Genomic DNA, 54,423 nt, shown 5'->3' with positions numbered 1-54,423 from the left:
GAAAGTACTTTACAACCCGAAGGCCTTCTTCATACACGCGGCATGGCTGCATCAGGGTTCCCCCCATTGTGCAATATTCCCCACTGCTGCCTCCCGTAGGAGTCTGGACCGTGTCTCAGTTCCAGTGTGGCTGGTCATCCTCTCAGACCAGCTAGAGATCGTCGCCTTGGTGAGCCCTTACCCCACCAACTAGCTAATCCCATATGGGTTCATCAAATGGCGCATGGCCCTAAGGTCCCATGCTTTGGTCTCTCAACTTTATGCGGTATTAGCAGTCGTTTCCAACTGTTGTCCCCCTCCATTCGGCAGATCCCCATACCTTACTCACCCGTCCGCCACTCGTCATCAAGTGCAAGCACTCATGTTACCGTTCGACTTGCATGTGTTAAGCCTGCCGCCAGCGTTCAATCTGAGCCATGATCAAACTCTTCAATTTAAAGTTTGATGCTCAATAACTGTCTCTGACATATTCAAATGAATCTTCAGTGTCACTTATCAAGACTTTTATCTTTTAAGTCCGTAGACTTTTAATCTTTTGTCTCGCAAGTGCCCACACAGATTGTCTGTTTCTTCTTTTTAAAGAGCTAACAGCTTTTACTTCTTCATCAACCTTTCGTTGATTCAGTTCACTGTCTCAGGGGTTGCGTATACTACACCACACCTTTTTATTCGTCAAGATCTTTTTTTAAATTTTCGATCTCACTTAATCACTAACTTTCCGTCTGCTTGTCGCTGACTGCGTGTCAGTGGATGCGCATTATAGGGACTTAAAAATTTCGTGCAACTGTTAATTGCAATTTTTTTTTTCGTTTGCGTTTTATTTGTTCAAATCTATATGTTCAATACATGTGACATAAACAAAATAAACGCAATTTGCTATAGAAAAACAATTTATTAAATTAATTTATATTCTAAATATTAAATTTAATAAAAATATTTCAAAACACTAAGTCAATTAATAAATGATATTATCTAACGAATTGCACCAATAAGGTATTTTGCTTTATTTTTGAAAACTAGTGTTATTATTTTAGCAATGATGACACTTACGACTAAAGTAGACACTAAAAAGATTACAGCTCCCAATGATGCTAACCAACCATTGTCGGTTTTGATTACATAACCTAAAGGAGAAATATACAGTAGCTGTTCAAGTTCTAAAACAATAATTTCATGAATAAAATAGATAGGAAAACTAATATTTGCCATATAAGAAAAGAATTTATATAACTTCCCCTCATTCGTTTTATGATTCATTCCATCTAAAAAATAAAGCGCTAATATAAATAGAATGATTTTTTGTAATGTATCATAATAAAGTTTTTCTACACCTAAATGACTCATATAGCGATAAGCAAATGGAACAAAAAAACATAAACCCAAAAGGAACACAACTAAGAATAAATTATCTTTAACTGTTTTGATAATGATTTGATAATTTTGTTTTATCATCATGCCAATTAAATAAACTGGTCCATAATGCAACAAATTTAAAATAGGTTGAGTAAAATCAGGTTTAGTAAACACCACAACCCAAAACATAGCAATCAGACCAGCTACAATTAAATTCTTTTTCGACCAAAAATATAATAAAGGAGCCATTAAATAAATAATGATAATCATCGGGATAAACCACAATGGTAGCAGTTGTGTTCCCGTCAGCATCATCCTAACTATTGAACTAACAACACTAGTTTCAGTCGATGAAAACCAAGGTAAATTAGATAAATACTGATAATGAAAAAAAACAAAGCAAAAAATAGATACTGAAATATAAGGACAAACAACAGTTTTAAACTTTGATAAATAATAAGTTTTGGTATCAAATTTATAAGTTAGATGTTGAAATAAAAAACCAGCAATTAATACAAAAAAAGTAGTGAAATTAAAGGCAAATAAATTTAAAAAAGAAAATAAATAACTATTAGCAATTAAATGAGTATTTTTAAACACACCCAAACAGTGACTAAAAACAATCATTATAATTGCAACACCACGTAATACATGTATAGAATGAATTTTTTGCGGTTTATCTGTTACCATTTTAGATACTGTAAATAATGAAATAAACTAGCGTACATTATCACATTTCTATGTAACTGAAACTACAATTTACAAAAATAAATGTTTAAACAAATAAAAAATAAAATATCATTTAAAATTAATTAATTATAAACATCCTTCTGAATTGCCCCTGCAAATGAATTTGTGAATTCATCTATTTTGAACTACTCTAATGAGCAAAAACAAGTTAAATATGAAATGAATAAAAAGTAAGACAAATGGCAGCCGAGCTAGCTAAAAGCATAAAAACGTAGAAAGATTTAGGCAAATTAACGTGTTTTATGAACAAACTAGTGATTGATACCACATTAAATGAAGAAATAACCACGCTTCTAGGTCATGAAAAACACCAGAAAAACTAAGAAGTAACACATGTAACGGTTATAGCACAAAAAATGTTATAAGTGATGATGGCGAGTTAGAGCTCGCCATTTCACGATTATGCTCTTATCTTCTTTTTTTGTTCCACTTTCATTTAAAATCGATTAATTTGTTTATTTTTACATAATCACCAATTACAACTCCAACTTGTTTAATTGCTTCTTCCAACCCTTTATCCCACATATTTTTTGCTCCCTCCGTGATTATAACAACTACATAACTAGAATTAGATGTATAACTATCGCTGTTAATTTTAGGATAGCAATTCAATCATAATTTGAAGATTTAAAAATTTGTTAAAAACTTTCTGGTAACTATGTGTTTCAGTATAAAAATACAGCTTATAACAGATAAATTGGGAAATTTGCAGTATTATCATTTAGTAATTTGATTAAACTAAATGGATAAGATTGATGATTTTTATAAAAATTTAAAAATAATTTATATTAAAAATCATTGTGTTACTTTTTTTATCATTAAATATTAAAAAATATATGAAATTAAATTGAACTTTTCTCTAATTAGTTTGTCTATATTAACAGATTACGTTTTTCATTTTTTGCCTTCCATTCGAGTTTTCGGGTGGATTTTTTTTTGCCTGATATTTTTTCCATTTGCATATTTTGAAAAATCCTTTCTTCTTCCATTATCTATTAATAACTACTTGCTTTAGTTTTTTTGCTTATTTTGTTTGATATAATTTGCACTAATACGTATAGAAAGCTAGTATTGCTAGAATTTTAATTATTTAAATAGCGTCTTTTCTTTCGTTATCAAGTCTTCTTATAAATTATTTTAAATTGTTTTAAATTGTTTTAAATTTTTTTGAATACTACTATTTTTAATAAAAGATTGAGTAATGAGCTGTACTTTGATTGCGAAATAATTATGTGAGCAGAGAGATTATTATGTTATTTTCAAAAAGGACACAAGGGCACTTAATCGCATTAATGACAGTGTTTCTTTGGGGAGCAACATTTATTGCAACTAAAGTTTTATTGACGGATTTTAAACCAATAGAGATCTTGTCTTTTCGATTTGGACTTGGCTATCTAACCCTTTGGATCTTATCACCACGCTTTTTGGCTTGGCAGGGTGCTAAGCGAGAGTTTATGTTTTTATGTGCAGGGCTGTGTGGTGTAACTTGTTACTTTTTATGTGAAAATATTGCATTAACTTATACCACAGCTTCAAATGTTGGAGTAATTACCACCTTGGCTCCAATATTTACTGCAATACTATCTATTTTCTTTTTAAAAAACGAAACACCTCCTAAACGTTTTTATATCGGCTGTTCACTTGCAATTATTGGTGTTGGACTAATTAGCTTTAATGGTAAGTTTGTGCTTTCGTTAAATCCACTTGGTGATCTGCTTACTATGTTGGCTTGTTTATTTTGGGCTTGTTATTCGATTTTAACTAAAAAAAGTAGCAATTATGGTTACAATACTATTTTGTTAACAAGACGATTCTTTTTTTATGGTTTGATGTTAATGTTTCCAGTGTTATCTTTCTTCGACTTTGATTGGAATTTATCACGTTTTACCGATCCAGTTAACATTTTTAATTTTTTATTCTTGGGTGTTGGCGCCTCGGCTATTTGTTTTGCATCTTGGAACTATGCTGTTAAATTAATTGGTGCAGTTAAAATTAGTATTTATTTATATTTAGTTCCAATTCTTACTATTATTGCGGCCGTTATTATTTTAAACGAACCTTTTACTTGGATTGCTGCTATTGGAACATTATTTACGCTTTGTGGTGTGTTATTATCAGAAAGTGTAGTTAAGGTAACAAAAAAATAATTTTTTATTAAGTCGAACATATGAAAAGGAGCATTAGCTCCTTTCAGATTGATGACAAAGAACGCGCTTTTTGGCGCGTTCTTTGATCTAATAGAGAGGATTCCATTATAAGAGGAATTCTTCTATGCTAAAAAAACCAACTCCAGCGACACCAGAAAAAATAGAGCAAATCTCGTTAGATGCGCTTGTCCCTGAAAATCATCTTGTTACAGGATGATTCGGTGTTGAATGCTATCACAGACCGGCATTTACGCTGGGGCTTTCCTAAATACTTTAATCGTATCAGAAAGCTCGGCTATCAATGGAATCATAAACGGGTGTATCGGGTGTATTGTGAATTAAAGCTTAATCTCAGAGTAAAGCGTAAAAAACGCATTCCTCCACGATGCCCAAAAAAGCTATTGGTGCCTAATAAACAAGGTGAATGTTGGTCAATGGATTTTATGAGTGACAGTAGCCGTAATCAACGTCGAGGACATTCAATGTCATCGATGACTTTAATCGTGAGGCGTTAGGTATTGATATTGCAGTAAGCTTACCGGCAGGAAGGATTACCCGTTATTTAGATAAACTGGCCGAATATCATGGGTATCCATTAAAAATACGGGTCGATAATGGACCCGAATTTACAGGAAAAACCTTTATAAACTGGGCTAAATCACATCATATAACCATTGATTATATAAAGCCGGGTAGCCCTTATAAAAATGGCTATATTGAACGATTTAATCGTACCTATCGTACTGAAGTACTCGATTTATATCTTTTTAACAACTTAGCACAAGCAAGGAGAATAACCGAAGAATGGTTAACGATTTATAACACCGAAAGACCACATGAGGCATTAAATAACATGACACCGCTCGAATATAAAACATTAAAACAGGCAGCTTAATTTTCTACGTGAGTTGTGTACTAAGTTTGGGGGTATTTACATGCAGGATCTATTTGTTAGAAAGAGTGATACACACTTTTAATAAAAATGTAGCATTATCGGCAAATATTGAATGATCCAAATAATAGAAAACAAAAAATCACCAATAGAAAAACATTGAATGTAAATATTTTTTTATCTTTTTTTTATTTTCTTACGATTGTTTTCAGTAAAATGGAAAGGTAGAATGCGCGAATCAAAATATTATCAAAGCAAATATTGGAGTTGATTAAGTGAAAATATCAACGCGTAAAGTTTTGCCTTGGCAGTTAATAGAATACTTCACTCGTTATCGCCAGTTTATAGCTCTACTATTTGGTCTATCTATCTTTTTTATAGCGCTGATTGTGTGTTGGCACTTACTTAAGGCAATTAATGTCAATGAGTTAAAAAGAGCTATTCGTCACCTTTCGATGTCTACAATTTTATTTTCGTGTTTATCTGCCATTGGTAGTTATTTAATGTTGATCTGCTACGAATGGTCAGCTGCACGTTATGCAGGCGTCAAATTGAAACCTGCAATTATTGTTCTGGGCGGAATTTGTGCCTCAGCTATTGGTAATGCAATCGGATTGTCGGCATTATCTGGCGGTGCGGTGCGTTGTCGTCTCTATTTTAAACAAGGATTAACAACTATTGATGTTGCCAGAATGTCAATTTTTGTTACCTTATCATTAGGATTCACTTTACCACTATTAGCAGCGATTACCGCTTTAATTCATCCCAAAAATACGATGTTAGCTTTGCATTTATCAGCAAATAGTGTGTGGATAATTGCATGTAGCGTAATTTGCTTTTATGGTGTGCTATTTATCTTTTTGCAAAATAACCGATTAGCAGAAAAACCAAATAACAACACCCAATTATATCAATTATTTCGATGGTCTATCCGTCTTCCTAATCTTCGTTTAGCATCTTACCAATTTATTATTACTCTATTTGATGCCATTTTAGCTGGCGCAGTACTTTATTTTCTTTTACCAAAACACCCTGATTTTGCTACCTTTATTATGATCTATATTCTGGCGTTAGTAGCTGGAGTATTGAGTCATGTTCCTGGTGGTGTTGGTGTATTTGAAGCCATTATGTTAGCGGCATTTTCATCCGAAATTAATATAGCTTCATTAACCGTTGCATTAATCATTTATCGCATTATTTATATTTTAATCCCCCTTATTTTGGCAGCTATTTTGCTTTTAATAAACGAGGGAAAACATTTTTTAACTGCACCTCAAGTTAAAGAGACAGAAACAGGAATTGCAGCGCCCATCATGGCGGCAGCTGTATTTTTTGCCGGTGTGGTGATGATGTTTTCAAGTGTACTCCCTGGGTTTAATCACCATTTAGTCAGCACCTTTATCCCCAGTAAAATAGTCAATATTGCTCATCTAATTGCTAGTTTAATTGGCGTTTTATGCTTATTACTTGCGGTAGGAATAAGACGAAGACTCTATTTTGCATGGGGCATTTCAATTATTTTATTATTCTTAGGTAGTATCTGCTCGCTTTTACGCGGATTACATTGGATTGAAGCCTGTGTATTATTAATTATAGCGATATTATTAATCCATTTTAAGCATGCTTTCTATCGTAAAAGTCGATTAAGCATATTACCTTTTTCAATTAAATCCTTTGTCATCTGCTTTTGCATAATTGCGCTTTTCGTATGGCTAATTTTATTTATATATCAAGATATTCCTTATAGTCACGATTTATGGTGGCAATTTGAGTTAGACAGCCGAGTACCGCGTGCTCTTCGTGCCGCTTTAGGCAGCTTTATTTTGTTAAGCTTTATTATGTTGTTTTGGTTATTTCGCCCTGCGCCACCAATTCTAACTCAACCAGAACAAAAGGAGCTAAATAAAGCCTATCAAATCATTTTAGATTCAAAACAACCTGAAGGTGGGCTTGCCATGAGTGGCGATAAGTCATTACTTTTTAATGAATCACAAACAGCTTTTATAATGTATGCCAAACGAGGCAGAAGCATGGTTGCCCTTTATGATCCAATTGGAAACAGTACTGATCGTGCTAGTTTAATTTGGACTTTTCGAGATTTGTGTGATCAACATAATCTTCGTCCGGTTTTTTATCAAGTTAAAGCGGCAAATTTACCTTTTTATATGGATATTGGTCTTAGAACTATTAAGCTTGGTGAAGAAGCCTTAGTTAATTTAAAACAATTTGATTTAAGCTCAAAAGATTATAAAGATCTTCGCTACACTTGGAATCGTGGTCAACGAGATGGTCTATCTTTAGTATTTTATTCTCCAGGCACAGCACCACTTGATGAATTAAAAGCAGTTTCAGATGCGTGGTTAAAAAGCAAACACGCTAAAGAAAAGCAATTTTCGTTAGGATCTTTTTCCGAGCAATACTTGAACAATTTCACTATTGCGGCAATAAAATATGAAGGTCGTATTATTGCTTTTGTAAATCTGCTAGAAACAAATCAAAATTATAGTGCAAGCATTGATTTAATGCGTGTTGTCCAAGATATTCCTAAATTAACTATGGAGTTTTTAATGGTTGGGTTGATTTTACATTATCAACAAAAAGATTTTAAATTCTTCAGTTTAGGGATGGTTCCACTTGCAGGTATGCAAAGACGTCGAGGCGCTCCCATGATTCAAAGACTAGGTGCATTAGTTTTTAAACGGGGGGGACGTTTTTATAACTTCCAAGGATTACGTCGCTTTAAAGAGAAGTTTGCAACACACTGGGAGCCACGTTATATGGCGGCTCCCGCAGGACTTGATCCTTTAGTTGCAATCATTGATACCACCATGCTAATTTCAGGTGGAATAACGGGATTAAAAAAGAATAAGAGATCATAATATGAAAAAAATAATACACGGCATTTTGTTGTTAATTGTTATGATACTCATAGTACTATTAGGATTTGTTGGTTGGTATTTGATAAAAAACCAAGATAGTGCGTCAGTAAAAACGATAACAATCGAAAATGACTTTTCTATTATATCGGCAAAACCTAAACAAACAGCCGAAGCTGCGGCTATTATTGTCGCAACTAACAACAATCATTTTACAGAACAACAACTATTAAACTTATCTGAAAAAATGGGCGCCAAACTAGTTCAGTTTGAATTAAAACCGCAAGCAACTTGTGCTGAGCAAAAAAATCGCTTTAACCAAGCTGTAAACATATTAGGGGAGTCTAGTTTTGCTGTCGCAGGTATGAGAGAAGGTGCCACTTTTGCTTATCGATGGCTAGCAGAACAACAAAGTGATGATGCTAAAGCATTATCAATAGAATTCATATTAGATCATAAAGATTGTGATGATCCATTGCCAAGTCAAGCTAACCACGGAACGTGGCAAGTAATTTGGAATAATCCACCCGAAGAAAATGTTGCCGTATTCCCACGAGAACAGAAAAAGATTGCTGTCACCACAGGAATTGGCGAATACCAAACCTCACCTGTTGAGCTTTTAAGTTTGCATTTATCTTCAATTTTATTTGGTGATCATCAACATCTACCTGTTATTGAATTACCCGCAACGAGTAAAGAAGTTCATCCTAAAACCGTTACTCTTTATTATTCTGGCGATGGGGGCTGGCGTGACTTAGACAAAGTATCTGCTGAATATATGACTGCGCATGGTTATTCTGTCGTCGGTGTCGATGCTTTGAAACTGTTTTGGCAACACCGTTCTGTTGAGCGTAGTGCAAAAGATCTCGCCTATTTGATGCAACAATATCGCGAAAAATGGGGTACAACTCGTTTTGTGCTTACAGGCTATTCATTCGGTGGAGATATTTTACCTGCACTTTATAACCGGTTATCAACTACAGATCAAAATAGTGTTCAAGCGATTGTGATGATCGCATTTTCAAAAAATGCCAATTTTGAAATTGAAATCAGTGGTTGGCTTGGCCAAGCTGGTAATGAAATGAAAACAGGTCCAGAAGTCAATAACATACCAGCGAGTAAACTATTTTGTATTTATGGTGAAGAAGAGAAAGACGATACTGGATGTTTACAGCCAGAAATGAAAGGTGAAGCATTCAAATTACCCGGAGGCCATCATTTTGACGAAGATTATCAGCATTTAGGGCAAATTATCATGGATGCAATCGATAAAAGAATACAATAATTTCGATTAGTAATATCAAAATATTGCAAATTTATTAAATAAAAAGAAGCTAATGCTCCTTTCAGATTGATGACAAACCTTGATATAATTCGGGGTTTATTTTTTATTTAAATCATAAATAGGATTTTTAATTTGGATTTTATTAAATAAATTAAAAAATAGCCTAAAAAAAAACGTAACGAAAATTGTAAATACTCCATAGTTAGTACACAACTCACGTAGAAAATTACGCTGCCTATTTTAGTGTTTATGTGCAGTGAGCGTTATGTTATTTAATACCTTATGTAGATATTTCATATAAAAATATAGTAAGGCTATCTATTTAGCCTAAATTGATATGGATTTACTATATTAAATAACGCATTTGCTAATTATTTAGCAATGCAGACATAAAATTTTTATGTCTTTATCATTCTATCTTTATTTAATTGGTTGAGTAAAACGGGATGAACGAATTATCAAATACCTTCTTAACAAAGGAACAACAAAAACTTGTTTTGGATGTTCAATCTTTTGTTAAACAGAAACTATCCAATGATTTTTCTGGTCATGATATGGCGCACATTGAACGTGTTGTAAAGTTAGCAAAAAAGATTTTACAGCATGAACCAAAAGCGAACGGTTTTATTGTGATTGTTAGCGCTTATTTACATGATGTGATTGATGAAAAAGTGGTTGCTGATGTGAGTCAAGCAATAATGGAATTGCGTGATTATTTAACGTCTCTAACACTTACCGACACCGAAATTAAGATGATTTTTGCTATCATCGAGAATATGTCATATCGAAAAAATCTTAATCAGAAAAAAGAATTATCACTAGAAGGACAGATCGTACAAGATGCCGATCGTTTAGATGCATTGGGTGCAATTGGTATTGCTCGCACCTTTTATTATGGCGGTAATAAGCATAATATTATGTACGATCCTAATATTTCACCACGAACTTCACTGGATGAAAATAATTATAAACATCCTAATACCGTTATTAATCATTTTTATGAAAAACTTTTTTTACTTAAAGATATGATGAATACCTCCATAGCAAAAAAGCTAGCCGAGCCAAGACATCATTTTTTAGTTCAGTTTGTTAAACAATTTGAAAAAGAATGGCAAGGAGAGGATTATTCTTACTGAAAATTAGTTTATCGATAATAGTTAGAGTATGAATAATTAACTTTTGAAAAATTTGTATAACACCTGCCTCCTTTAGGAGACAAGCTTTACTAAAATGGAATTGGTGTTCCAACTAATCCAAGTACAATAGGAAGAGTGATCAAGCTTAATAAAGTACTGAGCAAGGTCGCACTTGATACCAGTTCTGGATGAGTATCAAATTGTACTGACATTAATGTGGTATTGGCGGCACTTGGCATTGCAGCAAGGACAATTAAAACTTGTTTATAAACAGGCTCAATTGGCATAAAGTAAACCATACAAAATGCCACAATTGGTGAAATCACCATACGTGCAAGTAAGGCAAATGAGATTTTAGGATAATCAAGCTGAGTAAGTTTTATTTTTGCCAATTGCATGCCCAAAATAATCATGATCACTACAATTGATGCGTCACCGATCATTCCGATTGAAGTCATAATCGATTTAGATAAAGGGATGTGGCACAATTGGAAAATAATACCTAAAAAAGCGCCATACGCTACAGGCATGCGAATAACTTTATTAATAACATCTTTTTGATTAACAATATCACTATGAGCGCTACCTTTAGCCGCATAGTAAATGCCGACAGTGCTCATTACAAACTGTTGTAATACCATCATTATTACGCCAAGATCAAAGCCAACTGCTCCAAAAAAGATTAATAGTACAGGAGTACCATAGTTACCATTGTTCATAAAACAGGAACTCAAAATCATTGCACAGCGCTCTTTAACTGAATACTTCATGAGTATCGACCAAATTGAGACAATAATGACTAATGAAAAGCATAAACCAAAGACATAACCAATATAAAATAGATAATCTGTGGTTAAAGTATGAGTATAAAACGTTTTAAATGCCAAAAAAGGCGATAGCACATAAAGAGACATTTTCGATAGGTTGGCGACATCAAATTTTAAGGCTTTTTGTGCGATAAAACCTACAATAAAGATACAAAAAATAGGAAATAAAATAATAAAAAATTGCATAAGTTATATCTTTTGGTTAATTAAATTAATTCATTGAATTAAAAGCTATAATGATTGATTCTCGAAGTTTTTGACATGTTTCGTCATCAAGTGCTTGGTTGTTTTTATCTGTTAGAATAAACAGATCTTCAATATGTTCGCCGATAGTTGCTATTTTAGCGCTACGTAATGATAAATCTAAATTAGCAAATATTTCACCCACACAAGCCAGCAATCCCGGTCTATCAAGTGCTATGAGCTTCATATAGGTTTGGCTGTCATTAAAGGCTGAAAGAAAGTTAACCTGAGTCGGCACTGAAAACGATCTCAATCGTTGTTTCGGTGGTTTTATGGTGACAGGTTTGTAAACAGGTTGTTGTAGTGCTTTATCAAGTGCATTTACTAGACCTTGGTTTCGATCTTCTTGTACTGTTTGTCCATTAGGCTCTAATACGATAAATGTATCGAGTGCAAATCCTTTTTTATTCGTAATGATAAGTGCATCATGAATAGTTAAATTATGCATATTTAGCGTATTACACACAGTTGCAAATAGATAAGGTCTATCTGGCGAATAAATAAAAAGCTCACTACCACCATGAGATGGATTTGGATTTATGGCTACTAATGTTTTGCTCAAGTCATGTTGCAATAAAATTTTTGCATGCCATACAATTTGTTCGGTTGTATAACGGACAAAGTAGTCAATGCGATAATTTTGCCAAAGCTCTTTAATAATTTGTTCATCATAATTTTGTTTAACTAAAATGGTTAATGCCTCTTGCTTATTTTTACGTGCAACACTTCGCTGTTCGGGTATTTGATGTGTACCAGAGTCAAAGGAACTTGCTGCACTAAGATAGAGTTCGCGCATTAAACTTTGTTTCCAATTATTCCAAAGCGTTTCGTTTGTAGCACAAACATCAGCTACTGTTAGGCATAACAAATACTGTAAGCGACGCTTACTTTTGACCAATTGAACAAATTCTCCAATTACCGCTGGGTCTTGTAAGTCTCTGCTTTGAGCGGTAACAGACATCAGTAAGTGATAACGTACTAGCCAGCAAATTAAATCAGTATCTTTGGTTTCGAGTTCGTGTAGTTGACAAAATTTTTCAACTAAATGAGCGCCAATTTCCGAGTGATCGCCATGTTGGCCTTTGCCAATATCATGAAATAGACCAGCAATTACCAATAATTCGAGTTTAGGTAATTTAGCAAAGACTTTTGCACTATTAGGATGTTTTTGTTTGCCACTTTCGGTTTTAAGACTATCAATTTCAAGCAGCAAGCGGATGGTATGTTCATCAACAGTGTAAGCATGGAACAGATCAAATTGCATCATACCAGATATATACTTCCAACCCGGTATATAGACAGAAAGTATACCGTATTTATGCATTGGTAAAATGGCTTTATTAATTGCATCTGAGTGCTTGATAATCGACATAAAAAACGCTCTTGCTTTTGCATCTTCACAAAGTAAAGTGGTTAGTGTGCGCCGAGCGGAACGTAATTGTCTAATTGTATTAGAATACAGTCCTATAACTTGAGGATTGAACAAAATAGTGTGAAAAAGCTGCATAATCATGACGGGATCTTTTTTGAAAATGTCATTATCTTTTACATCAATTAGGTTGTCTCGAACTTGAAAATATTCGTCAATATCACAAGGTTTGTTATGTGGATTATGTTCAAGTATAGATTCATAAAACAGTTGTAATAACATTTGATTAAGTTCAGTAATATTGTGAGCAACACGATAATAATCATGCATCATCTTCTCAACAGGAACATTACCTTCGCCTTGATAACCTAACATGTTAGCAATGCTTAACTGACGATCAAATAACAAACGATTATCATAACGAGTTATGACACAATGAAGCGCAAAACGTATTCTCCATAAAAATTTACGACAAGTTTTAAAGTCTTCAATATCTTCAGGGGTTAAGTAGTTGAAATCAGATATTTTTTGTAGAAATTCGCCACCAAAGTGACGAATCGCTATCCATTGAATAATTTGCATATCTCGCAATCCACCCGGACTATTTTTCAAATCAGGCTCTAGGTTATAAGAGGTGCTGTGATATTGCTTATGACGTTCATGTTGTTCTTGTATTTTTGCTTTATAAAAAGCACGAGACGGCCAGATTTTATCGCTAAAAATTTGCTTGTGTAGTTCATCTAATAGTAATTGATTGCCAGAAATAAGCCTTGATTCAATCAAATTAGTCATTATGGTGATATCGTTTTTTGCTTCTTGTAGGCAGATTCTTAATGTTCTAACACTATGCCCTATATCTAAATGCAAATCCCATAACAAGCGAACTAAATCACTGATCTGTTTTTCTATCGCTTTAGTCAACGGATAATCACTTAAAATTAAAATATCAATATCTGACAGTGGGTGTAATTCCGCTCGACCATAACCACCAACAGCAACCAAAGCGATACGATTACGTTTAAAGAATGAAGAAACATGTTTAGGTATTTGATAAAAAAGCCATAATCGCTCAAGTAAACGGTCAATAAATTGACTGCGTAAATGCACTAATGTATCAATATCAGCTTGTTGTTCAAACTGAACCATGGACCATTGTTGAAACTCTTCAAGTTGTTGTTTTAGATATGTAATATTTATCTGTTCATCATTGAAATTAAGTGGAGAGACAGGATAACACAAATGCGTTTTAGTCATAGCTATATTATCAATATCAAGACAATTCAATAACTATATCGTTACCCGATTTTAAATGGCTGTCAAGCTACGGTTATAAGAAAACAAATTATTAGTGATTGATATTAACAATAAAAAAGGAACAATAATTTGTTCCTTTTGTAAAAAAGTTTCAGGTAAGTATGTGTTTGAGTATAAAATTATAAATTAAAATCGCTTAAAACTTGAATTTATAAGGGCTATACATACCTTTTTGTGATAATGAGCAGAATTTATCAGCCGCCGGTGTAAATTCGACTAATTTTTCCACATTGGTATATTACCAAGTCATGTTGGTTTTATTATTAATGTTTAAAAAATCAAATTCATCTCCATCATTATCATAATATTGGACTGTATTGGGCTGTTTAATTGGTGCTATTTTAATTTTACCTTTGAATGGGTAGGTGGTTTGAAGAGGTATATTTTTGAGTTCAGCACCATAATAATTTTGACCATCAACAATTAAACCAAATAATTCTAGATCGTCTATATGTTTTTCAACTTCTAATGATAAAGAAGGGGCGTGCTATGAATAACTTACGCTGTTGCAACGATTAGATAAGCGTAACTTATTGGTGAAATTTGCAATAATAGTATTAAGTTGAAAGCTGTTTTAGATTTTTTTAATTTTAATTTGATTCACTTTTATGTTTCTTTCATCACTAATTTATATTTACATAAAATCAATTCTTTATAATTTATAGTATTAAACTCAATTTTTAATTAATAGCATGATAATGTATTTTTAAAGTACTAAACAATTTAGTATGATTAATTATAATACAGACAATAGATTTTGTAGATCAATATCATTTGCAATGATCGCCCATTCCTTTTTTGGTAAATTATTATTCAATTAATAGTAAAATTTTTGTTATTAATGATGTGTGATGAGTGAAATTGTGTATAAAAGCTCAAGCCACAGCACAATTAGTTGTGTTGTAGCTTGTGTTTTAAATACAAGCTAATGTAGGAAATAAAAAGGTAAATATTGAATCAAAAGACGAATATTTGAATGCTATTAAATCTTTTAGAGGGTTGAATTAAGGTATTTATTTAATAGCAGTGCAAATACCATTTTTAGATTCACCTTCTCCTCGGCAGTGATATATAGCATTGTAAGTGTGTAAATCACAATATTCTCTTTCATCCACATCATATAACCATAGGCGCTTATAAGAATTACTTTGGTTTGGTGCAGCTGCCCAAGAGTTAGGATAAGCATTTTGGTTTGGATCACCCCATTCACCTAATAATGTGCCTATTTCTCGAGTGAATCTTGCATTTCTACCTTTTGGGGCATTGCTTACTTCATTTGCATGGCTTATACGATAATTGCCATCTAAATTTTTGCACCCTGAAACTATATCTTCTGCACTTCCTCTATTGGCTCTTGGTTGACCAATTAGGTTTTTATCCCAGCCACTGAACCATTTGGTAATAGTAAATGGATACTCAATAGTCTTGCCAGTAATTTTATTTTTTCCTTGAATGATAACTGTATACCCGTTATCAGAATTCATAATAAGGTTCCAAGCCATTTCAGTGTTCATCGCATCTACGGTGTTAAACATGACTGTCACTGTATCAGTATTACTAGAAATAGTCACAAGTTTATCCCCTTTTATGATCTTCCAAATGTAATTTTGGGCAAGTCCATTTTTTGCTAATAGAAGATCAAATTTTGCACCATAAAAAGCTGTTGTCGGGAAATTTCTGCTTGCATCAATATTAGATTGAGTTAAGAAACCATAATTTTTATCCCATTCATTTCTTGCACTAACTGCTGCTTGTGAGGGAGCAAGCTCAGGTTTCGCATAACATATACCAGAGTCTTCCAATATGGTATAAATTTTTGACGGGTGAGTGCGGATATTGCCATTTGGATATTCATTAACTTTAGGTTCACCATACTTTGAAAATAATGTTAAATCAGCGAATATTTTTACTTTATAAGGTCCTAATTGCCCTTTCTGCGTTAATGAACAAAACGTATCTTTGTCTGTTGGTGTAAATTCGACTAATTGGTTTGATGAACTTGTGTAATACCAGATCATTTCTGCTTTTTCTTTTATGGCAAGATAATCTAGTTCATCACCATCAACATCTGTATATTGCTCATTATTTGGTTGTTTTAGTGGGGCTAGCTTTATGTGGTTTTTAAATGGGTAGCTAATGGGTAATATAGCATTGCCCATTTCATTACCATAATAATTCTTATTATCAATTGTTAAACCAAACAGGCCAAAATCATCAATATGCTCCTCAATTTTGTCGGATAATCGAGGTTTACTTCCTTCAATTGTATGGACTGTTTGGGTAGACAAAATGGCATAACTAGTTGTAAATTGCAGTAGGTATATTGTACACACAATTGTTTTAATATTTTTTTTAGCTATATTCATTATTATTTTTTCCATTATTTCTATTTAAAACAATCATTGTGGCTTTAATTTTAATTAAGATTTTTGGTTTAAAGTTTGGATAAAGGATTGTTTAGCATAGGCGCTTTATTTTATATAAACAAATCGTTTGATACGATCAATTCAGGTTCTGTTAATAGTCTACGCCTATTTATAGGAATTTTATTTATCGCTGATATCTTTTATTTTTCGATAGCTAATATGTAGGAAAACGCCGAATTATTTACACTTCATGATTAAAATAATCTCTAAAAACTCATAAGGCGTTTTTCCTGAAATTACTTTATGCGGTTTAACAGTATTATAAAAATTAATAAAGCGTTTGAGCTTTTGTTTTCTCTCTTTTGAATCGTTAAATATTTGCTAATTATGCCACATCTCAATTCAAAGTTCGTATCACTCTTTCAGCTTTCCCATTCGTTTGTGGGCAGGCGGATTTGGTGAATTTTTGATTGATACATTAGTTATAATTTGAAGTTGCTTAAATTGTTCTCGTTGATTTTGCATCAATTTGTTCCACTAACTATAGGCGTAGTTCAGATTTTTGTGGCGCAACTTGCATATTATCAGAAACAATACTATTGTTTTATATTATTTTTGTGTATTTGCCTTTTGCAGTATTATTTCAAACCCATCAGGGTTGAATGGTAAGTCATCATAAAGCTGAGGGTCATTTTGGTCTTTAACCTCGTCAGTGGTCAATAATACATTGCCTTGATTATCCAGATATTGATTTTTGACATCACCATCTGCGGATATTTCAATATGGTTAATTTTAATACCTTGCTGATTAAATCTTTCTAATACGGCGAACACGGTCTTCTTTTTTAACTGTTTAAATGTTCTAATTGTGCTGCCTTCGGCATTTTACTATTATCATCCAGACCGCGTTCAAACAACGAATCCGTAAATAACATATGGGCTTTTTTTACATCTATCATTAATTTATTGTAAGGATAGGGCTCGGGTAAATCCTTTTCAAAATCAAAGATGTCTTCAGGCTCCCTATTTTTCGTTTTTATAACTTGACCTGATTTATTAAGCATTTGATTTTCTGCGTGTATTAGGGACTGGTTATGATGAATAACATGAAAGGTATTTTTGAAGGATCTCAGCTATAACTTTTATGAAGAATATTGATTTTATTTTGATTTTTGTAGTGATTGGTGAATGATTTTGTGGATGCTTTATTTTTGTCTTCCTTGGCATAATAATGGCTGAACATCAACACAATAATATTGATATCTCCGATTATTGCGAAATCAGGCTTCTTTGGGAAAAGGTCGTTGGAATATAAAGGTTTTATCAAAATCTTTACCCGATATAGTGTTATTATCAAGCAAAAGTTTATTATTTGGAATAGCACTGATATTTTAAGGAGCAGTAATATGCTCCTTTTGTCAAGATATTTCTGGTTAATTATATGTTTTAATGTAAAAATTATAATTTGAAATCACTTAAATCATCTTCATTAATTTCAGAATCAATTTGTCCAACTAAATATGAGCTCATTTCGGCTTCTTGCGGTGCTACTTGCACATTATCAGAAACAAGCCAGTTATTGATCCATGGGATTGGATTGGATTTAGCTTCAAAGGGTAATTTTAGCCCGACCGCTTGCATACGAATGTTCGTTATATACTCGACATATTGGCATAATATATCTTTATTTAAACCAATCATTGAGCCGCCCTCAAACAGGTATTCGGCCCATTGTTTTTCTTGATTAGCGGCTTGTAAAAATAGGTTATAACAATCTTGTTCACACTCTTTGGCAATTTCAGACATTTCGGGATCATCTTCACCACTGCGTAGTGTGTTGATCATAAACTGAGTGCCTGTTAAATGCAGCGCTTCGTCACGGGCAATAAGTTTTATGATTTTGGCATTCCCTTCCATTAGTTCTCGTTCAGCAAAAGCAAATGAGCAAGCAAAACTAACATAGAAGCGAATAGCCTCAAGTGCATTGACACTCATTAAACATAAGTAAAGTTTCTTTTTAAGTTCACGTAAATTAATGCAAACAGTGCGATTATTGATGTTATGTTCACCTTCACCAAATAAATTATAGTAACTTGCATAGCTAATAAGATCATCATAATAACCTGCAATGTCACCAGCACGTTTTTGAATTTCTTTATTAATGACAATATCATCAAAAACCACAGATGGATCGTTAACGATATTACGAATGATATGAGTATATGAACGAGAATGAATGGTTTCAGAAAACGACCAAGTTTCTACCCATGTTTCCAATTCAGGTATTGAAATAAGTGGCAGTAAAGCAACATTAGGGCTACGGCCTTGGATGGAATCAAGCAGAGTTTGATATTTTAAATTGCTGATAAAAATATGTTTTTCATGCTCTGGTAACGCAGCATAATCAATACGGTCTTGTGAAATATCGACTTCTTCTGGGCGCCAAAAAAAAGAAAGTTGTTTTTCAATTAGCTTTTCAAACATCTCATATTTTTGTTGATCATAACGCGCAACATTCACTGATTGTCCAAGGAACATTGGTTCTTTAAGCTGGTCGTTATGCACTTGCGAAAAGGTACTGTAATTCATACTCATAAAAGAACTCCTACTCATTTACTGTTGCTTTTACCGCTTCCTTTTGACAGTGTAAAAGGCAAGTTGAATGGGGAAATTACTAGTTTTCCCCCGATAAAAAATTGAATTTTAGCGTGTAGCTATTTAGTTTTAATCAAGGTTAAATTTTGCAAGCGCCACCTTCACAGCCATCATCCGAATGGGTTGTTGAAACAATATCACCTTGAATATCTTCAGCGCCATCGCGTGTATTATGATAATAGAGTGTTTTTACGCCAAATTTATAAGCAGTCAATAAGTCTGATAATAGCTGTTTCATGGGTACTTTATTATTTGGGAACTTAGCTGGGTCATAATTAGTATTAGCAGAAATTGATTGATCAATAAATTTCTGCATGATGCCAACTAATTGTAAATAACCAGTGTTATTTGGAATTTGCCAAAGTAATTCGTAAAAATTTTTCAGATGGTTATACTCAGGAACCACTTGTTTTAAAATACCATCTTTTGATGCTTTTACACTAATAAAACCACGTGGTGGTTCAATACCATTTGTTGCATTGGAAATTTGTGACGAAGTTTCTGATGGCATTAATGCCGATAATGTCGAATTACGAAGTCCATAGGTTTTAATTGATGCTCGTAGTGATTCCCAGTCATAGTGTAACGGCTCTTTAGTAATGGTATCTAAATCTTTTTTATAAGTATCAATAGGTAAAATACCTTGCGAATATGTGGTTTGACTAAATAATGGGCAAGCACCCTTTTCTTTAGCTAGATTATTCGATGCTTTTAGCAAATAGTATTGCATGGCTTCAAAGGTACGGTGAGTTAAATTGTTGGCACTGCCATCGGAATATTTAACCCCATGTTTTGCTAAATAATAGGCATAGTTAATAACACCAATACCTAATGTGCGACGATTTAATGAAGAATGACGAGCTGCAGGTACAGGATAATTTTGGTAATCAAGTAGTGAATCAAGAGCGCGTACCGCTAAATCGGCTAACTCTTCAAAGTCATCTAGAGATTCTATTTTACCTAAATTAAAGGCTGATAATGTGCAAAGGGCAATTTCGCCATGTTCATCATTAACGTTATTAAGCGGTTTTGTTGGCAGTGCAATTTCCATACATAAATTAGATTGATGAACAGGTGCTAATTGAGCATTAAATGGGCTGTGAGTATTACAGTGATCGACATTTTGGATATAAATACGCCCAGTTGATGCGCGCTCTTGCATTAATAATGCAAAGAGTTCAACGGCTTTAACTTCGCGTTTGCGAATATTTGGATCTTGTTCATATTGTTTATAAAGTGTTTCAAATTTATCTTGATCGGCAAAGAAGGCATCATAAAGTCCAGGAACGTCCGATGGGCTAAATAGAGTAATATTTTCGTTTTTGATTAAACGTTGATACATTAATTTATTGATTTGTACGCCATAGTCTAAATGACGAACACGATTTTCTTCAACACCACGGTTGTTACGTAATACTAATAAACTTTCAACTTCTAAATGCCAGAGAGGATAGAAAACAGTTGCTGCACCTCCTCGCACACCACCTTGCGAACAAGATTTAACCGCTGTTTGGAAATATTTATAAAATGGAATACATCCTGTATGAAAAGCTTCACCGCCACGAATTGAGCTTCCTAACGCACGAATTCGCCCAGCATTAACCCCAATTCCTGCTCGTTGTGATACATATTTAACAATAGCGCTTGCTGTGGCGTTAATAGAATCTAAACTATCATCACACTCAATTAACACACAAGAACTAAACTGTCGGGTAGGAGTACGAACCCCCGCCATAATTGGTGTTGGTAGCGAAATTTTGAAAGTTGAAATGGCATCATAAAAGCGTTTGATATAAATAAGGCGTGTATCTTTAGGATAATTAGCAAAAAGGCAAGCTGCAACTAGAATATATAAAAACTGCGCACTTTCATAAATCTCGCCAGTGACGCGATTTTGTACTAGATATTTTCCTTCAAGCTGTTTAACTGCGGCATACGAAAAAGACATATCTCGCCAGTGATCGATAATCTTATCCATTTGTTCAAACTCTTCTTGCGTATAATCTTCAAGCAAGTGTTTATCATAAAGTTCGTTATCAACCAATTTTTTAACGTGTTCGTAAAGTGAAGGTGGTGTAAATTGATTAAAGGCTTTTTTACGTAAATGAAAGATTGCTAATCGTGCGGCTAAATATTGATAGTCTGGCGCTTCTTGTGAGATCAGATCGGCAGCAGCACGAATAATTGTCTCATGAATATCCGATGTACGAATGCCATCATAAAATTGAATATGTGAACGTAATTCAACCTGAGAAACAGAAACATTTTCTAATCCTTCAGCTGCCCATGTAATAACACGGTGGATTTTATCAAGGTTTATTGGTTCTTCCTTTCCATCTCGTTTGGTAACGAGTATTGATTTATTCATTCTTTCATTCCAATGTTAAAGTATATTTTTAATTATGATAATTGATATTTATTAAAATATACAATATGTAGTACCTATTAATTGAATTTGTCACTATATGTAGTATTATTAATCAATAATGCAAATTTATTAATTAAAATCAAACGTTATTGATTTAAATAGCTAAAGTTTATTTTTCCATAAAAAATGAAAGGAAGAACTTATGCAAGTTACTATCGTGCTGTCGATATCATTTAATTGATTATCGACAAAATAAAAATTTGTGTAAAGCGATAATAAAAGATTTGGAAGCGATTTATCAGGTCATAATAGAACAGCAAGCACAAGTATTAATGCATTTTGAGTCTACTTGGGATCAAAAATAGGGCTATATTAGCCAGTCGTGGCGTATAAGAACTAGGAAAACCTAAGCATCTTGTGCTTACCCACTGGATATTCACAAAGCGAAGTTACCCCACCAATGCAATAGAGTCTGTAAACAGTGTTATTCGCCATACCATCAAGAAATGTAAAGTTTTCCCGATCGATAACTCAGTTAAAAAAGTCATTTATTTGGCAATACAACACGCTTGTGAAAAATGGACTATACCAATCCGAAACTGGAAAAGTGCTATAAGTCGGTTCATTATAAAATTTGGGGACAGAATACCGTCACCTTTAATGGGTAAATACACAAAATTTAGGATAGTGCCTTTTAATCTAATTTTCTAGCCAATTTCTTAATAGCAAACGAGCAAATAGGAATAATCTCACGCTTTTCTTGCTGTAATTTTTCTACTACAAGGTCTAATAAATTATCAGCAATACCCTGACCTCGATACGCAGAATCAACGTAAGTATGATTAATAGTAGCTTTATCCTTTCCGACTCTTGTGAAAGTCATTTCAGCTATTTCTTTATTATTAGCATCACAAGCATAAAAACGATCATTGCCTTCTAAAAAATGTAGTGACATAAAATCACCAATATAACAGTGTAATTAGTTTACTGCGGTTTACATCCATACTCGATAGATAAAAACTCTTTTGTTATTAAAAGAAGCCTATTCCATATCGACTAATTTTAAAGGAGTTAGCAGATAAACAAATAGGTGACGGTTATAAAATATCACTTTCAACAGCTCACCTATTAATTAAACAATCAGATATTTATCTAATACTAATTATGCTTAAATGGTACAATTAACGTTTAAAATAATCGCTTAGCTGTATTGTATAGATCCATATCAAATGGACGTTTCATATTATTGATAGCTTCAATAATATTATGATGAACTAATTTACCATTTTGTACACCAACGCTTCTACCAGAATAACCTTGTAGCAACAATTCAACAGCATAAGCTCCCATACGAGACCCCAAAATACGATCATAAGGGACAGGAGAACCACCACGTTGAACATGACCTAATACCGTTGCACGTGTTTCATGATGAACTTCGGCTTCAATATCTGCTGCAAGCTGGTTCACATCACACATATGTTCTGTTACAGCCACAATTGCATGTTTTTTACCTTTTGCAAAACCAAATTTAATTTCTTCGATTAGATCTTCCTTAGTATAAGAGACCTCAGGAATAATCATAAATTCACACCCACCAGCAACAGAAGCATTTAAAGTTAAATCACCACAACCTCGTCCCATAATTTCAATAATAGAAATTCGATTATGTGAAGAACAAGTATCACGTAGTCTATCAATTGCTTCAACAGCTGTACTAAGTGCAGTAAAATAGCCAATAGTATAATCGGTACCACATATATCATTATCGATAGTGCCGGGTAAACCGATACATGGAAAACCTTCTTCAGTTAATCGCATTGCCCCCATATATGAACCATCACCACCAATAACAACTAAAGCATCAATTTGATGTTTTTTTAGGTTAGTAATGGCTTTTTGTCTTACAGCTTTATCTTTGAACTCTGGAAATCTAGCCGATCCAAGAAATGTACCGCCACGAGTGATAATATCAGATACACTTGAACGCTTTAGTTGAACAATGCGGTCTTCGCAAAGTCCCATATAACCATCATAAACACCAAAAACATCCAACCCTTCTGATAATGCTGTTCTCACTACACCTCGAATAGCAGCATTCATTCCTGGAGCATCGCCACCACTGGTTAAAATACCTATTTTTTTTATCATATAAAATAACTCCAAATTATTAACTTTTAGTTATTATAGAGTCTTAACAGATATCTAACAATAGATAATAAAAGCTATTTTTGATTAATTTTTCTACTTCATCATTTCGATGGGTACAACAGAAATTGGATCTTGATGAATAATCACTGTTGCAGGAGAAAATTCTTTAGAAATATGTTTTTCAATAGCATCAGCAATGGCATGAGCAGTGATTAAAGGCATATCATCGTCTAATTCAAGATGCAATTGAATAAATTTTAGAGGTCCTGCTTGGCGGGTCTTTAGATCATGAAAACCTCTTACATCTGGATATGAAGCCACAATTTCAGCTATTCGCAAATTATCACTATCTGGTAAAGCGTGATCTAATAGGTCTTTAATTGCATTATGTGCAATGTGATAAGCATTATAACAAATATACAAAGCAATAAAAAATGCAAAGGCCGCATCAGCATAAGTAATGCCATACCAACTTAAACAAAGTGCAATTATAACAGCAATATTCAACAACATGTCGGAAGAATAATGCAACATATCAGCTTGAATAGCATTACTTTTAGTGATTTTTACAACATATCTTTGATATAAAACAAGAATGCATGTCACTACAGCAGAAACAGTTGAAACAATAATTCCCAATAAAGGTTCCTGCAGTTCATTCGGATAAATAAAAGAGCGAATACTAGAAAGTAATAAAATTATTGCAGAACCAATAATAAACGCACTTTGTAATAATGCTGCCAAAGATTCTGCCTTGCCATGACCAAAAGTATGATCAGCATCTGCAGGCTTTAGTGCATAACAAACTAAAAAAAAGTTAACACCAGAAGCAAGTAAATCGATACTTGAATCTAATAATGAAGCAAATAAACTTATTGAACCGGTAAACCAACAAGTAATAAATTTAATTAAAATTAAGGAAATAGAGATTGAAACAGCGCCTAGCGTCGCTCTTTTAACTAATTTTTCATACAAATGTGAATTTGACATTTAGTGCCTATTTATTGATAGGATTCAATTCCCAAAGGAAGAACTAATTGCTGAGCAATCTGGGCTGCTTTTATTCGGCCTAACAACGCATCTATAATTTTTAAAGCAAAATCAATAGACGTTGCGGGACCTTGGCTAGTAATGACTTTATACGACTCATCAAAATAGACTCTATCGGATTTCCAATTTTTAAACGCCTCCTTAGTGGTTGGATAACCAGTCATATATGCATGTGGAAATAAGTTATGATGTTGTAAAACCATAGCTGGAGAGGCACAGATTGCAGCAACAATACCGCCACTTTTGTGTGTTTGTTTCAATTTTTCGATTAACAATGGACAATCTCGAAAATTTTCAGCGCCTTTAACACCTCCAGGTAAAACAACAACATCAAAATCAATGTATTGAACATCCGAAAGGATTTTTTTAGCCAAAATGATTACTCCTCGAGAACATTCAATTTCACGAGAACTTGAAATACTAGCAGTAGTAACTTTAATATTAGCTCGGGTTAATAAATCAATAGTGGTTACAGCTTCTGTTTCTTCACAACCATTTGATAAAAACACCAATGCTTGCTTTGTCATAATTACGTTCCTTTTGAACAAACAACTTATTAATTTTTGGCAAAAATAAATTATTTCACCCTTTCAATATTTGCGCCTAATTTTCTTAATTTTGCCTCAATATTATCATAGCCTCGATCAATATGGTAAATACGATCAATAATAGTTAAACCTTCAGCAATACAACCAGCTAAAACTAAACTCGCTGACGCCCGTAAATCCGTCGCCATCACTTGTGCACCACTCAATGTTTCAACACCATGGGTAATTAGGGTATTACCTTCAATTTCTGCCTTTGCACCCATGCGAATTAGCTCAGGTACATGCATAAATCGATTTTCAAAAATGGTTTCTTTAATGATTCCTGTGCCTTCAGCAACCATATTTAATAATGAGAATTGTGCTTGCATATCTGTAGGAAAACCTGGATGCGGAGCAGTATGAATGTTAACAGATTTCGCCCTTTTTCCTTGCATATCTAAACAAATCCAATCTTCGCCTACCTCAATTTTAGCACCAGCTTCCTTCAATTTAGAAAGCACCGCATCAAGTAGGGTTGGATCGGTTTTACGGCAAGTAATTTTACTTCTAGATATAGCTGCCGCAACCAAAAAAGTCCCTGTTTCAATACGATCAGGAACTATTTCATGTACACCACCACCTAAACGTTCAACTCCTTCTATCTCAATACGCATTGTACCAGCACCAGTGATTTTAGCGCCTAACATATTTAAGAATTTAGCTGTATCAACAATTTCAGGTTCACATGCTGCATTTTCGATGATAGTTTTTCCTTCAGCTAAAGTTGCGGCTGACATAATCGTAACAGTAGCACCAACACTCACTTTATCCATGACAATATGAGTACCTTTTAGTTTTCCATTGACCGACGCTTTAACATAGCCTTCATCAAGTGTGATTGCCGCACCAAGTTGCTCAAGACCACTAATATGAAGATCAACAGGCCTTGCCCCAATAGCACAACCTCCAGGTAATGAAACTTGTCCTTGTCCAAAACGAGCGACAAGAGGACCTAAAGCCCAAATTGAAGCACGCATAGTTTTTACCAGCTCATAAGGTGCACAGTAGTTATTAAGATGACCTGCATCAAGGTGAATATAATCATTTCGTTCATATTTTACACCTAGCTGGCCTAACAATTCCAAAGTTGTATCGATATCTTTTAACTTAGGAACATTTCGAAGTTCTACTGGTTTTTCTGCCAAAATTGCAGAAAATAAAATGGGTAGCGCAGCATTTTTTGCGCCAGAAATAATCACTTCGCCATTTAGCGATGTTGGGCCTGTTACGTGAAACTTTTCCATTGTTAACTCTTATGCGTGATAAATTGGTAAATATTATAAAAGCTATTTACTAATAGTTAAATGAATTTCATTAAAAATTGAAAATATCACTTTTTTGAGATCTCTAAAAACAACTAAAAATTAATAAGTTCAAAATTTTATCTTATTTTGAATCGAATAAATAATTACAATTAATCAAAGATTGACTAAAACAAATTAGCGCCTTATAGTCAATATACTATATTGACATATAATTTGGGTTATATGACATATACCACAAGGTGCCCTTATTTCAATACGATAATATTCAATCGACAGAAAAATATATTTGATTCACTTGTGAAAACAGTAAAGTATCTTGGCCAAGCCGCTAAATTAATGGTTGGCATCGCTGATTATGATAATTATGTTCAGCATATAAAGCTCACTCATCCAGATCAAACACCCATGACTTAGTTTATTCATATCTTTTTGAAGTGGATGAACTCGATCTAAAAAAATCGGCGCATTTATAGAAAGTATAATCGAACAATATGGCAATGACATGTTACGCCATAAAGGTGTTTTGGTTATTAAAGATAATGATCAACGCTTAATTATTTAAGGTGTACATAAAGTTGTAGGATTTGACTATGGTTTTTCTTGGCAAAACTCATCAGAAAGAATATCCAGATTAATAATAATCTGTCGCATAATTTTATACTGAAACACATAGTTATCTGAAACTTTTTTACAAGTTAACTGGCATAGAGAAGTGCTCATTTTTAATAGTCACATATAATTTAATTTGCTAACATAAATGGTTTTTAAACATGGTAAAACAAACTACACAATAACATGGATTACGATATCGCAATTATAGGACTAGGACCAGCTGGTAGTACGCTAGCCCGTTTACTGAGTCCTTCATTCAAAGTCATTGCATTAGATACAAAACATAAAACGGGAAATGGCGGATTTCATAAACCTTGTGGGGGACTATTAGCAGATGATGCACAAAAAGCCTTTGCTAGGCAAAATATAAACTTACCAGCTGATATTTTAACTGATCCTCAAATTTTTAGTGTCAAAACTTATGACTTACAAACCAAACTTGTTCGCAATTATCAGCGAAGTTATGTAAGTTTTGAACGGCACAAATTTGATCTGTGGCTAAAGTCACTAATACCATCAAATGTAACCGTTCTTCATAATACACTCTGTAAAGAAGTAAGGCGCATTATTGATGGTTATCAGATCACTTATCTTGATGGAAATAAAAATGAACACAACGCCACTGCTCAATATGTAGTCGGTGCTGACGGAGCCAATTCTCTGGTTAGACGAATGCGATATCCTCAACATACGATAAGACAATATGTAGCGATACAACAATGGTTTATAGAGCAACATCCAACTCCATTTAATTCTTGTATATTCGACAATGAATTAACAAATTGCTACTCGTGGAGTATTTCAAAAAATGGTTATTTTATCTTTGGCGGTGCTTTTCCTAAAAAAGTAGCGAATCAAAATTTTGAACAATTAAAAGAAAAATTGACTACACAAGGTTTTATTTTTGGCAAACCTCTCAAAACAGAAAAATGTTTAGTGGTTTATCCAAATCGGCTACGTGATTTTTATACTGGTAATGAAAATATTTTTTTAATTGGTGAAGCAGCTGGTTTTATTAGTGCTAGTTCGTTAGAAGGTATTAGCTATGCTTTAGATAGCGCTGAAATTTTAAGTAAAATATTAAATAGTGGCCATCCAAAACCTAATAAATGTTATTATCAACGTACAATACCATTACGCTTCAAACTTTATAGTAAAATTGTTAAAGCCAAACTATTAACAACTCCTTTGTGGCGTAAATTAATAATGAAAAGTAAGATTCAGCATATTGAATAACTTAAAATAAAAAATAATAATGAAATATATTGGGAAATATTAATTATGTTTGATGTAAACGATTTGATCCGTTTTAACCATGAATGGTCAGAAAAAATAGAGCAAGAAGATCCTGAATTTTTTAAACAACTTGCCGTTGAACAAAACCCGAAATTTTTATGGATCGGCTGTTCGGACAGTCGTGTGTCAGCAGAAAAACTCATTAAGTTAAAGCCTGGTGAATTATTTGTGCATCGTAATGTCGGTAATCTTGTAATACACACTGATTTAAACTGTTTATCTGTCGTTCAATATGCAGTGGATGTACTTAAAATTGAAGATATCATTGTTTGTGGTCATTTAGGTTGTGGTGGAATTCGTGATGCGGTTGAAAATCCTGATTTAGGGCTAATTAATAACTGGTTACTGCATATTCGTGATCTTTGGTTTCGAAACAGCTCACTTCTAGGGGAATTTCCACCCGATATCCGTTTGGATGTTTTATGTGAACTTAATGTAATTGAACAAGTATACAATCTTGGACACTCCACAATTATTCAATCCGCATGGCAACGAAGCCAAAAAGTTAATTTACATGGTTGGGTTTATGGGATTCATAATGGCAAAATCACTGATTTGCATATCACTTCGTCAAGTAGCGAAAATCTTGAAATTAACTACCGAGAAGCTATTTCTTATCTTCTAAATTTACATAAATCCCATAATTAGCCCATGATTTTTATTTAAAACGATGGATAATTTGATTGCTGCTTCCTCGCCATAATAGACGAGGATCAGCAAGTTCTTGCACAAATTTTCCATCAATTAACACATCAATATAAGGAATAACCGCTTGTTGTTCAGCTGTTAACTCATCAAGCTTATACCCAGTCCAAAGCCAAATATCTTTATTATCACATTCAGATTTAACACGTTGGACCAGTTTTAATATAGTTGGAACGTTTTGAGGATGCAAAGGATCACCGCCAGAAAGCGATAATCCTTGACGTTTTATTTCAGTATCTTGTAAATCTTTAATGATTTGATCTTCAAGTGCTTGTGTAAATGGTAAACCAGAATTTACGCCCCATGTTCTTTTGTTATAGCAACCTGGGCACTGATGTACACAGCCAGCAACAAAAAGAACACAGCGAGTTCCTTCCCCATTAACAACATCAACAGGATAATAACGATGATAATTCATAAATATTTATTGATTATTAACCAATTTGACCATTATTTAAATGTTTAACTCGACGTTTTACTTCTTCTTGTTTACCTGAATTGAATGGGCGAGCATCAGGACTACCTAAATATCCACAAACACGACGAGTAACCGATACTTTTGAAGAATCATGATTACCACAACTTGGACAAACAAAGCCTTTACTGGTACAAGAAAATTCACCGGTATAACCACATTCATAACATTCATCTATTGGCGTATTAGTTCCATAATAAGGAACTCGAGAATAACTATAATCCCAAACATCTTCTAATGCTTTGATATTGTTAATCATATTTGGATATTCACCGTAGCAGATGAAACCACCATTGGCAATTTGAGGATAAGGTTTTTCAAATTCAATTTTTTCGTACGGATTAACCTTCTTCTCAACATCAAGATGGAAACTGTTAGTGTAATAACCTTTATCAGTAACACCTGGAATTACGCCAAATTCGGCCGTATCAAGTCGGCAAAATCGATCACATAAATTTTCGCTTGGTGTGCTATATAAACTAAACCCATAACCGGTTTCGCTCTTCCATTGATCTACCGCATTACGTAAACGCTCAACAATTGCCACACCTTTTTCGCGTAATTTATCACTATCAAATGGATGTGTTTGATTTCCGTAAAGTGCATTTAATGTTTCATGAAGACCAATATAACCTAAAGAAATTGAAGCTCGCCCGTTTTTGAAAATTTCAGAAACATTGTCATCTTCGTTAAGCCTTACACCACAAGCACCTTCCATATATAAAATTGGTGCCACTCGTGCTTTTACGCCATCAAGTCTAGCAATACGCGTCATTAACGCTTTTTTACATAGTTCTAAACGTTTATCTAAAATTTCCCAAAATCGAGCTTCATCACCTTTAGCTTCAATAGCTATACGAGGCAAATTTAGACTAATTACACCTAAATTATTGCGCCCATCATGAATTAACTGACCGTTTTCTTCATAAACACCCAAGAAACTTCGACAACCCATTGGTGTTTTAAATGAACCCGTCACCTCAACAACTTTATCGTAATTTAAAATATCTGGGTACATCCGTTTACTTGCACACTCAAGTGCAAGTTTTTTAATATCATAATTAACATCGCCCTGTTTATGGTTAATACCATCTTTAATGGCAAATACCAGTTTGGGGAAAACAGCTGTTTTATGTTTTTTACCTAAGCCTTTGATACGAACTTTTAAAATCGATTCTTGAATTAAACGTGACTCCCAACTAGTCCCTAAACCAAAGCCAAAAGTAACGAACGGAGTTTGTCCATTAGCAGTGTGTAAGGTGTTTACTTCATATTCAAGGGATTGAAACGCATCATAGCACTCTTTTTGAGTACGACTTTTAGCATAAGCTTCTGAATTAGGAATATTCCACTCTTCAGCCACTTGTTTGTGTTTGTTATAACTAATAGTAACAAACTTTGCTAAAACCTCATCGATACGATTAATGGTCGTGCCACCATAAATATGGCTAGCCACTTGTGCTATAATTTGCGCAGTTACCGCAGTTGCTGTTGCAATTGATTTTGGTGGTTCGATCTCAGCATTACCCATTTTAAAACCATTCGTTAACATACCATCTAAGTCAATTAACATACAATTAAACATAGGGAAGAATGGCGCATAATCTAAATCATGATAATGTATTTCACCACAATCATGAGCACGAGAAATATCCTTAGGTAACAAATACTGCTTTGCATAATGCCTTGCTACAATACCCGCAAGTAAATCACGCTGAGTCGGAATCACCTTGCTATCTTTGTTAGCATTTTCATTTAAAATGGCGACATTACTTTGCTCAATTAACCCTCGAATATCTTGATTTAGACGGCTACGTTCTTCACGAGCACGATCACGATCATGACGATACTCAATATAAGTTCTCGCTAATTTTTTATAAGGACCTGACATTAACTGATTTTCAACTGCATTTTGAATTTCGTTGATATCAACACTTTCACGTTCGCTCATTTGATTAGTAACAACACGAGCAACCATTGCGCAATAATCTGGATCATTAACATTAGCAGCAAGGGCTGCTTTAACAATAGCATCTCTAATCCGATCTTCATTAAATGCGGTTTGACAACCATCCCGTTTAATTACTACGGACATATATACTCCTCAATATTCATTAATAATTAGCGATTAGTGTAGCTTTTATATCAGTATTAACATGTGTTTATTTAATACTATATGTAGTGAATCTCTGCAAATTATACACCATATATTGTGCTTTCCTAGATTTTTTAATAAATGAAATTTCTTGACAAATTAAAAGTCAATAATGACAAGTATTTATGAGATATTAAAATATAAAAAAAGAAAAGCTCAATAAGAAAAACAAATAAACAAAAGTACAAAACTTACCTGCACTTTTGTATACCCATATAAGATTATTGATTGAATACACTATGATTGAATACACTATGATTTAATATTTAGCCAATCAGTATGGAACACACCCTCTTTATCAATACGTTGATAAGTATGTGCACCAAAATAATCTCGCTGTGCTTGAATTAAATTAGCAGGTAATACCTCCGAACGATAGCTATCATAATAAGCTATTGCCGCCGAAAGTGTTGGAACAGCAATACCTTGTTGTACCGCTAAAGAGACCACATCACGTAATGATTGTTGGTAAGCATCAACCGTTTGATTAAAATAAGGTGCTAACAACAAATTATCAATCTCATTATTATCGGCATAAGCGTCAGTAATTTTTTGAAGAAACTGTGCACGAATTATACACCCTGCTCTAAAAATCTTAGCTATTTCACCATAATTTAAATTCCATTGATATTTATGAGAAGCGGCTTTTAGCTGTGCAAAACCTTGTGCATAAGAGATAATTTTACCCATATACAGTGCTTTACGGACTTTTTCTATGAGCTCCTGCTTATCACCACTATAAGGCGCTTTTTGAGGACCTTTTAACACTTTTGCTGCCGCAACTCGCTGATCTTTAATTGCTGATAGATAACGAGCAAATACAGACTCAGTGATTAAAGATAAAGGCTCACCCAAATCTAAAGCACTTTGGCTAGTCCATTTACCTGTACCTTTATTGCCTGCCGCATCTAAAATCACATCAATTAAATAATTACCGTTTTCGTCTTTATGCTTAAAGATATCAGCGGTAATTTCGATTAAATAACTGTCTAACTCGCCTTTATTCCAATCGGTAAACACCTCAGCAAGTTCATCATTAGTTAAACCAACAGCATGTTTTAATACCGAATAGCTTTCAGCTATCAGCTGCATATCGCCATACTCAATGCCGTTATGTGCCATTTTTACATAATGACCAGCACCATTTGGACCTATATAAGCAACACAAGGCTCACCATTAGCCTTAGCTGCAATCTTCTCTAATATTGGTGCAACTAATTCATAAGCCTCTTTTTGCCCACCAGGCATAATTGATGGGCCTTTTAACGCTCCCTCTTCACCACCTGAAACACCAGTACCAATAAAGTTAAATCCTTCTGCTAACAATGTTTTGTTACGACGAATTGTATCTTCAAAATAGGCATTCCCACCATCGATAATAATATCACCTTTATCTAAAAGTGGACGCAACTCATCAATTACTGCATCAGTACCTTTACCTGCTTGCACCATAATTAGGATACGGCGTGGTTTTTCTAAAGAATTGACAAAATCTTCAATTGTATAATAAGGAACCAATTTCTTATCAGAATGTTCAGCCATGACTTGTTCTGTTTTATCTTTAGAGCGATTATAAATAGCAACAGAAAATCCACGACTTTCAATATTGAGCGCAAGATTTCGCCCCATAACTGCCATTCCAATAACACCGATTTGTTGTTTTGACATGATTTGGCTCCTTTATTAAACCTCTATAACCTTAACTATAAGGTTTTAACAACACCTAAAACTTAATTAAGTTTTATAAATTACGCTATATTTTGCCATAAAAAGCCGTATCAGAATACAATACGACTCTTTTTCATGACTTTAATGATATTTACTATCAACTGAATAAATCATGAACGTTTCATCATTTCGAAAAACTCATCATTAGTTTTAGTCATGGCAAGTTTGTCGATCAAAAACTCCATTGCATCAGTATCACCCATTGGGTTAAGAATTTTGCGTAAAATCCACATTTTTTGTAGTTCATCAGGCGAAGTCATTAGATCTTCTTTACGTGTACCAGAACGATTAAAGTCAATAGCTGGGAACACACGACGTTCAGCAATTTTACGAGATAAATGGACTTCCATATTACCGGTACCTTTAAACTCTTCATAGATAACCTCATCCATTTTAGAGCCAGTATCAATCAATGCCGTTGCAATAATTGTTAAACTACCGCCTTCCTCTACATTACGAGCCGCACCAAAAAAGCGTTTTGGGCGATGTAATGCATTCGCATCGACACCACCTGTTAATACTTTACCCGATGACGGAACAACCGTATTATATGCACGAGCCAAACGTGTGATTGAATCTAATAAAATAATCACATCTTTTTTATGTTCAACCAAACGTTTTGCGCGTTCAATAACCATTTCAGCAACTTGAACGTGTCTTGCTGCTGGTTCATCGAATGTCGAAGCAACAACCTCGCCTTTAACTAGACGCTGCATTTCGGTCACTTCTTCTGGTCGCTCATCAATCATTAATACAACTAACTCGCATTCAGGATGATTAACCGCTAAGCTTTGTGCAATATTTTGTAAAAGCATTGTTTTACCCGCTTTTGGCGGTGCAACAATCAAACCACGTTGACCTTTACCAATTGGTGATGCTAAATCAAGAACTCTTGCAGTGATATCTTCGGTAGAACCGTTACCTCGTTCCATTCGTAAACGAGAATTTGGATGAAGTGGAGTTAAGTTTTCGAAAAGAATTTTATTGCGGGCATCTTCTGGTTTATCGTGATTTACTTCGTTTACTTTTAACAAAGCAAAATATCGTTCACCTTCTTTTGGTGGACGGATTTTACCTGCAATGGTATCACCAGTCCTTAAATTAAATCGTCGAATCTGACTTGGTGATACATAAATATCATCAGGACCAGCTAAATAAGAGCTATCGGCTGAACGCAAAAAGCCAAATCCATCTTGCAAAATTTCCAGTACGCCATCACCAAAAATATCTTCACCACTTTTGGCATGTTGTTTTAAGATTGCAAAAATAATGTCTTGTTTTCTAAGTCGGGCAAGATTTTCAAGCCCCATCTTTTTTTCTCCAAGCGCTACAAGCTCGGAAACAGAAGTGTTTTTTAATTCAGTTAAATTCATAATGTTAAAAATTCTTGAGGATAAAATTGATATGTTTGCAATTTAATATTATTTTTGTATATTTGTTTAATTTGCTTATAAAAAAGCTCTCTTACAACACTTAAATTCAATCGATTGCTAAGCTTCTGATGATAATTAAACATTTAAATATAGAATTTCACCACTTTACCAATAAAAACAATGAGTTGCAGAAAGGGATGTATGTAAGAGAGGCACAGATTACACTAAAATCATTAATTTGTCTATATTTAATTGAATATAACTATTATAAATTACTAAATCTAGTAAAATTAAAAAGATAAACAAGAGAGTAATGTAAAATTCATTACTCTATTAACCATTTTATAAAAATATAAAGTACCTATTATAATTGAGGATCAATAAAATCTCTAAGTTGAGATTTAGATAAAGCTCCTACTTGAGTGGCAGCTACTTGTCCATTTTTGAAAATCAATAAAGTAGGAATACCTCGAATACCAAATTTAGGTGCTATATTGGGATTTTCTTCAATATTCAATTTGGCAATAACTATCTTATCGCTATATTCTTGAGCTATTTCTTCCAAAATCGGAGCAACCATTTTACAAGGTCCACACCATGAAGCCCAAAAATCAACGAGTACTGGTCTCGATGATTCATTAACTACTTTATCGAAAGTTGCTTCTGATAACTGAACGATATTATCATTCATTTCTGTCTCCTACATTTTTACCTTTTACCATAATAGATTACTTTAAATTTCTCTACTAGCAATTAGTATAATAGGATATAATTATTAGTGATGTCACTGTATTTAGTGTGTTATAATCTCATAATTCTGATAATTATATTCCAACAATAATGATTCAATCATATCTTACCAAAACAACTTTTAACCAATTTCCTCTTCATCCATCAGTGTTAAAAGCACTTGAAAAAAAAGGATTTGTTTATTGCACACCAATTCAAGAAAAGACATTACCTCTAACCACTAACGGAATGGATATTGCTGGGCAAGGACAAACAGGAACAGGCAAAACCATGGCCTTTTTAGCATCAACATTTAATCACTTGTTGAATCATGAGCCTTTGCCTGACCACAAAATAAATCAACCAAGAGCAATAATTATTGCCCCTACACGCGAATTAGTTGTACAAATATATCATGACGCTGAACGACTATCTGAAGAAACAGGTTTAAAATTAGGATTAGCTTTTGGTGGTGATGGCTATGATAAACAATTAAAAATGCTTTCCACAGGGGTCGATATTTTAATTGCAACAACAGGGCGATTGATTGATTATGCGAAGCAAAATTATATTAATTTAGACGCAATTCAAGTTGTCGTATTAGACGAAGCCGATCGCATGTTTGATTTAGGATTTATCCGTGACATACGTTGGGTTTTCAAACATATGACACCACCACAAAAAAGATTAACCATGTTGTTTTCTGCAACATTAACGCACAACGTGCGCGAATTAGCCTTTGAGCATATGAATAATCCTCAGTATATTGAAGTTGAACCAGAACAAAAAATTGGGCATCGCATTAAAGAAGAACTATTTTTCCCTTCTAACGAAGATAAATTAGCACTTTTACAAACACTAATTGAGGAAGAATGGCCTGATCGTTGCATTGTGTTTGCTAATACCAAAGTAACTTGCGAAAAGATTTGGCGGCACCTTATCGCTGATGGTCATCGTGTTGGATTATTAACTGGTGATATTGCTCAGAAAAAACGTTTATCAATTTTAGAACAATTTACCCAAGGTCATCTTGATATTTTAGTTGCTACCGATGTCGCAGCCAGAGGATTACATATACCTAATGTTACTCACGTTTTTAATTATGATCTGCCTGATGATTGTGATGATTATCGTCATCGAATTGGAAGAACAGGGCGTGCAGGAGCTGGAGGTTACTCAATTTCATTAGCCTGTGAACGTTATTCACAAAATTTACCTGCTATTGAAAAAGCAATTGATCATGCTATTCCTGTTAGTCAATATGATCCTTCTGCGCTACTGGTTGATTTGCCTCATCCCAAACCATTTAGACGTCCACCACGTAGAAAACCATCAAATTGACTAAACTAAATAGTAGATAGAAAATATAAATAATATCAACCATAAAAAATTATCTAAAAATGTAATTATACTTCATCGTAAAGCATTTTTAGATAACTGTTATTATTATGGTGATATTATTATAAGTACTTTGATCAACATAGCCAGTCAAAATTATTCTTTATATGAGTCATTATCCATCTGGTTTAAAAAACATTGATATTCGAGTTCAATTTCTTTTTTAGTCTCCTTGGACAAAGTTGCAACATGAAAACGATGTAAAGAACTATATAAAACAAACAATATATTAATGGAAATGGCTTCTTTTTTTTGTTTTATTTTATAATATGCGTTCAAATAACCTACCTTTTGAAAGGTATCAACATCTTTAATTCCAACACTACACAATAACCTTTCTAACGACAAAGTCATATTTGGCAACTCTTTTATCCGCTTTGCTTTGATTTCGTTTTTTTCATATTGCTCTTTTTTAGTATACTTTATCACCATCTGTACCATAGAAAACAGTTTTTCATGATCCTTAAAAAGTTCATTACCTACCTTATAATAATCAAGCAATTTAGTAGACATGCCTGTCGTTATACTTAATGGCTGCATACCCAAATCAATAAAAAGTGAACGATAATCTGGATGCCCTCTTAAATAAAAGCTTTTTTGGGTAACCCAACCAAACATTATATCTTTACTATTAACACTAAATCCTCCAAAAAACGTTTTAATTGAAATATCTTCAACGTCAGAAAGCTCTGTTAAAATTCGATTTGCAAATGTTGAGCACATAATTAATTTCCATCTAAACTTTATTGAGTAACTGAAGTAACTTACTAGTTAATCTAAATTATAGTTATTTTATATTCAAACTATTTCTAAATTAATACATAAATATGCGATCTGCATTCCATATATAAACATAAAATACATTATTACTTGATAAATTATATTTTTGTGAAATTAAATTAATTTTTGTAAAGAGTTTTAGCAAAGAAAGACAAAGCTAAATAGTTAGAAAAAAAGAAAATAGCTTTAACATTGTTATTCTGCCGTAATAATTATACAATCACGGGGTAATTAATTTTGGTACCTAAATTTTGCCTAATCGAATCAATATGATAAAAAACATCATTACTCTATTTTTTATATTTTATTCTTTTATCGCATCAGCCGATAAAGTGCCATTGATTGATTCGTTAATGCTTTGCAACTCTGATTTTTTTAAAGAAGTTTATAGCAATAAAAATGAACTAGAAAAATATACTAATATAAAAGTTTTTAATAAAAATCAAGCCAATATTGTTATTGAAAATCGCTCTGATATAACTAAAAACTACGTTTATTTCAAAACTCCTATGACTTATAAAAATCTAACAATCATTGGCTATTATGATAGTGCCATGGATCTTGGCAAAATGGGAAAATATTATTTCTGGGGATTTATAATCGATAATGATATAAATCAAATTAAAGACGCTTTGAATTTTGTTGATTGGAAAAATATGGAAGATAACCTACTGTATATCGCAAATCCAAAGATTCGTAATATTAATGACGATCTCCAAACTTGGCATAAAAATACCGGAACTGTTGTCGGTGTTAAAACCATTCCTGCTCCAGATACCACCGAAAAACTACTATTACTTGAAAAAAGCCCAAATATGAACCTTCTTATTTGTTCTATTCAAGGTATTGTGACTTCTGAGCTTCTCAAACAAGAACGACCTGACATTCAGTAATTTAAACTAAATCGCAGATTCATCCATTTCGCCTGTTCGAATACGAATGACTTGTTCAACGTTATAAACAAAAATTTTGCCATCACCAATTTTTCCTGTTTGTGCTGTTTTCATAATAGTCTCGATACACATTTCTAAAATATCATCAGACACAATAAGTTCAATTTTCACCTTCGGCAAAAAATCAACCATATATTCCGCACCGCGATAAAGTTCTGTATGCCCTTTTTGACGACCAAAACCTTTAACTTCAGTAACTGTCATACCAGTAATACCTTGATCAGCAAGTGCCTCTCGAATATCATCTAATTTAAATGGTTTAATAATAGCTTCAATTTTTTTCATATTTAATTTACCTTTAATTCAATATCACCAATTTTTAAATCCAAAAGCAGAAGTGATAGGATAACGGCGACCTTTGCCAAAGTTACGAGCTGTTATTTTCGGACCAACCGCAGATTGGCGACGTTTATATTCATTTATATCAACCAATTTAATAACACGCCTTACAGTTGCTTCATCATAACCTTGTGCAATAAGTTGTTCAACGGAAAGATCAAGTTCGACATAACCTTTCAAAATCCCATCTAAAATATCATAAGGCGGTAAACTGTCTTCATCTTTTTGATCTGGGGCCAACTCTGCTGATGGAGGGCGAGTGATCACTCTTTCAGGAATAACATAAGAACGAGTATTCCGATATTTTGACAATGCAAAAACCATGGTTTTAGGCACATCTTTCAGAACATCAAACCCACCAGCCATATCGCCATAAAGAGTTGCATAACCTACTGACATTTCACTTTTATTACCCGTTGTTAGCACTAGTCTGCGCCGTTTATTTGATAGTGCCATTAAAACAACACCACGACAACGTGCTTGAAGATTTTCTTCAGTAGTATCTTTTGGCGTACCAACAAACATTGGACTTAAGGATGTCATAAACGCATCAAACATGGGCTCAATTGAAACAATATCAAATTCAACCCCTAATATTTCAGCTTCTTCTTTGGCATCAGCAATACTAATATCGGCAGTATAACGAAATGGCATCATCACTGCCTGAACTTTATCTTTCCCTAGCGCATCAACTGCAATAGCAAGGGTTAAAGCTGAATCAATCCCTCCAGACAGCCCTAATACTGCACCTTGAAAACCATTTTTAGTAACATAATCGCGAGTCGCAAGTACCAATGCATCATAAACTGAAGCTAATTGATCATTTTCATTATTATCAATTATCGCCTGATGATTTACACCATATTCAAAAGAAGAAACTTGCTCCTCAAATGATTTTAGCTGACAAACAATTTCACCAAGCTCATTACAAACAAATGATCCGCCATCAAACACCAGCTCGTCTTGACCACCCACTTGATTAACATAAATGAAAGGTAAACCTGTTCGTTTAACATGCTGTTTAACTAACTCTCGACGATTTTTCTGCTTGTCGCAGTCATAAGGCGAAGCGTTAATAGCCACAACAAAATCAGCCTGAGCCTTATGGATATTATCAACTGGTTCAAATTGCCAAAGATCTTCACAAATTAGTAAACCAATCCTTTTACCTTTAAAATCAACTACGCAAGTTTGATTGTCAGCCGTAAAGTAACGCTTTTCATCAAATACATCATAATTAGGTAATCGCTGTTTATGATAGCGAGCTAACAATTCGCCATCATGAAAAAATGAAAGAGCATTATAAATATTTTGATCTTGCCAATGTGGATGTCCAACAATAACTGCACAGTGCCGACTCACTTGTTGAATCAACGATAATGCTTTTTGGCAACGAGCTTTAAAATCAGAACGAAAAATTAAATCTTCAGGTGGATAACCGCATAAAGCAAGTTCTGAAAAAATAATGAGATCATCGGAGGAGTGGCTATTTATCAATTCAATAATCTGCTGAACGTTCCCTTCAATGTCGCCCACACACCAATTTTTTTGTGCTAAAACAATAGATAAAGACATATAAAATTTAATATCACAAATCAAGATTATCAATAAGTTTAAATGATTCTAAGTTGCACTGCCACTTTTTTATCGCTAACATGCAACAATAAATCCACTTTGACTTGTCTGGAAATTAATATGCAAAAAACATTAAATGTAGCGCTAGCTAAACGCAGTTATCCAATCACAATTGGTGAAAATCTACTAAGTGAATTTCAACATTTTAAACTCCAAGCAGGACAACGCATACTCATTGCGACCAATGAAACCATAGCCCCACTTTATTTACAAACACTAATTGATATGCTTGAAAAGCATGGTGTAAAAACCGATTCAGTTGTTGTTCCTGATGGTGAAAAATATAAGACCATGGAAACATGGAATAGCATTTTGACAACGTTACTGGCAAACAATCATACTCGCAGTAGTATACTTATAGCACTAGGTGGAGGTGTGATTGGTGACATTGCAGGATTTGCCGCTTCAGCTTATCAACGTGGAATTAAGTTTATTCAAGTGCCGACAACGCTATTATCACAGGTTGATTCCTCGGTAGGAGGTAAAACAGCGATTAATCACCCACTGGGTAAAAATATGATTGGTGCATTTTATCAACCACAATCGGTAGTGATTGATCTCAGTTGTTTAAAAACATTACCACAAAGAGAGCTTTCGGCAGGACTTGCCGAAGTTATAAAATACGGCATTATTTTAGATACTAAATTTTTTGATTGGTTAGAAAAACACATCAACGATTTACTAAACCTAGATGTTAATGCATTAAGCTACTGTATTTACCATTGCTGTGAACTCAAAGCACAAGTGGTTGCCGCTGACGAAACAGAACAAAACATGCGCGCAATATTAAATCTTGGTCATACTTATGGTCATGCCATAGAAGCGGAATTAGGATATGGAAACTGGCTACATGGTGAAGCTGTCAGTGTTGGTATGCTAATGGCTGCACAAACATCCAAATTACTTGGCAAATTAGCACAAGCAGATATTGATCGAATTAAAAACTTGTTAATACGCGCTAAACTACCTGTTAACAGACCGGAAAAAATGCCAATTGAATCTTATCTGCCACATATGTTACGAGACAAAAAAGTATTATCTGGACAATTAAGGCTTGTTATACCAACCAAAATTGGTCATGCTGAAGTAATAGATGGCATTAATAAAGACATGGTAATTCAATCTATACAACTAACTTAATCTCTAATTGATAACCAATAGTTGCATCATTTACATATAGGAATTAAATGTCTGGTTAAAGTCGAAAAGTCCATTGAAGATAAATTAAGGCGACAAGCTAAACGCTGTAATAAAACCTATCTAGGTGAAATGCTACACGTTGATACTAAACGTTTATCTTTACTTAAAAACAAAACCAAATAAAAAATACGAGAGTATTTATTTGTTGGTATTGATGATTTTTCACGAGAGCTTTATGCAGGCATTTACCCTCCAATAAATCCCGATTTAGCTCAGCATTATTTATACAAACAATGTGTTAACCCAATGTTCTTATATCATTGAATGTATTTATTCCAAAACGGACGTGAATATCAAGGAACAGGTGAACATCTGTTTGTTAAAACGTGTAATAACCATCGTATCCATCAAGAATTCACGAAACCAGACTGTCCACAAACAATGGGAAAGCTCAAAAGAGTGATACGAACTTTAATGGAAATGTAGAATAGTCAGTAAATATTTAGCCATTAAAATTATAAAAAACAGAAGATTAAAAGATTTATTAACTATTATAATACAGTTAAACCCCATAAAGCGATTTCGGGAAAAACGCCTTATAAGTTTTTAGAGGATTATTTTAATCATAAAGTGTAAATAACCCAGTATTTCCCTACAAAAGCGTTGTTATTTTTAGTTTCCAGCGTAATTATAATAATATTTTTATTGGAAAACCAATCCGCTTCTAGTTTAAGAATAGTTTTTTTGCGATTAAACTATTGTCAAGAACTTTCAGGAAAACCTGTGTTTAAATAAAAAATCATGATGAAAAATGACAAGAAAATAGATAAATCCACAAAATAATAGTCAATAATAACGACAAAAATACAGCCGCCGAGCCGTAATCCTTTGCTCGGCCAGATAAATCATGCCTTTCAGAGCCAATACGATCAACTACACACTCAATTGCACTATTTATTAACTCAGTAATCATCACCACTCCAATTGAACCAAGTAGCAAAATACGTTCATAAATAGAGAAATCAATTAGCATTACAACAATATAAGCCACAACTAATAGAATTAACTCTTGGCGAAATGCTGCTTCATGTTTGATCGCCGATTTTAAGCCTTTTAAAGAATATTTTGCTGCTTTAAGGATACGTAGTAAACCTGTCGATTTTTTCATTACAATATTCCAAATTTAAAATTACCTTACGTAACCATAATTCATCAAACGTTGAAATCTTCTTTCTAGTAATACTGATAATTGCATATTTTCAAGTTCATCAAGATCACTAAGTAATTGTGTTTTGAGTGAAGCAGATACGACAGCATAATCACGATGGGCACCACCCAGTGGCTCAGGTATAATTGAATCAATAAGATTCAATTTTAGTAATTTATCTGCAGTCATGTTCATAGCTTCAGCTGCAACTGGTGCTTTATCGGCACTTTTCCATAAAATCGAAGCACAACCTTCTGGCGATATGACAGAGTAAGTACTATATTGAAGCATATTAACTTTATCTGCAACCCCAATAGCAAGAGCACCCCCAGAGCCTCCCTCTCCAATTACTGTACAAATAGTTGGTACTTTAAGACGTGACATCTCTCTTAAATTACGCGCAATAGCTTCTGCTTGGCCTCGCTCTTCGGCACCAATACCAGGATAAGCGCCTGGGGTATCAATAAAAGTAATAATTGGTAATTTAAAACGCTCCGCTAATTGCATTAATCGTAAAGCTTTACGATACCCCTCTGGAGCGGGCATACCAAAGTTTCGGTAAATTTTCTGTTTTGTTTCTCGACCTTTTTGATGCCCAATAACCACCACAGATCTTCCATCAATACGAGCTATTCCACCAACAATTGCTTTGTCATCGGCATAGGCTCTATCGCCAGCTAATTCATCAAAGTCAGTAAAAATTTCTTTCAGATAATCCAATGTATAAGGACGATTTGGGTGTCTAGCTAATTGCGCAATTTCCCAAGGAGTTAAATTAGCAAATATTTTTTTTGTTAATTCACGGCTTTTTTTATGTAATTGCTTAATCTCTTTATCTAAATTAATATCTAATTCAACTTGTTGCGAATCAATATTCTTTAAGGAATTAATTTTTGCTTCTAATTCCGCTATCGGCTTTTCAAATTCCAAAAAATTGTTCATAACGCTAGTAATTGCCTCTTAATTTATTTGGTATTTTAAAAAATACACATCTAATACTGTATACTGGCTAATTCTTAAAATATAATTAACCCAATTCTACTATGTAATACTCATTGAAGTCACCTAAATTTATATTATTAGACTTCAACTATTCAAAATGTTATACCACTTGCATTTAATTAAAGTAGCATTATTTAATAAATTTATTTTCTTATTCAAACTCAAATTCAATACGATCAATGCCAATAAGTGTCTTTAATTCAACAATCAGAGCGTCCTCTGGAATAACTCTCCATGTCGTACCAAATTGAATCCTAACAACCGAATCATCCCGGTGATAATATAAGCTGACAGGCACACTACCATGGCGATAAGGTTCTAAAAGTTGTTGTAAACGCTGCAATATTGTTTGATTTGTTTCGCTTTCAGTTAATGTAATGGACAGTCCTTTTACATATTTAGCTCGAGCATCTTTTAGATCAACGATATCACGTACGGACATTTTAAAACCACCATTAAAATCATCATTACTAACTTGACCTGTAACAATTAAAATCTTATCTTTTATGAGTAAATGTCCAAAATTTTCCAAAGACTCCGCAAAAAGCATACCATCAATACGGCCTGAACGGTCATCTAAAGTAAACAAACCAATTTTTTTACCTTTTTTAGTAATTCGAGTCCTAGCATCAGTAACAATACCAGCAAAAGTGACCGTTTTTCCCCAACCTGTCGGAGATGCTTCACTAATTCGCAATCCACCTGTATAACGATTTAATTCTTTTAAATATTGCGTTACAGGATGCCCTGTTAAATAAAGCCCTAAAGCTTCACGTTCGCCTTCAAGCAAAACTTGATCAGGTAATTTAGGTACCGCAGCATAAGCATGCTCAACTTGTTCAGGTTCTTCAGCTAAGACTCCAAACATATCTTCTTGACCAATATCTTGAGCTTTTGAATATTGATCCGCGGCCTGCATTGCATCATTAATACTATGCAAAATAGCCGCTCTATGAGGGCCTAATTTATCAAATGCCCCTGCCATAGTAAGTTTTTCAAGTACACGACGGTTGATCTTTTTCATATCTGTTCGAGCACAAAGTTCGAATATATTTTTAAAATATCCACCACTATTACGTGCTTCAACAATTGCCTCAATAGGCCCTTCGCCGACACCCTTTATAGCCCCAATCCCGTAAACAATCTCACCTTTATCATTCACATGAAAGTGATAAAGGCCACTATTGATATCTGGTGGGTTAACCTTTAATCCCATCCGTAAGCATTCATCAACCAAACCGACAATTTTATCAGTATTATCCATATCGGCAGTCATAACTGCAGCCATAAATTCTGCTGGATAATGAGTTTTTAACCATAATGTTTGATAAGAAACAAGCGCATAAGCTGCTGAATGAGATTTATTAAAACCATAACCGGCAAATTTTTCCACTAAATCAAAAATTCGCATGGAAAGCTCACCATCGATACCTTGTTTTTCTGCACCTTCTTTAAAAACAGATCGTTGCTTTGCCATTTCCTCAGGTTTTTTCTTCCCCATAGCTCTGCGTAATAAATCCGCACCACCTAATGTATAACCCGACAAAGTCTGAGCAATTTGCATAACTTGTTCTTGGTATAAAATAATACCGTATGTTGGTTCTAAGATAGGTTTTAATGATTCATGTTGATATTTAATATCAGGATAGGACACTTCTTCTCTGCCATGTTTACGGTCAATAAAGTTGTCTACCATACCTGATTGTAACGGACCTGGTCTAAATAAGGCAACTAAAGCGATCATATCCTCAAAACAGTCAGGTTTTAATCGCCTTATTAAGTCTTTCATACCTCGAGATTCAAGCTGGAACACAGCTGTTGTTTCAGCTTTCAATAACAAATCAAATGACGGCTGATCATTGAGAGGAATTCGAGTAATATCGATGGGGTTATTGCCTTCTCTTAACTGACGTTCATTAATCATTTTGATTGCCCAATCAATAATAGTTAATGTTCTTAATCCTAAAAAGTCAAATTTTACAAGGCCTGCATATTCAACATCATTTTTATCAAACTGGGTTACTGGGTGATTTCCTTCTGGATCACAATAAATTGGCGAAAAATCTGTAATCTTAGTTGGTGAAATTACAACGCCACCAGCATGCTTACCTGCATTTCTAGTTACGCCTTCTAATTGACGTGCGATATCAATTAATGATTTAATTTCTTCATTATTATCGTATAACTCCTGAAGTTGAGGCTCAACTTCAAAAGCTTTAGCCAATGTCATTCCCGGATCTAAGGGAATTAATTTGGAAATTCGATCAACAAAACCATAAGGATGTCCAAGTACTCGGCCAACATCCCTGATTACTGCTTTAGCCGCCATAGTTCCAAAAGTAATAATTTGAGAGACCGCATCACGACCATACATATCAGCAACATGATCAATTACTAGATCTCGCTTTTCCATACAAAAGTCGACATCAAAATCAGGCATTGAAACACGTTCTGGATTCAAAAATCGTTCAAAAAGTAAGTCAAACGCCAATGGGTCTAAATCGGTAATTTTTAAAGCATACGCAACTAGCGAACCCGCACCTGAACCACGCCCAGGTCCCACGGGAATATCATTATCTTTCGACCATTGAATAAATTCCATAACAATTAGAAAGTATCCAGGAAAACCCATCTGATTAATAACCGTTAATTCTGTTTCTAAACGCTTATCATATTCAAGTCTTCTTTGCTTTCTAACTTCAGGATTAGGAAATAAAAACTCAAGTCTTTCTTCTAAACCTTCACGCGATTTATGCACCAAGAAATCTTCGGTCGACATATCACCAGTAGGAAATTTAGGTAAAAAATATTCACCTAACCGGATGGTTACATTACAGCGTTTTGCTATTTCAACACTATTTTCAAGCGCTTCTGGTATATCGGAGAATAGTTCACACATTTCCTGTTCAGATCGTAAATATTGCTCCGCTGAGTAATTTTTAGGTCGGGAAGGATCTTCAAGTGTATTCCCATCATGAATAGCGACACGAATTTCGTGAGCCTCAAAATCTGAAGATTTTAAAAAGCGAACATCATTAGAAGCAACCACGGGTAACAGATACTGTTCAGCCAATTTTACTGCACTATGAATAAATAGCTCTTCATTGGTTCGTTTAGTCCGTACTAGCTCAAAATAAAAATGCTCATTAAAATTTTCAAGGTAAAAATTAATAGCATGCTCAATAATAGTTTGATTATTGCGAACGATACCGATACCAATATCACTTTCTCGTCCAGCTAATACAATTAACCCTTCTCTATGCTCAATTAACCACTCATTATCAACAACAGGCAAATCTCCAAGGTAACCTCGCTGATAGGCTTTAGAAATCAATAAAGTAAGATTTTGATATCCCTGATTATTAGCTGCTAACAGAGTTAGACGATAAATATCATCAGGCAATTGAGAACTTCTAATAGCGAGATCTGCACCAATGATGGGTTTAATACCTTTTGACATTGCTGAGCCGTAAAACTTAACCAGCCCACAAAGATTAGTAAAATCAGTGATTGCAAATGCAGGCATCTGCAACTTGCTCATTTCATTTACTAATGCACTTACCTTAGCAATTCCATCTATCATAGAGAAATCACTATGCAAATGAAGATGAATAAATTTCGGATCTGCCATAATTACCAGAAATGAAGCTATAAAATTAGCTTTGAATTATAACACAAGCAAGAAGAATATTCTTATTCTCTTTAACTACACAAACTTACAACAAAATGTAAAAAAATAAAAACTCTCGATGTAAAAAACCAACCAGAGTACATTTAAAGTTAGCACAATTAATACTAAAAAAGTGCAAAGCTATTTACGACGTAATCCCCTGTATTTTCGCTTTTATAGCGACTTTCATCACTGACATTAGCTAAGCCAATTTCGGTCAGTGTGGTTGGTAAATTGACTGATTCACAGAAAGTATACACAGTTTCAATCATATCTGAATCACTATCGATTAACATTGCTAAAATACCTATCGCTACTTTTTCATCATGTCAATAATGATTGCAGCTTTTAATTCTGTAAAGCCACTATGAATGGTATGAGCAGCAAGCACCCGCCACATTTAAAGTTCCTAATATGTAAGAATAAAATTTGAACATACACTGAACATATCGTCTTCACTCAAACAGAAAGAATATTTGTTGGTATGAATATAAAATAAGCTTTAACATTCAATTTACCAAATCTAATGTTGAAAAATTAGGAATACACCACATTTTTATTTAATAAAAATGGAATATTATTGACAACACATTAACAAGAGATGAATAAGTTCCCACCACTTTTTGTGATGGGAGAATAATTTAAAATTATATTTTTTTAAATAGTACCGAACCATTGGTTCCGCCAAAACCAAAAGAGTTACAAAGTGTATATTCTAAATTTTTAACCTGACGCGCTGTATGAGGGACATAATCAAGATCACACCCCTCATCAGGATTATTAAGATTAATTGTCGGTGGAACAGCTTGATCACGTAATGCAAGGACAGTGAAAATTGACTCAACCGCACCAGCAGCACCCAATAAATGCCCTATCATAGATTTAGTTGAACTTACCATCACTTTACTAGCATTTTCTTTAAAAATACTTTTTACCGCTTGAGTTTCAGCCTTATCACCAGCAGGGGTCGATGTACCATGAGCATTAATATAACCAACCTGTTCTGGAGCAATACCTGCATCACGAAGTGCACATTTCATTGCTAAGGCCGCACCACTACCATCGGCTGGAGGCGAAGTCATATGATAAGCATCGCCACTCATACCGAATCCAACTAGTTCAGCGTAAATCTTAGCTCCACGTTTTTTGGCGTGTTCATATTCTTCTAAGAACATGATTCCTGCACCATCCCCCAACACAAAACCATCACGATCTTTATCCCAAGGTCGGCTTGCTGCTTTAGGATTGTCGTTGTTAGTTGATAAAGCACGAGCGGCACCAAAACCACCGATGCCCAATGGAGTACTCGCTTTTTCTCCACCACCAGCTAACATCGCATCAGCATCACCATAAGCAATCATGCGTGCAGCATGACCTATATTATGAACACCTGAAGAACAAGCTGTTGCAATAGTAATACTCGGTCCTTTTAACCCATAAATAATAGATAAGTGACCCGCAATCATATTAACAATTGTTGATGGTACAAAAAACGGGCTAATTTTGCGTGGTCCACCATTTACTAATGCACTGTGGTTTTCTTCAATCAACCCAAGCCCACCAATACCAGAACCTATAGCACAACCGATTCGTTCTGCGTTTTCATTCGTGATTTCAATGCCTGCATCTTGCATTGCCTGCATACCTGCAGCAATGCCATATTGGATAAAATAATCCATTTTACGTGCATCTTTGCGTGAAATATTATAATCTTCGCCATTAAAGTTTTTAACCATCGCTGCGAAGCGCGTTGCGAAAGGGGCTGTATCAAAGTGCTCTATGAGTTCAACACCACTTTGCCCAGCTAACAAAGCTTGCCAAGTGGATTCAACTGTATTACCTACAGGAGATATCATGCCCATTCCAGTAACAACAACTCTGCGTTTAGACACATTGCCCTCCAGGAAAGGATTGAAATGAAATTTGAATCATTGAAAAATTTTATTTTTGAGTTTTCTAAAGATTTATACCTACTTGTTTTTAATTTAATAATTAAAGATATAAATACAAACTAGGCGATCATTTGACCGCCTATCATAAAAACTCTACTAACCTTATTGATTTGCAGTAATATAATCAATTGCAGATTGAACAGTTGTAATTTTTTCAGCTTCTTCGTCAGGAATTTCAGTATCAAATTCTTCCTCTAAAGCCATAACTAATTCAACTGTATCAAGAGAGTCAGCGCCAAGATCTTCAATGAAAGAAGATTCGTTTTTAACTTCTTCCTCTTTTACACCAAGTTGCTCAACAATAATTTTCTTAACTCGCTCTTCAATAGTGCTCATACTCTTTTTTTTCCTATAAAAATCGCCGAAAGTGGCGGTGAATGTAAGTTTATAAAATGTTGAAAAAGATGCCAATCATTTTCCAACCCAATTGCTTATTTTTTGTTCAAACCGTTAAAATAATGGCTCATTTTACACTATTCTAACCAATTACACCATATACATGCCGCCATTGACATGTAAAGTTTCACCAGTAATATAAGATGCTTCATCTGATACTAAAAATGCTACTGCATTAGCTATTTCTACTGGTTCACCTAATCGTCCAGCAGGAACTTGTGCTAATGTTAAAGATTTTTGTTCATCAGTTAATGCATTAGTCATATCAGTTGCAATAAAACCAGGTGCAACCACGTTTACAGTAATACCTCGTGATGCAACTTCACGTGCTAATGATTTACTAAAACCAATTAATCCAGCTTTAGCTGCCGCATAGTTAGCTTGGCCGGCATTTCCCATTGTGCCTACTACTGAGCCAATGGTTACAATTCTTCCATAGCGTTTTTTCATCATTGTGCGCAATAATGCTTTAGATAAGCGAAAAACAGATGTTAAATTTGTATCCAAAATATCTTGCCATTCGTCTTCTTTCATTCGCATTAATAAATTGTCACGAGTAATACCTGCGTTATTAACCAAAATATCAATATCACCAAATTCAGTCTTAATTGCACCAATAACCGACTCAATTGATGTTTCATCAGTCACATTTAACGCAAGACCTTTACCATTTGATCCTAAGTAATGGCTAATAGCTTCAGCACCTTTTTCTGTTGTTGCCGTACCAATAACAGTTGCGCCACAAGCAACTAATTTTTCTGCAATTGCTTTACCAATTCCACGACTTGCGCCCGTAACTAAAGCAATTTTTCCTGATAGGTTCATAACTACCCCTTTTACCATTTTACTTTGTGTTTTCTAATGCCGTTTCTAATGATACTTTATCATTAACCACAAGACCAGAAAGTGTATCAACAATACGTTTAGTTAATCCCGTTAACACTTTCCCTGGCCCCATTTCGAGTAAAAGTTTTACATCTTGTTTTGCCATATATTCAACAGTTTCAGTCCAACGTACAGGATTATAAAGCTGAGCAATTAATGCAGTTTTAATTTTTTCTGCAGACGTTTCAACTTTAACATCAACATTATTGATAACAGCAAACTTTGGTGTGTTAAATTCAATATCGTTTAATGTAGTCGCTAATTTGTCAGCTGCTGGCTTCATTAACGCACAATGTGATGGCACGCTAACAGCAAGCGGTAATGCACGCTTAGCACCCGCATCTTTACATAGTGAGCCTGCACGTTCAACAGCTTCCTTATTACCAGCAATAACTACTTGACCAGGTGAATTAAAATTCACTGGCGCAACAATCTGCCCTTGAGCTGCTTGTTCACATGCTTTGCTAATTGATTCGTTATCTAATCCAATAATAGCATACATTGCACCTGTGCCACTTGGCACGGCTTCTTGCATTAATTTCCCGCGTAATTCGACTAATTTAATTGCATCTTTAAAATCAATCACGGCTGCACAAACTAAAGCAGAATATTCGCCTAAACTATGACCTGCCATAAAATCGGGTTGAGCACCATTAACACTTTGCCATACTCTAAATATTGCAACAGATGAAGCAAGTAGCGCTGGCTGTGTTTGCCATGTTTTATTTAGTTCTTCTACTGGACCTTTTTGTACTAAATCCCACAAATCATAACCTAATACATCAGAAGCTTCATCAAATGTTGATTTGACAATCGGAAAATTATCAGCAAGATCTTTTAACATACCGACAGCTTGAGAGCCTTGTCCTGGAAATACCATTGCAAATTTGGTCATTATTAAATCCTTGATCATTAAAAATACTTCATAAACTAAAATCTAACTAGTGCAGATCCCCAAACAAATCCGCCACCAAAGGCTTCTAATAAAATTAGGTGACCTCGTTGAATTCGTCCATCTCTTACACCAGTATCTAAAGCACAAGGCACAGAAGCAGCAGAAGTATTGCCCTGCTTATCTAATGTAACAATAACTTTATTCATATCCATATCTAGGCGTTTTGCGGTTGCAGAAATAATTCTTAAATTAGCTTGATGCGGAACTAACCAATCTAAATCTGTTTTATTGAGCGTGCTCTCAGTTAAAAGCTCGTCAACTAAATTAGACAGCTCTTTAACTGCCACTTTAAACACTTCATTGCCATGCATTGTCATATAAACAGGATCATGCATATCACGGCGATCAACATATGGATATTTTAATAAATCACCATAACGACCATCAGCATGAAGATGCGAAGCAATAATACCAGGTTCTTCTGATGCGCCGACAACAACCGCTCCTGCACCATCCCCAAAAATGATAATGGTGCCTCGATCATTTGGATCAACACCACGGGTTAACATGTCAGAACCAACAACTAAAGCATATTTAATTGCACCACTTTTAACATATTTGTCGGCAATATCAAGCGCGTAAATAAACCCAGAGCAAGCAGCTGACACATCAAAAGCAACGACATCACCAATACCTAATTTGGCTTGTAATTCTGTTGCGCTGCTTGGAAATGCATTGACCGAAGTTGCTGTTGCAACAATAATCATACCGATTTCTTCTTTATCGATATTGGCCATTTCAATTGCATTTATAGCAGCTTCATAAGCCATACTCGTTACAGTTTCATCTGGCCCTGCGATACGTCTTTCTTTAATACCAGTACGCGTTGTGATCCATTCATCACTGGTATCAACCATTTTTTCAAGATCTGCATTAGTTCTTATCTGTTTTGGAAGATAACTCCCAGTTCCTAATATCTTTGTATACATCTAATTATTCGCTCTTGGGTAGTGCGGAAGAAAGGCTCGTTGCAATCTTCTCAGGTATATTTGTTTGTATAGCCAAAATAGCTTGTTCTATTGCTGCATAAAATGATTTTTGATTGGCACTACCGTGACTTTTAATCACAATACTTCGAAGTCCAAGCAAGCAAGCTCCATTATATCGTCCGGGATCTAAATAACCAAAATTTTTTGCAATTTTTCTTTGTAGCCATTTACTCAATAATTTCAATAATAATGAATGATGACCTAACGATAATTTAAAAGAAGACATAAAAATTTTTATTAAGCCTTCTACTGTTTTTAACGTTACATTACCCACAAAACCATCACAAACAAGTACATCGGTTTTACCCGCTAAAAGCTCGTTACCTTCTAAATAACCGATATAATTAATTTGGTTATTTGATTTCAAAATAGCAGAAGCCGCACGAATTTTATCCAAACCTTTAATGTCTTCTTCACCAATATTAAGTAATGCAACACGAGGGTGTTCAATATTAAGTACAGTTTTAGCTAAAATTTCACCCATGATCGCAAACTGAACTAACATATCACTATCACACTCGGCATTAGCTCCTAAATCCAATACTACTGTATTTTGATTATTTAATGCAGGAACTATAGCAACAAGTGCAGGACGATCTATACCAGTCAATGAATGCAAAAGTAGTTTTGACAGCCCCATTAACGCACCAGTATTACCAGCACTTACACATGCTTGAGCTTTATTATCTTTAACTAGTTCAAGCGCAATTCTCATAGAAGATCCTTGGCTATGACGAATTGCATAAGAAGGTTTCATATCATTGGCTATTACTGATGTTGATTCCATCAACATTAATCGACCTTCTTGTTGGTATTGGGTAATTAACTTTGCATTTTCTTTAGGCAAAAAAAGATTAATTTCTGTTAGACACCCTACCAGAAAGATTGAAAGAGTTGGATAATTATTTAGTGCTTGTATTGCAGCAGGAACAACAACACGAGGACCGAAGTCCCCGCTCATAGTATCTAACGCAATGGTTAGATTATCCAAAATGTCACCTGAGGATTTCTAATTACTAAATAATTATTTAGAAATCACTTTACGACCACGATAATAACCATCAGCGGTTACGTGATGACGCAAATGTGTTTTACCTGATTCATCAACTGAGATATTAGCAACAGTTAATGCATCATGAGAACGACGCATACCACGTTTTGCACGAGTTTTACGATTCTGTTGAACAGCCATGGATTTACCCCTTATTCTTTAAACTAACTAAAATTGCAAATGGATTTGTTTTTTCATTCTCAGTAGGAATTTCACCAAATACCATATCTGCCTCTGACACTTCGCAGTGTTTACTATCATGTACCGGCGCAATTGGTAACGAGAGAATAATTTCGTCCTCAAGTAACGCTAATATATCTACTTCACCAAACTCGTTCATCAAAACGGGTTCATAATGTTCCGG

General features: G+C 34.2%; 45 protein-coding genes, 1 rRNA gene and 3 pseudogenes (1 of these 49 cut by a window edge). 14 read left to right on the top strand and 35 right to left on the bottom strand.

What is annotated here, in order from left to right; all coding sequences use genetic code 11:
* A 16S ribosomal RNA gene (locus tag A9G25_RS01820) occupies nucleotides 1–436 on the bottom strand; the annotation flags it as partial.
* A gap of 536 nt (nucleotides 437–972) precedes the next feature.
* Entirely contained in the window at nucleotides 973–2,043 is a 1,071-nt protein-coding gene (locus tag A9G25_RS01815) for an acyltransferase family protein (RefSeq protein ID WP_065625478.1), read from the bottom strand.
* A gap of 1,310 nt (nucleotides 2,044–3,353) precedes the next feature.
* On the opposite strand from A9G25_RS01815, the gene A9G25_RS01810 reads away from it, so the two are divergent.
* The 6 genes from A9G25_RS01810 (at nucleotide 3,354) to A9G25_RS01795 (ending at nucleotide 10,439) form a co-directional block, all read left to right on the top strand.
* Nucleotides 3,354–4,250, top strand: coding sequence for a DMT family transporter (locus tag A9G25_RS01810; RefSeq protein ID WP_065625477.1), 897 nt, complete (start codon nucleotides 3,354–3,356; stop codon nucleotides 4,248–4,250).
* Between the two features lie 221 nt (nucleotides 4,251–4,471).
* Nucleotides 4,472–4,765 (top strand): IS3 family transposase, encoded by a 294-nt coding sequence (locus tag A9G25_RS12505; RefSeq protein ID WP_176701054.1) that lies wholly within the window; start codon nucleotides 4,472–4,474, stop codon nucleotides 4,763–4,765.
* Nucleotides 4,738–5,145 carry an integrase core domain-containing protein gene (locus A9G25_RS13285; RefSeq protein ID WP_081297108.1) on the top strand — a complete coding sequence of 136 codons (408 nt, stop codon included), beginning with the start codon at nucleotides 4,738–4,740 and terminating at the stop codon, nucleotides 5,143–5,145. Before A9G25_RS12505 ends, A9G25_RS13285 begins: the two co-directional genes overlap by 28 nt.
* A gap of 272 nt (nucleotides 5,146–5,417) precedes the next feature.
* Complete coding sequence (mprF, locus tag A9G25_RS01805; RefSeq protein WP_065625476.1) at nucleotides 5,418–8,021, top strand: bifunctional lysylphosphatidylglycerol flippase/synthetase MprF; 2,604 nt, start codon at nucleotides 5,418–5,420, stop codon at nucleotides 8,019–8,021.
* 1 nt (nucleotide 8,022) lies between these two features.
* Entirely contained in the window at nucleotides 8,023–9,303 is a 1,281-nt protein-coding gene (locus tag A9G25_RS01800) for a virulence factor family protein (RefSeq protein WP_081297100.1), read from the top strand.
* 446 nt (nucleotides 9,304–9,749) lie between these two features.
* Nucleotides 9,750–10,439, top strand: coding sequence for an HD domain-containing protein (locus A9G25_RS01795; protein WP_065625475.1), 690 nt, complete (start codon nucleotides 9,750–9,752; stop codon nucleotides 10,437–10,439).
* 89 nt (nucleotides 10,440–10,528) lie between these two features.
* Here the strand turns inward: A9G25_RS01795 and A9G25_RS01790 are convergent, their stop codons facing one another.
* The 8 genes and pseudogenes from A9G25_RS01790 to nrdA all read right to left on the bottom strand — a co-directional run bounded on the left by A9G25_RS01790 (nucleotide 10,529) and on the right by nrdA (nucleotide 21,581).
* Nucleotides 10,529–11,452 carry an AEC family transporter gene (locus A9G25_RS01790; RefSeq protein ID WP_065609266.1) on the bottom strand — a complete coding sequence of 308 codons (924 nt, stop codon included), beginning with the start codon at nucleotides 11,450–11,452 and terminating at the stop codon, nucleotides 10,529–10,531.
* Between the two features lie 25 nt (nucleotides 11,453–11,477).
* On the bottom strand, nucleotides 11,478–14,162 hold the full coding sequence (glnD, locus tag A9G25_RS01785) for a bifunctional uridylyltransferase/uridylyl-removing protein GlnD (RefSeq protein WP_218057508.1): 2,685 nt from the start codon (nucleotides 14,160–14,162) through the stop codon (nucleotides 11,478–11,480).
* Nucleotides 14,163–15,205: 1,043 nt separating this feature from the next.
* Nucleotides 15,206–16,558 (bottom strand): hypothetical protein, encoded by a 1,353-nt coding sequence (locus tag A9G25_RS01780; RefSeq protein ID WP_065625474.1) that lies wholly within the window; start codon nucleotides 16,556–16,558, stop codon nucleotides 15,206–15,208.
* A gap of 237 nt (nucleotides 16,559–16,795) precedes the next feature.
* Nucleotides 16,796–17,033 (bottom strand): annotated as a pseudogene (locus tag A9G25_RS13280) (integrase core domain-containing protein); the annotation flags it as partial.
* Nucleotides 17,034–17,167: 134 nt separating this feature from the next.
* Nucleotides 17,168–17,392 carry a hypothetical protein gene (locus tag A9G25_RS01775; protein ID WP_065625473.1) on the bottom strand — a complete coding sequence of 75 codons (225 nt, stop codon included), beginning with the start codon at nucleotides 17,390–17,392 and terminating at the stop codon, nucleotides 17,168–17,170.
* A gap of 11 nt (nucleotides 17,393–17,403) precedes the next feature.
* Nucleotides 17,404–17,622, bottom strand: a complete 219-nt coding sequence (locus A9G25_RS01770) for a hypothetical protein (protein WP_065625472.1) — start codon at nucleotides 17,620–17,622, stop codon at nucleotides 17,404–17,406.
* A 394-nt stretch (nucleotides 17,623–18,016) separates the two neighbouring features.
* Nucleotides 18,017–19,147: a class Ia ribonucleoside-diphosphate reductase subunit beta gene (gene nrdB / locus A9G25_RS01765; RefSeq protein WP_065625493.1), complete on the bottom strand. Its 1,131-nt coding sequence runs from the start codon at nucleotides 19,145–19,147 to the stop codon at nucleotides 18,017–18,019.
* Nucleotides 19,148–19,292: 145 nt separating this feature from the next.
* Nucleotides 19,293–21,581: a class 1a ribonucleoside-diphosphate reductase subunit alpha gene (gene nrdA / locus A9G25_RS01760; protein WP_065625471.1), complete on the bottom strand. Its 2,289-nt coding sequence runs from the start codon at nucleotides 21,579–21,581 to the stop codon at nucleotides 19,293–19,295.
* Between the two features lie 432 nt (nucleotides 21,582–22,013).
* Here nrdA and A9G25_RS12205 point away from each other — a divergent pair.
* A pseudogene (locus A9G25_RS12205) lies at nucleotides 22,014–22,292 on the top strand (transposase); the annotation flags it as partial.
* Here A9G25_RS12205 and A9G25_RS01755 read toward each other — a convergent pair.
* The 5 genes from A9G25_RS01755 to murA all read right to left on the bottom strand — a co-directional run bounded on the left by A9G25_RS01755 (nucleotide 22,276) and on the right by murA (nucleotide 26,613).
* The gene (locus A9G25_RS01755; RefSeq protein ID WP_065625470.1) at nucleotides 22,276–22,536 is read right to left on the bottom strand and encodes a GNAT family N-acetyltransferase; all 261 of its coding nucleotides are present in this window, start codon (nucleotides 22,534–22,536) and stop codon (nucleotides 22,276–22,278) included. The pseudogene A9G25_RS12205 and the gene A9G25_RS01755 sit on opposite strands and share 17 nt — an antisense overlap.
* Nucleotides 22,537–22,769: 233 nt before the next feature.
* Nucleotides 22,770–23,732, bottom strand: a complete 963-nt coding sequence (gene pfkA, locus A9G25_RS01750) for a 6-phosphofructokinase (protein ID WP_065625469.1) — start codon at nucleotides 23,730–23,732, stop codon at nucleotides 22,770–22,772.
* A gap of 93 nt (nucleotides 23,733–23,825) precedes the next feature.
* Nucleotides 23,826–24,722, bottom strand: a complete 897-nt coding sequence (locus A9G25_RS01745; protein WP_065625468.1) for a cation diffusion facilitator family transporter — start codon at nucleotides 24,720–24,722, stop codon at nucleotides 23,826–23,828.
* A gap of 11 nt (nucleotides 24,723–24,733) precedes the next feature.
* Complete coding sequence (locus A9G25_RS01740; RefSeq protein ID WP_065625467.1) at nucleotides 24,734–25,309, bottom strand: DJ-1 family glyoxalase III; 576 nt, start codon at nucleotides 25,307–25,309, stop codon at nucleotides 24,734–24,736.
* Between the two features lie 50 nt (nucleotides 25,310–25,359).
* Nucleotides 25,360–26,613, bottom strand: coding sequence for a UDP-N-acetylglucosamine 1-carboxyvinyltransferase (murA, locus tag A9G25_RS01735; RefSeq protein ID WP_065625466.1), 1,254 nt, complete (start codon nucleotides 26,611–26,613; stop codon nucleotides 25,360–25,362).
* A 303-nt stretch (nucleotides 26,614–26,916) separates the two neighbouring features.
* Between murA and A9G25_RS01730 the strand changes: the two are divergent.
* The 3 genes and pseudogenes from A9G25_RS01730 to can all read left to right on the top strand — a co-directional run.
* A pseudogene (locus A9G25_RS01730) lies at nucleotides 26,917–27,045 on the top strand (YbdD/YjiX family protein); the annotation flags it as partial.
* A 384-nt stretch (nucleotides 27,046–27,429) separates the two neighbouring features.
* Nucleotides 27,430–28,482 (top strand): FAD-binding protein, encoded by a 1,053-nt coding sequence (locus A9G25_RS01725; RefSeq protein ID WP_065625464.1) that lies wholly within the window; start codon nucleotides 27,430–27,432, stop codon nucleotides 28,480–28,482.
* 45 nt (nucleotides 28,483–28,527) lie between these two features.
* Nucleotides 28,528–29,190, top strand: a complete 663-nt coding sequence (can, locus tag A9G25_RS01720; protein ID WP_065625463.1) for a carbonate dehydratase — start codon at nucleotides 28,528–28,530, stop codon at nucleotides 29,188–29,190.
* Nucleotides 29,191–29,200: 10 nt separating this feature from the next.
* Here can and nrdG read toward each other — a convergent pair whose 3' ends face one another.
* The 5 genes from nrdG to trxA form a co-directional block, all read right to left on the bottom strand.
* Nucleotides 29,201–29,665 (bottom strand): anaerobic ribonucleoside-triphosphate reductase-activating protein, encoded by a 465-nt coding sequence (gene nrdG / locus A9G25_RS01715; protein WP_065625462.1) that lies wholly within the window; start codon nucleotides 29,663–29,665, stop codon nucleotides 29,201–29,203.
* 16 nt (nucleotides 29,666–29,681) lie between these two features.
* The gene (gene nrdD / locus A9G25_RS01710; RefSeq protein ID WP_065625461.1) at nucleotides 29,682–31,817 is read right to left on the bottom strand and encodes an anaerobic ribonucleoside-triphosphate reductase; all 2,136 of its coding nucleotides are present in this window, start codon (nucleotides 31,815–31,817) and stop codon (nucleotides 29,682–29,684) included.
* A gap of 312 nt (nucleotides 31,818–32,129) precedes the next feature.
* Nucleotides 32,130–33,545 (bottom strand): NADP-dependent phosphogluconate dehydrogenase, encoded by a 1,416-nt coding sequence (gndA, locus tag A9G25_RS01705; protein WP_065625460.1) that lies wholly within the window; start codon nucleotides 33,543–33,545, stop codon nucleotides 32,130–32,132.
* A 170-nt stretch (nucleotides 33,546–33,715) separates the two neighbouring features.
* On the bottom strand, nucleotides 33,716–34,978 hold the full coding sequence (rho, locus tag A9G25_RS01700) for a transcription termination factor Rho (RefSeq protein ID WP_065625459.1): 1,263 nt from the start codon (nucleotides 34,976–34,978) through the stop codon (nucleotides 33,716–33,718).
* A 364-nt stretch (nucleotides 34,979–35,342) separates the two neighbouring features.
* A complete protein-coding gene (gene trxA, locus A9G25_RS01695; protein ID WP_065625458.1) occupies nucleotides 35,343–35,669 on the bottom strand; it encodes a thioredoxin TrxA in 327 nt (108 codons plus the stop codon).
* Between the two features lie 149 nt (nucleotides 35,670–35,818).
* Between trxA and rhlB the strand changes: the two genes are divergently transcribed.
* On the top strand, nucleotides 35,819–37,048 hold the full coding sequence (gene rhlB, locus A9G25_RS01690) for an ATP-dependent RNA helicase RhlB (protein ID WP_065625457.1): 1,230 nt from the start codon (nucleotides 35,819–35,821) through the stop codon (nucleotides 37,046–37,048).
* A gap of 153 nt (nucleotides 37,049–37,201) precedes the next feature.
* Here rhlB and A9G25_RS01685 read toward each other — a convergent pair whose 3' ends face one another.
* Entirely contained in the window at nucleotides 37,202–37,828 is a 627-nt protein-coding gene (locus A9G25_RS01685) for a TfoX/Sxy family DNA transformation protein (protein ID WP_034910468.1), read from the bottom strand.
* Between the two features lie 326 nt (nucleotides 37,829–38,154).
* On the opposite strand from A9G25_RS01685, the gene A9G25_RS01680 reads away from it, so the two are divergent.
* Nucleotides 38,155–38,778: a hypothetical protein gene (locus A9G25_RS01680; RefSeq protein WP_051634156.1), complete on the top strand. Its 624-nt coding sequence runs from the start codon at nucleotides 38,155–38,157 to the stop codon at nucleotides 38,776–38,778.
* 6 nt (nucleotides 38,779–38,784) lie between these two features.
* Here the strand turns inward: A9G25_RS01680 and glnB are convergent, their stop codons facing one another.
* Together glnB and A9G25_RS01670 are read right to left on the bottom strand one after the other, a co-directional pair.
* On the bottom strand, nucleotides 38,785–39,123 hold the full coding sequence (glnB, locus tag A9G25_RS01675) for a nitrogen regulatory protein P-II (RefSeq protein WP_034910467.1): 339 nt from the start codon (nucleotides 39,121–39,123) through the stop codon (nucleotides 38,785–38,787).
* Nucleotides 39,124–39,147: 24 nt separating this feature from the next.
* Nucleotides 39,148–40,752, bottom strand: coding sequence for an NAD+ synthase (locus A9G25_RS01670; RefSeq protein ID WP_065625492.1), 1,605 nt, complete (start codon nucleotides 40,750–40,752; stop codon nucleotides 39,148–39,150).
* 120 nt (nucleotides 40,753–40,872) lie between these two features.
* Here A9G25_RS01670 and aroB point away from each other — a divergent pair, with 120 nt between their 5' ends.
* Together aroB and A9G25_RS12735 are read left to right on the top strand one after the other, a co-directional pair.
* Nucleotides 40,873–41,952 (top strand): 3-dehydroquinate synthase, encoded by a 1,080-nt coding sequence (aroB, locus tag A9G25_RS01665; RefSeq protein WP_065625456.1) that lies wholly within the window; start codon nucleotides 40,873–40,875, stop codon nucleotides 41,950–41,952.
* A gap of 21 nt (nucleotides 41,953–41,973) precedes the next feature.
* The gene (locus A9G25_RS12735; RefSeq protein ID WP_176701053.1) at nucleotides 41,974–42,135 is read left to right on the top strand and encodes a hypothetical protein; all 162 of its coding nucleotides are present in this window, start codon (nucleotides 41,974–41,976) and stop codon (nucleotides 42,133–42,135) included.
* A 616-nt stretch (nucleotides 42,136–42,751) separates the two neighbouring features.
* Here A9G25_RS12735 and A9G25_RS01660 read toward each other — a convergent pair.
* From A9G25_RS01660 to yceD, 12 genes are all read right to left on the bottom strand, one after another.
* Nucleotides 42,752–43,120 (bottom strand): diacylglycerol kinase, encoded by a 369-nt coding sequence (locus tag A9G25_RS01660; RefSeq protein WP_065625455.1) that lies wholly within the window; start codon nucleotides 43,118–43,120, stop codon nucleotides 42,752–42,754.
* Nucleotides 43,121–43,141: 21 nt separating this feature from the next.
* A complete protein-coding gene (gene accA, locus A9G25_RS01655; RefSeq protein WP_065625454.1) occupies nucleotides 43,142–44,101 on the bottom strand; it encodes an acetyl-CoA carboxylase carboxyl transferase subunit alpha in 960 nt (319 codons plus the stop codon).
* Nucleotides 44,102–44,312: 211 nt separating this feature from the next.
* A complete protein-coding gene (dnaE, locus tag A9G25_RS01650) occupies nucleotides 44,313–47,792 on the bottom strand; it encodes a DNA polymerase III subunit alpha (protein WP_065625453.1) in 3,480 nt (1,159 codons plus the stop codon).
* A 164-nt stretch (nucleotides 47,793–47,956) separates the two neighbouring features.
* Entirely contained in the window at nucleotides 47,957–48,127 is a 171-nt protein-coding gene (locus A9G25_RS12730) for a hypothetical protein (protein WP_176701052.1), read from the bottom strand.
* A 351-nt stretch (nucleotides 48,128–48,478) separates the two neighbouring features.
* Nucleotides 48,479–49,723: a beta-ketoacyl-ACP synthase II gene (gene fabF / locus A9G25_RS01645; RefSeq protein WP_065625452.1), complete on the bottom strand. Its 1,245-nt coding sequence runs from the start codon at nucleotides 49,721–49,723 to the stop codon at nucleotides 48,479–48,481.
* A 162-nt stretch (nucleotides 49,724–49,885) separates the two neighbouring features.
* Nucleotides 49,886–50,119, bottom strand: a complete 234-nt coding sequence (acpP, locus tag A9G25_RS01640; protein ID WP_034910452.1) for an acyl carrier protein — start codon at nucleotides 50,117–50,119, stop codon at nucleotides 49,886–49,888.
* A gap of 150 nt (nucleotides 50,120–50,269) precedes the next feature.
* Complete coding sequence (fabG, locus tag A9G25_RS01635; protein ID WP_065625451.1) at nucleotides 50,270–51,004, bottom strand: 3-oxoacyl-ACP reductase FabG; 735 nt, start codon at nucleotides 51,002–51,004, stop codon at nucleotides 50,270–50,272.
* A 19-nt stretch (nucleotides 51,005–51,023) separates the two neighbouring features.
* On the bottom strand, nucleotides 51,024–51,959 hold the full coding sequence (gene fabD / locus A9G25_RS01630) for an ACP S-malonyltransferase (RefSeq protein WP_065625450.1): 936 nt from the start codon (nucleotides 51,957–51,959) through the stop codon (nucleotides 51,024–51,026).
* A 35-nt stretch (nucleotides 51,960–51,994) separates the two neighbouring features.
* Nucleotides 51,995–52,948 (bottom strand): beta-ketoacyl-ACP synthase III, encoded by a 954-nt coding sequence (locus A9G25_RS01625; protein ID WP_065625449.1) that lies wholly within the window; start codon nucleotides 52,946–52,948, stop codon nucleotides 51,995–51,997.
* A 4-nt stretch (nucleotides 52,949–52,952) separates the two neighbouring features.
* The gene (gene plsX / locus A9G25_RS01620) at nucleotides 52,953–53,999 is read right to left on the bottom strand and encodes a phosphate acyltransferase PlsX (RefSeq protein WP_065625448.1); all 1,047 of its coding nucleotides are present in this window, start codon (nucleotides 53,997–53,999) and stop codon (nucleotides 52,953–52,955) included.
* Between the two features lie 33 nt (nucleotides 54,000–54,032).
* A complete protein-coding gene (rpmF, locus tag A9G25_RS01615) occupies nucleotides 54,033–54,200 on the bottom strand; it encodes a 50S ribosomal protein L32 (RefSeq protein ID WP_025316508.1) in 168 nt (55 codons plus the stop codon).
* 4 nt (nucleotides 54,201–54,204) lie between these two features.
* Nucleotides 54,205–54,423, bottom strand: the end of a protein-coding gene (gene yceD, locus A9G25_RS01610; protein WP_065561382.1) for a 23S rRNA accumulation protein YceD. 291 nt of this gene lie beyond the right edge of the window; the window shows 219 of its 510 coding nt (coding positions 292–510); the start codon falls outside the window, past its right edge — the gene reads right to left on this strand; the stop codon is at nucleotides 54,205–54,207.

The organism is Gilliamella sp. Bif1-4 (assembly GCF_001690535.1).
In the GTDB taxonomy this organism is placed as follows: domain Bacteria; phylum Pseudomonadota; class Gammaproteobacteria; order Enterobacterales; family Orbaceae; genus Gilliamella; species Gilliamella bombi.
Note: the sequence above shows the minus strand (reverse complement) of the source record. Positions and strands in the feature narration are given on the sequence as shown.

What these genes read in the sequence shown, in the direction of transcription:
- A9G25_RS01755 (WP_065625470.1), bottom strand. Translation starts at nt 22,536, where the DNA reads ATGTCACTACATTTTTTAGAAGGCAATGATCGTTTTTATGCTTGTGAT.
- rho (WP_065625459.1), bottom strand. Translation starts at nt 34,978, where the DNA reads ATGAATTTAACTGAATTAAAAAACACTTCTGTTTCCGAGCTTGTAGCG.
- trxA (WP_065625458.1), bottom strand. Translation starts at nt 35,669, where the DNA reads ATGAATGATAATATCGTTCAGTTATCAGAAGCAACTTTCGATAAAGTA.
- murA (WP_065625466.1), bottom strand. Translation starts at nt 26,613, where the DNA reads ATGGAAAAGTTTCACGTAACAGGCCCAACATCGCTAAATGGCGAAGTG.
- A9G25_RS01790 (WP_065609266.1), bottom strand. Translation starts at nt 11,452, where the DNA reads ATGCAATTTTTTATTATTTTATTTCCTATTTTTTGTATCTTTATTGTA.
- pfkA (WP_065625469.1), bottom strand. Translation starts at nt 23,732, where the DNA reads ATGATAAAAAAAATAGGTATTTTAACCAGTGGTGGCGATGCTCCAGGA.
- A9G25_RS01625 (WP_065625449.1), bottom strand. Translation starts at nt 52,948, where the DNA reads ATGTATACAAAGATATTAGGAACTGGGAGTTATCTTCCAAAACAGATA.
- A9G25_RS01685 (WP_034910468.1), bottom strand. Translation starts at nt 37,828, where the DNA reads ATGTGCTCAACATTTGCAAATCGAATTTTAACAGAGCTTTCTGACGTT.
- accA (WP_065625454.1), bottom strand. Translation starts at nt 44,101, where the DNA reads ATGAACAATTTTTTGGAATTTGAAAAGCCGATAGCGGAATTAGAAGCA.
- gndA (WP_065625460.1), bottom strand. Translation starts at nt 33,545, where the DNA reads ATGTCAAAACAACAAATCGGTGTTATTGGAATGGCAGTTATGGGGCGA.
- nrdD (WP_065625461.1), bottom strand. Translation starts at nt 31,817, where the DNA reads ATGTCCGTAGTAATTAAACGGGATGGTTGTCAAACCGCATTTAATGAA.
- A9G25_RS01770 (WP_065625472.1), bottom strand. Translation starts at nt 17,622, where the DNA reads ATGCTTAATAAATCAGGTCAAGTTATAAAAACGAAAAATAGGGAGCCT.
- A9G25_RS01660 (WP_065625455.1), bottom strand. Translation starts at nt 43,120, where the DNA reads ATGAAAAAATCGACAGGTTTACTACGTATCCTTAAAGCAGCAAAATAT.
- can (WP_065625463.1), top strand. Translation starts at nt 28,528, where the DNA reads ATGTTTGATGTAAACGATTTGATCCGTTTTAACCATGAATGGTCAGAA.
- A9G25_RS12730 (WP_176701052.1), bottom strand. Translation starts at nt 48,127, where the DNA reads ATGTTAATCGATAGTGATTCAGATATGATTGAAACTGTGTATACTTTC.
- nrdA (WP_065625471.1), bottom strand. Translation starts at nt 21,581, where the DNA reads ATGAATAAATCAATACTCGTTACCAAACGAGATGGAAAGGAAGAACCA.
- A9G25_RS01740 (WP_065625467.1), bottom strand. Translation starts at nt 25,309, where the DNA reads ATGACAAAGCAAGCATTGGTGTTTTTATCAAATGGTTGTGAAGAAACA.
- acpP (WP_034910452.1), bottom strand. Translation starts at nt 50,119, where the DNA reads ATGAGCACTATTGAAGAGCGAGTTAAGAAAATTATTGTTGAGCAACTT.
- aroB (WP_065625456.1), top strand. Translation starts at nt 40,873, where the DNA reads ATGCAAAAAACATTAAATGTAGCGCTAGCTAAACGCAGTTATCCAATC.
- A9G25_RS01670 (WP_065625492.1), bottom strand. Translation starts at nt 40,752, where the DNA reads ATGTCTTTATCTATTGTTTTAGCACAAAAAAATTGGTGTGTGGGCGAC.
- A9G25_RS01795 (WP_065625475.1), top strand. Translation starts at nt 9,750, where the DNA reads ATGAACGAATTATCAAATACCTTCTTAACAAAGGAACAACAAAAACTT.
- nrdB (WP_065625493.1), bottom strand. Translation starts at nt 19,147, where the DNA reads ATGAATTACAGTACCTTTTCGCAAGTGCATAACGACCAGCTTAAAGAA.
- A9G25_RS01800 (WP_081297100.1), top strand. Translation starts at nt 8,023, where the DNA reads ATGAAAAAAATAATACACGGCATTTTGTTGTTAATTGTTATGATACTC.
- fabG (WP_065625451.1), bottom strand. Translation starts at nt 51,004, where the DNA reads ATGAACCTATCAGGAAAAATTGCTTTAGTTACGGGCGCAAGTCGTGGA.
- rhlB (WP_065625457.1), top strand. Translation starts at nt 35,819, where the DNA reads ATGATTCAATCATATCTTACCAAAACAACTTTTAACCAATTTCCTCTT.
- nrdG (WP_065625462.1), bottom strand. Translation starts at nt 29,665, where the DNA reads ATGAATTATCATCGTTATTATCCTGTTGATGTTGTTAATGGGGAAGGA.
- A9G25_RS01680 (WP_051634156.1), top strand. Translation starts at nt 38,155, where the DNA reads ATGATAAAAAACATCATTACTCTATTTTTTATATTTTATTCTTTTATC.
- A9G25_RS01815 (WP_065625478.1), bottom strand. Translation starts at nt 2,043, where the DNA reads ATGGTAACAGATAAACCGCAAAAAATTCATTCTATACATGTATTACGT.
- rpmF (WP_025316508.1), bottom strand. Translation starts at nt 54,200, where the DNA reads ATGGCTGTTCAACAGAATCGTAAAACTCGTGCAAAACGTGGTATGCGT.
- A9G25_RS01725 (WP_065625464.1), top strand. Translation starts at nt 27,430, where the DNA reads ATGGATTACGATATCGCAATTATAGGACTAGGACCAGCTGGTAGTACG.
- fabD (WP_065625450.1), bottom strand. Translation starts at nt 51,959, where the DNA reads ATGACCAAATTTGCAATGGTATTTCCAGGACAAGGCTCTCAAGCTGTC.
- A9G25_RS01810 (WP_065625477.1), top strand. Translation starts at nt 3,354, where the DNA reads ATGTTATTTTCAAAAAGGACACAAGGGCACTTAATCGCATTAATGACA.
- dnaE (WP_065625453.1), bottom strand. Translation starts at nt 47,792, where the DNA reads ATGGCAGATCCGAAATTTATTCATCTTCATTTGCATAGTGATTTCTCT.
- glnB (WP_034910467.1), bottom strand. Translation starts at nt 39,123, where the DNA reads ATGAAAAAAATTGAAGCTATTATTAAACCATTTAAATTAGATGATATT.
- A9G25_RS01780 (WP_065625474.1), bottom strand. Translation starts at nt 16,558, where the DNA reads ATGAATATAGCTAAAAAAAATATTAAAACAATTGTGTGTACAATATAC.
- A9G25_RS01745 (WP_065625468.1), bottom strand. Translation starts at nt 24,722, where the DNA reads ATGTCAAATTCACATTTGTATGAAAAATTAGTTAAAAGAGCGACGCTA.